The 57,671-nt window shown below is 53.2% G+C and carries 50 protein-coding genes, 1 pseudogene and 1 other annotated feature (1 of these 52 only partly in view); of the genes and pseudogenes, 44 read left to right on the top strand and 7 right to left on the bottom strand.

Going from position 1 to position 57,671, the window contains the following annotated elements; translation table 11 throughout:
* Positions 1-47: 47 nt before the first annotated feature.
* Genes DWX75_RS02355 through DWX75_RS02365 form a run of 3 tightly spaced genes read left to right on the top strand, consistent with a single transcriptional unit; the run spans position 48 to position 2,294 of the window.
* Entirely contained in the window at positions 48-845 is a 798-nt protein-coding gene (locus DWX75_RS02355) for a basic amino acid ABC transporter substrate-binding protein (RefSeq protein WP_118014569.1), read from the top strand.
* 27 nt (positions 846-872) lie between these two features.
* Positions 873-1,811 (top strand): homocysteine S-methyltransferase, encoded by a 939-nt coding sequence (gene mmuM / locus DWX75_RS02360; RefSeq protein WP_118014571.1) that lies wholly within the window; start codon positions 873-875, stop codon positions 1,809-1,811.
* Between the two features lie 18 nt (positions 1,812-1,829).
* Complete coding sequence (locus DWX75_RS02365) at positions 1,830-2,294, top strand: YhcH/YjgK/YiaL family protein (RefSeq protein WP_118014573.1); 465 nt, start codon at positions 1,830-1,832, stop codon at positions 2,292-2,294.
* A 140-nt stretch (positions 2,295-2,434) separates the two neighbouring features.
* Here the strand turns inward: DWX75_RS02365 and DWX75_RS02370 are convergent, their stop codons facing one another.
* A complete protein-coding gene (locus DWX75_RS02370) occupies positions 2,435-3,787 on the bottom strand; it encodes an MFS transporter (protein WP_118014575.1) in 1,353 nt (450 codons plus the stop codon).
* Between the two features lie 66 nt (positions 3,788-3,853).
* Positions 3,854-4,112 (bottom strand) — a binding site (T-box leader).
* Positions 4,113-4,369: 257 nt separating this feature from the next.
* On the opposite strand from DWX75_RS02370, the gene DWX75_RS02375 reads away from it, so the two are divergent.
* From DWX75_RS02375 to DWX75_RS02390, 4 genes are all read left to right on the top strand, one after another.
* Entirely contained in the window at positions 4,370-6,046 is a 1,677-nt protein-coding gene (locus DWX75_RS02375) for a sigma 54-interacting transcriptional regulator (protein ID WP_118014577.1), read from the top strand.
* A gap of 297 nt (positions 6,047-6,343) precedes the next feature.
* Positions 6,344-6,610: an HPr family phosphocarrier protein gene (locus DWX75_RS02380; protein WP_118014579.1), complete on the top strand. Its 267-nt coding sequence runs from the start codon at positions 6,344-6,346 to the stop codon at positions 6,608-6,610.
* 74 nt (positions 6,611-6,684) lie between these two features.
* The gene (gene ptsP, locus DWX75_RS02385; RefSeq protein ID WP_118014581.1) at positions 6,685-8,397 is read left to right on the top strand and encodes a phosphoenolpyruvate--protein phosphotransferase; all 1,713 of its coding nucleotides are present in this window, start codon (positions 6,685-6,687) and stop codon (positions 8,395-8,397) included.
* 226 nt (positions 8,398-8,623) lie between these two features.
* On the top strand, positions 8,624-9,997 hold the full coding sequence (locus DWX75_RS02390) for a sodium-dependent transporter (RefSeq protein ID WP_118014583.1): 1,374 nt from the start codon (positions 8,624-8,626) through the stop codon (positions 9,995-9,997).
* 91 nt (positions 9,998-10,088) lie between these two features.
* On the opposite strand, the gene DWX75_RS02395 is transcribed toward DWX75_RS02390, so the two are convergent.
* Entirely contained in the window at positions 10,089-11,423 is a 1,335-nt protein-coding gene (locus tag DWX75_RS02395) for an S-layer homology domain-containing protein (protein WP_118014585.1), read from the bottom strand.
* A 552-nt stretch (positions 11,424-11,975) separates the two neighbouring features.
* Here DWX75_RS02395 and DWX75_RS02400 point away from each other — a divergent pair.
* Both DWX75_RS02400 and DWX75_RS02405 read left to right on the top strand, forming a co-directional pair.
* A complete protein-coding gene (locus DWX75_RS02400; RefSeq protein ID WP_118014588.1) occupies positions 11,976-12,650 on the top strand; it encodes a TetR family transcriptional regulator in 675 nt (224 codons plus the stop codon).
* Positions 12,651-12,740: 90 nt separating this feature from the next.
* Positions 12,741-13,817, top strand: a complete 1,077-nt coding sequence (locus DWX75_RS02405; RefSeq protein WP_233519437.1) for a glycoside hydrolase family 3 protein — start codon at positions 12,741-12,743, stop codon at positions 13,815-13,817.
* A 73-nt stretch (positions 13,818-13,890) separates the two neighbouring features.
* On the opposite strand, the gene DWX75_RS02410 is transcribed toward DWX75_RS02405, so the two are convergent.
* A complete protein-coding gene (locus tag DWX75_RS02410; protein WP_118014594.1) occupies positions 13,891-14,730 on the bottom strand; it encodes a menaquinone biosynthetic enzyme MqnA/MqnD family protein in 840 nt (279 codons plus the stop codon).
* A 226-nt stretch (positions 14,731-14,956) separates the two neighbouring features.
* Between DWX75_RS02410 and DWX75_RS02415 the strand changes: the two genes are divergently transcribed.
* The 3 genes from DWX75_RS02415 to DWX75_RS02425 are packed head-to-tail and all read left to right on the top strand — an operon-like array spanning position 14,957 to position 19,564.
* Positions 14,957-15,451, top strand: a complete 495-nt coding sequence (locus DWX75_RS02415; RefSeq protein WP_118014597.1) for a MarR family winged helix-turn-helix transcriptional regulator — start codon at positions 14,957-14,959, stop codon at positions 15,449-15,451.
* Complete coding sequence (locus tag DWX75_RS02420) at positions 15,435-16,517, top strand: efflux RND transporter periplasmic adaptor subunit (RefSeq protein WP_118014600.1); 1,083 nt, start codon at positions 15,435-15,437, stop codon at positions 16,515-16,517. Before DWX75_RS02415 ends, DWX75_RS02420 begins: the two co-directional genes overlap by 17 nt.
* On the top strand, positions 16,514-19,564 hold the full coding sequence (locus tag DWX75_RS02425) for an efflux RND transporter permease subunit (protein WP_118014603.1): 3,051 nt from the start codon (positions 16,514-16,516) through the stop codon (positions 19,562-19,564). Before DWX75_RS02420 ends, DWX75_RS02425 begins: the two co-directional genes overlap by 4 nt.
* Before the next feature lie 48 nt (positions 19,565-19,612).
* Here DWX75_RS02425 and DWX75_RS02430 read toward each other — a convergent pair whose 3' ends face one another.
* Positions 19,613-20,713, bottom strand: coding sequence for a hypothetical protein (locus DWX75_RS02430; RefSeq protein WP_118014606.1), 1,101 nt, complete (start codon positions 20,711-20,713; stop codon positions 19,613-19,615).
* 196 nt (positions 20,714-20,909) lie between these two features.
* On the opposite strand from DWX75_RS02430, the gene DWX75_RS02435 reads away from it, so the two are divergent.
* The 26 genes and pseudogenes from DWX75_RS02435 to DWX75_RS02560 all read left to right on the top strand — a co-directional run bounded on the left by DWX75_RS02435 (position 20,910) and on the right by DWX75_RS02560 (position 48,829).
* Positions 20,910-21,362: a metal-dependent hydrolase gene (locus DWX75_RS02435; RefSeq protein WP_118014609.1), complete on the top strand. Its 453-nt coding sequence runs from the start codon at positions 20,910-20,912 to the stop codon at positions 21,360-21,362.
* 89 nt (positions 21,363-21,451) lie between these two features.
* A pseudogene (locus DWX75_RS02440) lies at positions 21,452-23,378 on the top strand (fructose-1,6-bisphosphatase).
* Between the two features lie 46 nt (positions 23,379-23,424).
* Positions 23,425-24,255: an ATP-dependent sacrificial sulfur transferase LarE gene (gene larE, locus DWX75_RS02445; protein ID WP_118014612.1), complete on the top strand. Its 831-nt coding sequence runs from the start codon at positions 23,425-23,427 to the stop codon at positions 24,253-24,255.
* A gap of 69 nt (positions 24,256-24,324) precedes the next feature.
* Positions 24,325-25,857 carry an LPS-assembly protein LptD gene (locus DWX75_RS02450; protein ID WP_118014615.1) on the top strand — a complete coding sequence of 511 codons (1,533 nt, stop codon included), beginning with the start codon at positions 24,325-24,327 and terminating at the stop codon, positions 25,855-25,857.
* A gap of 39 nt (positions 25,858-25,896) precedes the next feature.
* A complete protein-coding gene (locus DWX75_RS02455; protein ID WP_118014618.1) occupies positions 25,897-26,886 on the top strand; it encodes a bifunctional heptose 7-phosphate kinase/heptose 1-phosphate adenyltransferase in 990 nt (329 codons plus the stop codon).
* A 71-nt stretch (positions 26,887-26,957) separates the two neighbouring features.
* On the top strand, positions 26,958-27,425 hold the full coding sequence (gene rfaE2, locus DWX75_RS02460; protein WP_118014620.1) for a D-glycero-beta-D-manno-heptose 1-phosphate adenylyltransferase: 468 nt from the start codon (positions 26,958-26,960) through the stop codon (positions 27,423-27,425).
* A gap of 7 nt (positions 27,426-27,432) precedes the next feature.
* Positions 27,433-28,494 (top strand): lipopolysaccharide heptosyltransferase I, encoded by a 1,062-nt coding sequence (gene waaC / locus DWX75_RS02465; protein WP_118014623.1) that lies wholly within the window; start codon positions 27,433-27,435, stop codon positions 28,492-28,494.
* Between the two features lie 30 nt (positions 28,495-28,524).
* A complete protein-coding gene (locus DWX75_RS02470) occupies positions 28,525-29,652 on the top strand; it encodes a glycosyltransferase family 9 protein (protein ID WP_118014626.1) in 1,128 nt (375 codons plus the stop codon).
* A gap of 44 nt (positions 29,653-29,696) precedes the next feature.
* Positions 29,697-30,680: a D-glycero-beta-D-manno-heptose-7-phosphate kinase gene (gene rfaE1 / locus DWX75_RS02475; RefSeq protein WP_118014629.1), complete on the top strand. Its 984-nt coding sequence runs from the start codon at positions 29,697-29,699 to the stop codon at positions 30,678-30,680.
* A gap of 60 nt (positions 30,681-30,740) precedes the next feature.
* On the top strand, positions 30,741-31,727 hold the full coding sequence (rfaD, locus tag DWX75_RS02480) for an ADP-glyceromanno-heptose 6-epimerase (RefSeq protein WP_118014632.1): 987 nt from the start codon (positions 30,741-30,743) through the stop codon (positions 31,725-31,727).
* Positions 31,728-31,848: 121 nt separating this feature from the next.
* A complete protein-coding gene (locus tag DWX75_RS02485; protein ID WP_233519443.1) occupies positions 31,849-32,361 on the top strand; it encodes a D-glycero-beta-D-manno-heptose 1,7-bisphosphate 7-phosphatase in 513 nt (170 codons plus the stop codon).
* Positions 32,362-32,501: 140 nt separating this feature from the next.
* Positions 32,502-33,401 carry a VirK/YbjX family protein gene (locus tag DWX75_RS02490; protein WP_118014638.1) on the top strand — a complete coding sequence of 300 codons (900 nt, stop codon included), beginning with the start codon at positions 32,502-32,504 and terminating at the stop codon, positions 33,399-33,401.
* A gap of 6 nt (positions 33,402-33,407) precedes the next feature.
* Positions 33,408-34,430: an ATP/GTP-binding protein gene (locus DWX75_RS02495; protein ID WP_118014641.1), complete on the top strand. Its 1,023-nt coding sequence runs from the start codon at positions 33,408-33,410 to the stop codon at positions 34,428-34,430.
* Positions 34,423-34,944, top strand: coding sequence for a hypothetical protein (locus DWX75_RS02500; protein ID WP_118014644.1), 522 nt, complete (start codon positions 34,423-34,425; stop codon positions 34,942-34,944). The genes DWX75_RS02495 and DWX75_RS02500 overlap by 8 nt, the downstream gene beginning before the upstream one ends.
* A gap of 8 nt (positions 34,945-34,952) precedes the next feature.
* On the top strand, positions 34,953-35,708 hold the full coding sequence (locus DWX75_RS02505; protein ID WP_118014647.1) for a glycosyltransferase family 2 protein: 756 nt from the start codon (positions 34,953-34,955) through the stop codon (positions 35,706-35,708).
* 3 nt (positions 35,709-35,711) lie between these two features.
* Positions 35,712-36,842 (top strand): glycosyltransferase family 4 protein, encoded by a 1,131-nt coding sequence (locus DWX75_RS02510; protein ID WP_118014650.1) that lies wholly within the window; start codon positions 35,712-35,714, stop codon positions 36,840-36,842.
* 35 nt (positions 36,843-36,877) lie between these two features.
* Positions 36,878-37,945, top strand: a complete 1,068-nt coding sequence (locus DWX75_RS02515) for a glycosyltransferase family 9 protein (protein ID WP_118014654.1) — start codon at positions 36,878-36,880, stop codon at positions 37,943-37,945.
* A gap of 12 nt (positions 37,946-37,957) precedes the next feature.
* Complete coding sequence (locus DWX75_RS02520) at positions 37,958-38,968, top strand: glycosyltransferase family 9 protein (protein ID WP_118014657.1); 1,011 nt, start codon at positions 37,958-37,960, stop codon at positions 38,966-38,968.
* 44 nt (positions 38,969-39,012) lie between these two features.
* Positions 39,013-40,233: an O-antigen ligase gene (locus DWX75_RS02525; RefSeq protein WP_158558751.1), complete on the top strand. Its 1,221-nt coding sequence runs from the start codon at positions 39,013-39,015 to the stop codon at positions 40,231-40,233.
* 65 nt (positions 40,234-40,298) lie between these two features.
* Positions 40,299-41,342 (top strand): glycosyltransferase family 9 protein, encoded by a 1,044-nt coding sequence (locus DWX75_RS02530; protein ID WP_118014663.1) that lies wholly within the window; start codon positions 40,299-40,301, stop codon positions 41,340-41,342.
* Positions 41,290-41,988, top strand: coding sequence for a CatB-related O-acetyltransferase (locus tag DWX75_RS12185; RefSeq protein ID WP_233519438.1), 699 nt, complete (start codon positions 41,290-41,292; stop codon positions 41,986-41,988). Before DWX75_RS02530 ends, DWX75_RS12185 begins: the two co-directional genes overlap by 53 nt.
* A gap of 8 nt (positions 41,989-41,996) precedes the next feature.
* Positions 41,997-43,154 (top strand): glycosyltransferase family 4 protein, encoded by a 1,158-nt coding sequence (locus tag DWX75_RS02540; RefSeq protein WP_199497496.1) that lies wholly within the window; start codon positions 41,997-41,999, stop codon positions 43,152-43,154.
* A 28-nt stretch (positions 43,155-43,182) separates the two neighbouring features.
* Positions 43,183-44,226 carry a glycosyltransferase gene (locus DWX75_RS02545; protein ID WP_118014672.1) on the top strand — a complete coding sequence of 348 codons (1,044 nt, stop codon included), beginning with the start codon at positions 43,183-43,185 and terminating at the stop codon, positions 44,224-44,226.
* A gap of 300 nt (positions 44,227-44,526) precedes the next feature.
* Positions 44,527-46,386 carry an LTA synthase family protein gene (locus tag DWX75_RS02550; RefSeq protein ID WP_233519439.1) on the top strand — a complete coding sequence of 620 codons (1,860 nt, stop codon included), beginning with the start codon at positions 44,527-44,529 and terminating at the stop codon, positions 46,384-46,386.
* 5 nt (positions 46,387-46,391) lie between these two features.
* Positions 46,392-48,287 (top strand): LTA synthase family protein, encoded by a 1,896-nt coding sequence (locus DWX75_RS02555; RefSeq protein ID WP_233519440.1) that lies wholly within the window; start codon positions 46,392-46,394, stop codon positions 48,285-48,287.
* Positions 48,288-48,391: 104 nt separating this feature from the next.
* On the top strand, positions 48,392-48,829 hold the full coding sequence (locus tag DWX75_RS02560; protein WP_118014680.1) for an Rrf2 family transcriptional regulator: 438 nt from the start codon (positions 48,392-48,394) through the stop codon (positions 48,827-48,829).
* A 55-nt stretch (positions 48,830-48,884) separates the two neighbouring features.
* Here DWX75_RS02560 and brnQ read toward each other — a convergent pair whose 3' ends face one another.
* Both brnQ and DWX75_RS02570 read right to left on the bottom strand, forming a co-directional pair.
* On the bottom strand, positions 48,885-50,228 hold the full coding sequence (brnQ, locus tag DWX75_RS02565; RefSeq protein ID WP_118014683.1) for a branched-chain amino acid transport system II carrier protein: 1,344 nt from the start codon (positions 50,226-50,228) through the stop codon (positions 48,885-48,887).
* Between the two features lie 103 nt (positions 50,229-50,331).
* On the bottom strand, positions 50,332-50,985 hold the full coding sequence (locus tag DWX75_RS02570) for a Crp/Fnr family transcriptional regulator (protein WP_118014686.1): 654 nt from the start codon (positions 50,983-50,985) through the stop codon (positions 50,332-50,334).
* 276 nt (positions 50,986-51,261) lie between these two features.
* Between DWX75_RS02570 and DWX75_RS02575 the strand changes: the two genes are divergently transcribed.
* Positions 51,262-52,539, top strand: coding sequence for an NCS2 family permease (locus DWX75_RS02575; RefSeq protein ID WP_118014689.1), 1,278 nt, complete (start codon positions 51,262-51,264; stop codon positions 52,537-52,539).
* A 98-nt stretch (positions 52,540-52,637) separates the two neighbouring features.
* Positions 52,638-53,291 (top strand): HAD family phosphatase, encoded by a 654-nt coding sequence (locus tag DWX75_RS02580; RefSeq protein ID WP_233519441.1) that lies wholly within the window; start codon positions 52,638-52,640, stop codon positions 53,289-53,291.
* Between the two features lie 83 nt (positions 53,292-53,374).
* Here DWX75_RS02580 and DWX75_RS02585 read toward each other — a convergent pair whose 3' ends face one another.
* Positions 53,375-53,647 (bottom strand): hypothetical protein, encoded by a 273-nt coding sequence (locus DWX75_RS02585; RefSeq protein ID WP_118014695.1) that lies wholly within the window; start codon positions 53,645-53,647, stop codon positions 53,375-53,377.
* A 247-nt stretch (positions 53,648-53,894) separates the two neighbouring features.
* On the opposite strand from DWX75_RS02585, the gene DWX75_RS02590 reads away from it, so the two are divergent.
* The 4 genes from DWX75_RS02590 to sucD all read left to right on the top strand — a co-directional run.
* Entirely contained in the window at positions 53,895-55,022 is a 1,128-nt protein-coding gene (locus tag DWX75_RS02590; protein ID WP_118014698.1) for an aldose epimerase family protein, read from the top strand.
* 34 nt (positions 55,023-55,056) lie between these two features.
* Positions 55,057-56,169 carry an iron-containing alcohol dehydrogenase family protein gene (locus tag DWX75_RS02595; protein WP_118014701.1) on the top strand — a complete coding sequence of 371 codons (1,113 nt, stop codon included), beginning with the start codon at positions 55,057-55,059 and terminating at the stop codon, positions 56,167-56,169.
* Between the two features lie 142 nt (positions 56,170-56,311).
* A complete protein-coding gene (gene sucC, locus DWX75_RS02600; protein WP_118014704.1) occupies positions 56,312-57,508 on the top strand; it encodes an ADP-forming succinate--CoA ligase subunit beta in 1,197 nt (398 codons plus the stop codon).
* Between the two features lie 13 nt (positions 57,509-57,521).
* Positions 57,522-57,671: the 5' portion of a succinate--CoA ligase subunit alpha gene (sucD, locus tag DWX75_RS02605; RefSeq protein WP_118014707.1), read on the top strand. The gene runs 756 nt beyond the window's last position; only the first 150 of its 906 coding nucleotides appear in the window; the start codon lies at positions 57,522-57,524; its stop codon lies off the right edge, out of view.

The raw sequence follows: 57,671 nt of genomic DNA on the forward strand, positions 1-57,671 counted from the left end.
CATAGTTACATGATTGCTGACGATAGAAACGGGAAGGTGCGTGCGATATGAAACGATGGTTTGCTTTGCTGGGAGTGTTGCTCCTGGCGGGAGTCTTGGTGGCGGGATGCGGCGGTAATGCGGGTTCGGATGCGTCTTCCGGCAAGCAGGTCCTGCGCGTGGGCATGGATGCGAGTTATCCGCCGTTTGGCTCACAGGATCAGGACACGCAGGATTACGTCGGTTACGATGTCGACATCATCCGCGCCATCGGTGAGCAGGAAGGCTTTGAGGTCCAGATCAGCAACCGTTCCTTCGATGGCCTGATCCCGGCTTTGCAGTCACATGATATCGATGTGGCCATCAATGATATCACGATCACGGACGAACGACGTCAGAATGTCGATTTTTCGAAGCGTTACTACATTGCCGGCCTCGGTGCCGTGGTCAAGGCGGACAACGATACGATCCATACGGCCAAGGACCTCGAGGGCAAGACGCTCGGCGTTTCCATTGGTTCGACCGGTGAGGAGGCTGCCCGCAAGATCCCGGGAGCGAATGTCCGCGTGTTCAATGCCATCAATGAGGCCTTTCTCGAGGTGCAGAACGGCGGCGTTGATGCCGTCATCAACGATATCCCGACGAATGAATACTATGTCAGCCATACGGGTGGGCAGGGAGTGCGCACGGCAGAACTCGCCCTGACGCGCGAGGACCTCGGCATTGCCGTACTCAAGGGCAATGCGGAATTGCTCAACAAGATTGATGATGGCCTGGCCAAGATCAAAAAGAACGGCAAATTCACGGAAATCTACAAGAAATGGTTCGGCAAGGAGCCGCCAGCCGAACTGCTTCAGGATGAATGACGATAGGTGGGGAAGGAGATGGGACGAATGAATGTGCTTGAATCGTATCTGCAGAAGTATCCTCTGATCGTGCTTGACGGTGCTTTTGGTACGGAGCTCGCGCGGCGCGGCTTCGATACGAATGATGCGCTCTGGTCGGCCAAGGCACTGTTTGAGCAGCCTGAGCTCGTCCGGGATGTCCATTACGATTACTATGCGGCCGGCGCCGACGTCTCGACGAGTGCGAGCTATCAGGCGACGGTCGAAGGCTTTGAGAAGAAGGGCTTCACGCGTGAGCAGGCAAAGGAGCTCATCGTGCGCTCCGTACAGCTCGTGCAGCAGGCGCGGGACATCTTCCTGCAGACGCAGCCTGTAGGCAAGGATCGCCCGCGGCCGCTCGCGGCTGCTTCCGTCGGCCCTTACGGGGCTTATCTGGCCGATGGCTCGGAGTATCGCGGCGATTACCGCGCGAGCCGTGCGGAACTCGCTGACTTTCATGCCGAGCGGCTGAGCCTGCTCGTCGGGGCCAAGCCCGATATCCTTGCCGTTGAGACAATGCCGCTGCTCGAAGAAGCCCTCGCCGTGCTCGATGACCTCAAGCATCATCCGGAAGCCGATGCCTGGGTATCCTTCTCCTGTGCCGATGAAATGCATACGTGCGGCGGCGATGATGTGGCGGATTGTGCGCGGCTGCTTGACAAGAACCCGCAGGTGGCTGCCATCGGTGTCAACTGCACGGCGCCGCAGTATGTGGCATCGCTGGTCAAGCGCATCCATGCGCATACGGCCAAGCCCGTCGTCGTCTATCCGAATACGGGTGAGACGTACGATGCCGTGACCAAGACCTGGCATGGCAGCGAGGTGCCGTATCACGGCTATGTGCGCCAGTGGTACGAGGCCGGCGCGCGCCTCATTGGCGGCTGCTGCCGCACGACTCCAGACGATATCCGCGGTATTGCGGCCCTGCGCCAGCATCTGTTAAAATGAGGTGGGAGGATTGATAGCATGATTTTTTCATCAATCGGTGTAAATAAGAGAAGCGTTGCCTTTCCAGCGGCCATCGAGAAGGCTCTTGACTATCTGAAAGCCCATGACTTCACGAAGATGGCGCCGGGCGTCTATGAGATTCAGGGCAAGGACATCTATGCACAGGTCTTTGATGCAGAGACGAAGCCTGTTGAGGAGCAGCGCCCCGAAGTTCATGAGAAATTTGTCGATGTGCAGTTCCTGGCTTCCGGACAGGAGAAGCTGGGCTTCACGCCGGATACGGGCAATTACGAAGTGGCAGAGCGTTTTGATGAACGCGACCTGATCTTCTACAAGGAAGTGGAGAACGAGAGCTTCATCGAGGCGCGCCCCGGCTGCTTCAGCATTTTCTTCCCCGAGGATGTACATCGCCCGGCCTGCGCATCGGGCAAGCCGATGACAGTCCGCAAGGTCGTCGTCAAAGTCAATAAGAATCTGTTATAAAGATACTTAAAAAACAATACGATACCCCTCAGATAGGACAGCCTCCAAATAGACTGTCCTGTCTGAGGGGTATTATTATGCCATGCCGCATAGAAAAAGCGGCTCACCTGTCAGGTGAACCGCAAGTTCATGAGGAAACATTACGCCTCGGCTTCGAGCTTGGCGTTTTCAGACTGGACTTTTTCTGCAGCGAAGACATCCTTGCGCTGGCCGTTGAGCTTGTACTGGATGGTCAGCACGAGCAGGCCGGAGACGAGCATTGCCGCACCCATGATGTAGTAGCCGGCAGCGAAGGAACCCGTGTTGACTTTGACCCAGGCCATCATGTTCGGTCCGACCCAGCCGCCGAGATTGCCGCAGGAATTGATGAGAGCGACGGAACCAGCAGCCGCAGGACCCGTGAGGAACGTCGTCGGGATTGTCCACCAGACGCCCATGGCGGCGTGGATGCCGATAGCGGAGAGGCAGACGAGTGCGAGTGCGACAGGCAGGCTCTGAGCGAACGGGGAGAGGCCGAGGCCAACAGCACCGACGAAGAGCGTGCCGGCTACATGCCAGACCTTATCGCCCGTCTTCGTAGCTGTCTTACTGATGATGAGCTGCACGATGAGAGCCGCCGTCATCGGGATGGCGATTGCACCGCCGAGCAGGGAAGTGGAGAGGCCGGAAAGTTCCTTGAGAACAGTCGGCATCCAGAAGTAGAAGCCCCAGAAACCAACGACCCAGAGGAAATAGATGAGGCAGAGCTTGAGGACTTTCGGATCATGGAAGGCCTGGAGAACCGTGTATTTCTTGCGGGCCTGCATGGCAGCCTGTTCTTTCTTGAAGTTGTCCGTCAGATATTCCTTTTCAGCATCCGTGAGCCAGCCAACTTGGTCCGGACGATCCTTGACGCAGAAGAAGAAGAAAACAGCGAAGGCGAGAGCCGGGATGGCTTCGAGGATGAAGAGTTCCTGCCAGCCGTGCATGCCGAAGAAGGAGCTTTCAAGCAGTACGCCGGCAAGCGGTGCACCGATGATGTTCGAGAGCAGCAGCGACGTCAGCATGAGGCTCGTGGCGCGCGCTCTTTCACCTGCCGTGAACCAGCGCGGGAAGAGCACCGAGTAGATGACGGGGTAGAGGCTGGCTTCCGAGGCGCCCAGCAGGAACCGGCAGAGAAAGAATTGGAACTCCGTCGTCACGAAGGCCATGAAGATGCAGACAAGGCCCCAGGTGAACATGATGCGCGAGATCCATTTCGTTGCGGAGAAATGGGAGGCTACGAGTGAGCCCGGGATCTCGAAAATCAGATAGCCGACAAAGAAGATGCCGGCGCCCATGCCGAAGACTTCCGGCGTTATCCACGGCAGATCGGCTGTCATCGTGAGCTTGGCATACGCGAGATTGACGCGATCAATGCAGGCGATGATTGAGACGAGGAAGACCGGCAGGATGATGCGCCAGTCACGTGCCCGTTTCAGTCGTGCGAAATCAACGTTTGCTGCGTGTTCCATAATGATACCTCCAGGGAAAATAGAAAGAATAAAAGCTTTTGCTGAAAATAAAAAATCCGTCCCTTTGAAAGGGACGGATTTGATTTCCGCGTTACCACCCAAGTTTCGTGCAAAAGCACGACGCTCTGACGTACTCAGGTATTCGATTCACGACGTACCATCATACGCGGCTCCTGTAACGGGGAGCAGTCGTGGCCGCTTACTTTTGGTTCAGCGCCATACCTCGAGGATGATTTTCGGCTTCCTGCTCATCTCCGGCTTTCACCATACCCGGCTCGCTATGCATCAGCGTGGGAAACTTACTCTTTCCTGTCATCGGCTGTTTTTGATGTAAGGACTGTTGTTCTTGATTACGTGTCTTATCATAACGCTGCTATGTAAACTTGTCAACATCTTTTTTGTTTTTCTCGAATATTTGTCTATGATGTGAATCTGACTGTATGCAAATGGGATCGCTGGCATGGTAATGTATTCGATTTTGATCGTTCGTATTCGAAAGAGAAAATCTGATTTCTGCGCGATGGGAGAAGATTTTGGTATCGTTTTATAGTATAATAGAAACTATCAGAAAGGACGATTACCATGATATACGAAAAGGAAGCCGTCATCCATGATGAGGGCGGCATCCATGCCCGCGTGGCGGCCATGATCGTGCAGCGGGCGCAGGAACTGTCGAAGCGCTACGACTGCCATCTGTTCCTGCGCAGCGAGCGCAGTGAGCGCTGTGAGATGCACAGCCTCATGAAGCTCATCGCGCTCAAGGTCAACCGCGGCGACTCGGTCTTTGTCTCGGCCGAAGGTGACAACGGCCGGCAGGCTGTGCTTGAGATGGTGCGTTTCCTCGAAGGTGATTTCGAGATGCATGAGGCGGCGGAAATCCACGGCGTGGACAAGCTGCTGCATGAGAACGCACTGATCCAGGAACGCCTGCAGCTGATCCTGGAGGCCGTGCAGGACGGCATCTGCGTCGTGGACCGCACGGGAGAGATCACATACGTCAATCCCTCCTACCTGCGCATCGTGCACAAGACGCCGGAAATGGTCATCGGGCAGAACGTCTTTGAGACGGCTCCGAACGGCAACCGCTCGGGCGTACTGCGCTCGGGCGTGGCGCGCATCGGCAGCATCAGCCACAAGAAAGATGGCACGACCGTTGTCGCGAACGTCAACCCGCTGTTTGTCGACGGGGAGATTGCCGGCGTCGTCTCGGTCATCAAGGATATCACGGAAATCCAGACTCTGATGGAACGCCTGAGCCAGGTATCGGCCAAGGCGGAATACCTCGAGCAGGAACTCCTGCGCACGAAGAAGACGGCGCAGGCTTTCTCCAATTACATCGGCAAGAGCGGCAAGGTCATCGATGTGCTGGCCCTGGCGTCCAAGGCCGCGGATTCCGGTGCCAATGTGCTCGTGCGCGGCGAGAGCGGCACGGGCAAAGAGGTCATCGCCGAGGGCATCCACTATGCGAGCTCGCGCCGCCGCGGCCCGTTCATCCGTGTCAACTGCGGGGCCATCCCGGGAGCCTTGCTCGAATCCGAGCTCTTCGGTCATGAAAAGGGCGCCTTCACGGGAGCCGTGCGCCGCAAGCTCGGCAAGTTTGAGCTCGCGAATCACGGGACAATTTTCCTCGACGAGATCGGCGATCTCGACAAGAACATGCAGGTCAAGCTGCTGCGCGTCATCCAGCAGAAGGAATTTGACCGCGTGGGCGGCGAGGAAACCATCCATGTCGATGTGCGCATCATTGCGGCCACGAACCGCAACCTCGAGGAAATGGTAAAGGCCGGGGAGTTCCGCGACGACCTCTACTACCGGCTCAACGTCATTCCCATCCTGCTACCGCCGCTGCGTGACCGCGTGGAGGATATCCCGCTGCTCGTCGAGCACTTCATCGAGAAGATCAGCTCGGAGGCGCAGAAGCGCGTGCGCGGCATCACGCCGGAGGCCATGCGCATGCTCATGCATTACCGCTGGCCCGGCAATGTGCGCGAGCTCGAGAACGTCATCGAGCGCGTGATTACACTCATGGATACCGAAGAGATCAACGAAGCCGTGCTGCCTTCCTACATCAAGGGTGAGATCGCCGGGCGCGAAGTCCAGAACATCGCTGACGACACGATCCTGCCCTGGGAGGAATACGAGAAGCAGATCATCGCCAATGCTCTGCGCCAGTGCAACAGCTTCAATGCGGCGGGAAAACTCCTGCGCATCAGCCACAAGACCGTGGCCGCCAAGGCGCGGAAATACGGCTTGGTATAAATTACCAACCGTAGGAAAAGATTACCAACAAAAATCTTGATTTTGGTAAATTTTACCATAACCGCAAGCGAAACGTTTGGGATAAAATTGGAACAATACCAAAGACGAAAAAAGATTTTTCCCCTTGAGCCCTTCTGCCACAAGGGTTTAGGGCAAAAATAAAATAATCTGTCCAGCAGTATAAAGAAGTTGGCACGCGTCTTGCAATAATTATAAGTGCTGATTATAGACCTGTTGGAACAGGTTGGGAAACATTCAGGTTTTAGGTGTTACATTTTTAAGATTGGAGAGATTGTAATGACTCAGGAAACGATCACGATTGAAAACAAGACTGGTATCCATGCCCGCCCGGCTTCCATCTTCGTTCAGACGGCTACGAAGTTCAAGTCCAAGGTTCAGCTCCAGGCTAAAGGCAAGACGATCGATGCCAAGAGCATCCTCATGATCATGAGCATGGGCCTCGTAAAGGGCACGGAAGTCACGATCATCGCAGACGGCCCGGATGAGGCTGAAGCAGTCAAGGCTCTGAAGGATCTCATCGCTTCCAAGTTCGGCGAAGAATAATCCGTTCGGCAACAAAAAGTGGGTGGCCTTCCTCCGGACCCGGTGGAAGGCTATTTTTCAGGGGGAAAAGGAAAATGTCAGAAACTATTCGTGGCAAAGGTGTCATTTCCGGTATCGCGATGGGCAAGATCATGCTCGCAGGCCAGAATCTGGACGGTTATCTGGTGAACTATGAGCCGGAAGACAAAGAGACGGAAAAGAAAAAGGCCAAAGATGCTCTGACGGCTGTTGCGGAAGTGCTGCGCGAGAGCATCGAGAAGCTCAAGAAGCAGGACATGATGGAACAGGCTGCCATCATGGAAGCACATCGCATGATGGTGCAGGATCCGATGATGAGCGACAACATCCTCGCCAAGATCGATGAGCTCGGCAATGCTCCGCAGGGCGTGCTCAAGGCAGCTGAGGAACAGGCTCAGATGTTCGAGCAGATGGACGACGAGTATTTCGCTGCCCGTGCCGTTGACCTGCGCGATGTCGGCAAGCGCGTTGCCAAGTACATCCTCGGCGTCAAGGAACCGGAAATCGGCGACGAGAAGGTCATTCTCTGCGGTCGTGAGATCGAGCCGTCGGTTATCGCCGGCATGGAAACGGAAAAGATCGCCGGTGTACTCCTGGGCTCCGGCAGCACGACGGCACATGCCGTCATCATCGCCAAGGCCCGTGCCATTCCGACGATCGTCGGCCTCAACAAAGAGGACCGCATCGACAAGATTGCAGATGGCGATCATGTTATCATGGATGGTGAGCGCGGCGTCATCGTCATCAATCCGACGGCTGAGGAGATTTCGAGCTACGATGAGAAGATTATCAAGCAGAAGGAACTCGCTGCTCATTACGCAGCTCTCAAAGATCTGCAGGCAGTCACGACGGATGGCGTCAAAGTTGATCTCATGGCCAACATCGGCACGCACATGGATGTCGACAATGCTCTGAACTACGGTGCAGAGGGCGTCGGCCTGTTCCGTTCCGAGTTCGTCTTCATGGGCCGTCAGGAAATCCCGACGGAGGAAGACCAGTTCAAGGCTTACAAGGAAGCTGTTGAGAAATGCCAGGGCAAGCTCTGCGTCATTCGCACGATGGATATCGGCGGTGACAAGCCGCTGCCGTACCTCAACATCCCGACGGAGGAGAATCCGTTCCTCGGCTACCGTGCTGTCCGCATCAGCCTGCAGCGCCGCGACCTCTTCCTGCCGCAGCTCAAGGCCATCCTGCGCGCCGGTGTTTACGGCAAGGCTGCCATCATGGTCCCGATGATCATCAACGTGGCGGAGTTCAAGAAGGTCAAGGAGTTCATCGAGGAAGCCAAACTCGAGCTGACGCATGAGGGCAAGGCATACTCCGATGATGTCCAGGTGGGCATCATGGTCGAGACACCGGCTGCTGCCATCATGACGCCGGTACTCGCCAAGTACGTTGACTTCTTCTCCATCGGCACGAACGACCTCGTCCAGTACACGCTGGCCGTTGACCGCGGCAACGCGAACATCTCCTATCTCTACAACCACTTCAACCCGGCTGTGCTGCGCCTCGTTCAGCGCACGATCACGAGCGCTCGCGAGAACGGCATCTGGGCCGGCATGTGCGGCGAGATGGCTTCGGACCCGAATGCAGCTGTCCTGCTCATGGCTATGGGCATCAGCGAGCTTTCGATGAGCGCACCGTCCATCCCGCGCGTCAAGGAGAAGATCCGCTCCATCAGCTCCGTCAAGGCCAAGGAAATCCTTGGCGAAGTCATGGCCATGGAGGATGGCGACGAGATCAAGGCTTACCTGCAGAAGGTACTTTGATTTGTGGGCTTGTCCATAATCTGACAGACCATAAGGGCTGCGGCACCAAGTCATACAGCTTGGCGCCCGCGGCCCTTTTCGTGTCTGAAGAGCATCCACGGGGCTTTGCTGACTGGACAAAAATCATCTGGTAGAGTAAGATGAATAGGTATACACTGGTCACTTTGTATCGTTGTAAGGGTGGCCGGCAGTAAAAAAAGTATTTCTTATAAATGGAGGGAGAAATTTGGAATCACGCGGGAGTTTCTCGACACGGCTCGGCTTTATCCTGGTATCGGCCGGTTGTGCCATCGGACTCGGTAATGTTTGGCGCTTCCCCTATATCACGGGACTTTATGGCGGCGCATCATTCGTTTTGATTTATCTGGTATTCCTGGCCATCCTCGGCCTGCCCATCATGGTCGCGGAGTTTGCCGTCGGCCGCGCGAGCGTGCGCAGCGCCGCAATGTCCTTCGACGTGCTGGAACCGAAGGGAACGAAATGGCACTGGTACAAGTACGGAGCCATCGCGGGCAATCTGCTGCTCATGATGTTCTACACGACGGTTTCCGGCTGGATGTTCTACTATCTTTACAAGATGGCTACGGGGGCCTTTGACGGGCTCGATGCTGACGGCGTCGGTGCCGTCTTCGGCGGCCTCTTGGCCGACCCCGTCACGATGGCCGGCTGCATGATTCTCGTCGTGCTGCTCTGCGGCGGCGTCTGCTACCTCGGCGTTGAGGCCGGCGTCGAGCGCATCACGAAGTGGATGATGCTCTGCCTGTTCCTGCTGATGGCCGTGCTCGTCGTCAATTCCATCATGCTGCCGAACAGCGAGATTGGCCTCAAGTATTATCTGTATCCGGATTTCAACAAGGTCATGGAATACGGCGTACAGGAAGTCGTCTTTGCGGCCATGGGGCAGGCATTCTTCACGCTGAGCCTCGGCATCGGCGCCCTGGCCATCTTCGGCAGCTACATCGGCAAGTCGAAGCGCCTGACGGGCGAGGCCGTCTGGGTCATCATCCTCGACACGTTCGTCGCCATCATGGCCGGCCTCATCATCTTCCCGGCCTGCTTCAGCTATGGCGTCAACCCCGGCAGCGGCCCGAACCTCCTGTTCGTGACCCTGCCGAATGTCTTCAACCATATGGCCTTCGGTCATCTCTGGGGCGCACTGTTCTTCCTGTTCATGGCGTTCGCGTCCATGTCCACGGTCATCGCCGTCTTTGAGAACCTCATCTGCTGTTTCTTGGAGCTTTTGCGCAAGGACCGCAAGGTCATCATCCGCTGGGGTATCCTCGTCATCATCCTGCTCTCGCTGCCCTGCGTACTGGGCTTCAACCTCTGGAGCGGCTTTACGCCGTTCGGGCCGGGCTCCAACGTACTGAGCCTCGAGGACTTCCTCGTCAGCAACAACCTGTTGCCGCTCGGCAGTCTCGTCTACCTGGCGTTCTGCACGAGTCGCTACGGCTGGGGCTGGGATAACTTCATCAAGGAAGCCGATACGGGCTACGGCATGAAGTTCCCGAAATGGATCCGCTTCTACGTGACCTGGATCCTGCCGCTCGTCGTGCTCTACATCTTCGCGGCGGGATATTACGCGATGTTCTTTAAATAAGCGATTCATCGAAATAAAAAAGTCCCCCGGACATCGGAGTTTCCATCCGATGTCCGGGGGACTTTGTATGTCTGATCAGATATTTGTCAAATCAGAAGAAGAACTGGACACGACCCCAGAGCGTATCTACATCGCGGTCGGAATCAATGCCTTTGCCGTTGAAGTACTTGGCCGTAGCGACTACGTTGCGGAACGGAGCGTAGTTGGCACCGACTTCCCAGCCCTTGGCACCGACTACCTGAGCATCTTCCGTGCCGAAGATGGAGGTGTAGGTACCGAGGTAACGGTAAGCGGCATAAGCGCCCCACGTGCCCTTGTTCTCAGCCTGAGCACCCTTGTAGTTGTAGAGGACCTGCCAGGACTTGTCGAGGTTGTCAGCCGAGGTGTTGTTGGCATAAGCGGCGAACAGGCGGCTCGTGCCATCGAAGTTGTAGCCGAGGTTTGCGGACCAGATGTTGGCGTTATCCTCGTCGTTGCTGTTCGTGTACGGATCGTTGTCGTTCAGTCCAACTGCTTTAGCGCCTTCCTCATATACCTTCTTGAATGCGTCAGAATTCAGATGATAGTAAGCAGCGCCGCCGGTCCACTTGCTGGCCGGGGATGCATACTGCAGCGTGATGCCCTGCATGTTGGCGGCATCATCCTTCTTCAGGCCGTTGTAGAGGCCCTTGTCATCGCTGACATCGATGCGGCCGGCATAGATCGTAGCCTTGAGGTCTTTGCCGAACGATACGTTGGCACCGGACATCTCATCGTCGAAGACAAGGCCCTGCTCCGGCGTGTAGAGGCCGAACTTACCGAGCTGCGTCTGGAAGTTGCCGTAGTTGCCCTGTGCGTAGATACGCTGCAGTTTAACCTGATCTTCATCATGGTTAGTGCCCGAGCCTTTATCGTCGGACATCTCCGTCGTGGCATCGAGACGGGCGTTTACATGCCAGTTGCTGTTGACCTCAGCGGACGGCTCGAGACGGAACAGCAGCTTATCGGAGTTCTTGCGGTTCTTGTGGCCGTCTTTGTTTGCATCCTCAGCGCGCAGGCTGCGGTACGTGTAACGTGCCTGGCCATTCCATTTTACCATGTCGGCATTGCGCTCGAGGTTGCTGACGCGGACGCCGAGGTTGTTGAGCTCATCGGAGAACTCAGCAGCGAGTTTGTCGATGAGGGCCTTATCAGCAGCGGAGACATCGCTCTTGGCCATAGCCTTGGCGATCATCTGAGCCATCTCATAACGCGTGATGTTCTGGTTGCCACGGAACGTCGTGTCGCCATAGCCTTCGATGACGCCGTCAGCTGCGAGCTGGGATACAGCATCGTATGCCCAGTGGTCAGCCGGTACATCGGAGAACGGGTTGGCAGCTGCAAACGTCGTGGAAGCAGCGCCGACGACGAGAGCCGTCGTCAAAGCAGATACGAGAGTCTTTTTCATGAGAATCTCCTCCTAAAATAAAGATAAAACGGTTAGTTTTGCAGGAGATTCAAAAGCATTCGCAAGTGTCCATGTTTCCTTGGTCTTCTTTTGAACATCCTACTAAGCTTATCTTAATCCATAGTTTGCAAAGTGTCCATTATTAAACGATTAGATTTATATTATAGATTGTATTGAATTTTTAATAATCCTGTCTGTGCCGGATGGCCAGACAAAAAAGAGCTCCTGGAAAAATCCAGGAGCAAATGCATAGAAAATAGTAAGAATGGTTATGAGAGAAGAAGCGCCTCGTGAACGACATGAGGGAAAGAAAAGAAGATGTGTTCACGAGTTTTGCCTCTTACTGGCAATTTAGTGATGGGTGATTTTTAACCTGTATCACGCTGTTAATGTTATAGTAATATGTAATTTGCTAAATGTCAACTATTAGTTTGCGAAACGTCTGCTATTTGAACAGAATGCCACGTCGATGCATGGCAGGAAACCTTGTTCAAGAGGTCGTTCTATACTATAATGATAGATGTAATTTTATGTTAGTAAAGAAGGAATGTTATGTCATTTCAACGTGCACGCAAAGCGGAACAGATTCAAGAACGGCGGCAGGAAATCCTCGATGCTGCCTGGGACCTCTTCGTGGAGGGCGGACTGGAGATGGTGACGTTCTCGACGATCGCCATGAAAATTTCTTTTACGCGTCAGACCATCTACACCTATTATCGGTCGAGAGATGAAGTCCTGCTCGATTTGCTCGGCATTCATGTCAAAGAGTTTTACGAACAGATCAAGCAGATGTTTCCCAAGGGAGAATATGTCACCCAGCACGAGTTCTGTCATCGTCTTGCCACGCATCTGCTGACACATAAGAACCTGCTGCTGCTGTTTTCTCTTCATATTATGCTGGAGCAAAATTCGCGGTATGAGAATATCCTGGTCTATAAACGCATCATGTATGAAGCGTTCCCGACATTTGATGTCATCCTGCATGAACAGTGCCCGGATACGCCGGACGAGGCATTCTGCCATTTCTGTATCACGATCATGATTTATATTGGCAGCATCTATCCGCTGCTCGACCAGACGCCTCTGCAGATGAAAGCTCTGCGCGAGGCAATGGGCGGACTGGAAGTGCCGTCTGAGGAAGAGACGATCATGTCTTCTCTGACGCTCATGACGGCTTCGTTCCATTTTGTGGGTGACACGCTGGCAGGGACATCGGAGCAGGGGTGATGAATCGCAGAGAGGGTGGACTGGATGATGCGGAAGCGAAAGAAATTTTTAGGAGTATTATTCGCTGCTATTGTGGGGATGACAGTACTCTTGGCAGGCTGTGGTACTTCTGCCGGAGAGCAGGGACAGGCAGCGAAAGAAAAGACGCTTGACGAGCAGGTCGATGATATCGTTGCTTCGATGTCGCTGACGGAGAAAGTTGGGCAGATGGTCATGATTGGCGTCAAGGGTACGGACGTCAACGATGACAGCCTCTACATGCTGCATCAGTACCATATGGGCGGCGTCATCCTGTTTGACCGCAACATGGAGTCATCTGAGCAGACGAAGAAGCTTATTGCCGATCTGCAGGCGCAGGCCGAGCAGAAGGTACCGCTTTTCATCGGCGTCGATGAGGAGGGCGGCGACGTGGTGCGCGGCAAGAGCTTCCTGACGCCGCCGCCGTCGCAGCGGGAAATCGGCCAGACCGGCGAAGTGACGAAGGCAGAGGATTCGGCAGACAAGACGGCCGTGGCACTCAAGAATCTGGGCTTCAACGTCAATTTCGCGCCGGTGGCCGATGTCGACAGCGATGCGCGCTCCTTCGGTCCTGACGGCGAGCAGACGACCAAGTTCGTGCAGGCGGCGTCCCAGGGCTATGAGAAGAACCGCATGATGTATGCCCTCAAGCATTTTCCGGGCATCGGCCGCGGCACGGTGGACTCGCATCAGGACATTTCCACGATCGCGGCTTCGAAGGAGGAGCTCGAGAAGCGTGACCTCCTGCCGTTCAAGGCCATCATCGATGAACGCCAGCCCGAGGATTATTTCATCCTCGTCTCGCATCTGCGCTATCCGGCCTACGATGCCGAGAATCCGGCCAGCCTTTCGAAGGCCATCCAGACGGATCTTCTGCGCGGCGAGCTCGGCTACCGCGGCCTCATCATCACGGATGACACGGAGATGGGGGCGCTCGCGAAGCATTACAGCTTCCGTGAACTCGGCGTGCGTGCCGTGACAGCCGGTGCCGATGTCGTCATGGTCTGCCACGAGTACGAGCATGAGACGGATGTTTACCTCGGCCTGCTGGATGCCGTGAAGGACGGCACGATTTCGGAAGACCGCATCAATGAATCGGTGCGTCGCATCGTCAAGGCCAAGCTGCTGCACGCGAAGACAGAGGCATAAATAAAAAAACGGGTGAACTCACAATCGGCAAGTGAGTTCACCCGTTTTGTTTTGTTGGCTGAGGCAGCTGGTATCAGCGGCGTACGTGTGCCAAGCGGATCTCCGGCACATGGTCGATGAGGTTCATCTCGTGTGCGAGCCGGTAGAAGGTCTTGAGCCCGTCGAGATACTCGTCGGTCAGTTCCCAGCGGATCGTGGGACCGAGATAATGATCGAGCTGTTCGTAGGTAAACGGCTTATGCGGCAGTACGGCTTCGATGGCCTCTTTTTTATGGGTCAGGCCCGTGGCGAAGGCATGGTGGATGCGGTCGTAAACGAGCTGCAGGAGTTCGGGGGATTCTTCGGCGAATTTCCTGCTGGCCACCCAGAGCGCATAGACCATTTTCTTGCCCGTGAGCTTCTTCCACTCACGGCCCAGGTCGTAGTAGTAATAGCCAGGCTGCTGGTGGTAGTAGAGCCAGAGCGCATCGTCGCCGATGAGCAGCGAGCCCGTCGCGTCCTCGGGAATCGGGTCCTCAGGGGTGATGTGGCGCACATAATAATTGGGGATGGCACCGTACCCGAGGCGCAGGATGATCTTGAGCAGACAGTGCGACGTGGCGGATTTGGCCGTGAGGATGAGCTTGTCATCCTGGAGTTCTTCAATCGGCTTGCGTGAAACCAGAAGGATGCTTTCGACGTCGCCATCCGTCGAGACGCAGACATCCGGCAGTACGACGAGCTCCTCGCTCTGACGGGCGTAGACGATGGACGAGACATTGCTGACATCGAGGCGGTGATTGATGATGTCGTTATTGAGCACGGCGGGCACGCCACGCGTGATCGCAAGTTCCCGGTCCGCGCCGTGTGCGTAGCTCCAGGAAAGCGGCAGTACATTCAGGAAATTGATGTGTCCGACTCTTGGGTAAGGCATGAAAGGTCCCCTTTCTTGTTTCGATGCTAGTGTTTCCATTATACACGTTAAGCGTCGCAAAATACATGACATTTCTTTATGTATACCGTATTTCTGTTGAACATGGTGTTCCAATATGCTACAATGGGCATGTATGATAATTGATTAAATCAACTTAATCGAAGAGAGAGCAATGAAAATCTGCCAGGGGATAGGTGGATGCATGCTTTTGAGGGGAGGAATTATCATGGATGAGTATATCAATATCGGGCGTTGGTTCTCGGTGTTGCACCGGCGTTCTCAGATTTTTGTCGTTGAGGCCAGCGCCAAACTGAAACTGACGTATTCCGAAAACGTCATGCTGCTGCGCATCTTCGACCATGAGGGCGCGCGCCAGGATGAGCTGGCGGCGATGCTGTATCTTGACAAGGCCGTCGTGACGCGCACGATGAACATGCTGCAGCAGAAGGGCCTCATCTACCGTGAACAGGACCCGAACGACAAGCGGGCCAAGCACGTCTATCTGACGGATTATGGCCGTGAGCAGCACACGTACCTGCGCAATATCATCCAGCGCTGGGTCGATTACCTCGTGGAGGGCATGGACCCTGCGGAAGTCGATACGATCGTGCGCGGGCTCGACCGCCTCGTGGCGCGGGCCTGCAGCGCGGATATCCCGCAGCTGGCCAAGGATATACCGGCTGACCATCCGATTGGAGGGAAACATGTTGGGAAAAAATAAGGGAATCATCCTGCTGCTCCTGCTGGCCATGGCCTGCGCACTGCTGACGGGCTGCGGCAAAGACGCCAAGCAAGCGGACAAGGCGCCGCTCGTCAAGACCCAGCAGGCCGGCAGCGGCACGGAAAACAATCAGGACACGTACTCAGGTACCGTGCGCGGCCGCTATGAGACAAACCTTTCCTTCCAGGTCGGCGGGCAGATTCTCGCGCGCAATGTCCAGGCGGGCAGCCGGGTCAGCGCCGGCGATGTACTCATGGTCATCAATGCCAAGGATGTTGTGCAGAAGGCCAATGAGGGCGATGCGCAGGTATCGCAGGCCCGCGCACAGCTCGATCTGGCTCAGCGTAATTTAGCCCGCTACAGCGAACTCTATCAGGAAGACGCCGTCGCGGCGTCCGTGCTCGACCAGTATCAGGCCAATTACGATGCGGCGTTTGCCACGTATCAGCAGGCTCTCGCGGCCGCTGCCCAAGGGCATAACGCCGTGGGCTATACGAATCTGACGGCCGGCGCGGATGGCGTCATCTCCCAGGTTACGGCGGAGGAAGGCCAGGTGGTCGCCGCCGGACAGACTGTCATGACGCTCGTGCAGACCGGCGAGCTCGAGATTGAGATCAACGTGCCGGAAAACCGCATTCAGGGCATCCAGACAGGCATGCCGGCCACGGTTTCCTTCTGGGCGCTCTCCACGACGGCTGACGGCGTGATCCGCGAAATCTCGCCGATGGCGGACAGTGCTTCCCGCACGTACAAGGTGCGCGTCTCCGTGCCGCAGCCGCCTGAAGGCATGCAGCTCGGCATGACGGCAAGCGTGACCCTGGCGGATGCCGGTGCGCCGGCACCGGGGGCCGTGCTGCCGCTTTCCGCCATCTACCAGACGGGCGATACGCCGCAGGTCTGGGTCGTCACGGATGACGACACGGTCGAGCTCAAATCCGTCGAGGTCGAGGATTTCGGCGATAATACCGTGCTCGTCCACAGCCTGCAGCCGACGGATCTCGTGGTCACGGCCGGCGTGCACAAGCTGCGTGAGGGCCAGGCCGTGCGGACGGAGGCGGGACAATGAGAAATCTGACAGAAGTCTCCCTGAAGAACAAGGTCCTCGTCTGGTATTTCATCATCGTGACAGCCATTGGCGGCATCTTTGCCTACAATGAACTCGGCCGCATGGAGGACCCGCAGTTCACGATCCGCCAGATGGTCATCTCGGCGGTCTGGCCGGGTGCGACGGCCCAGGAGATGCAGGACCAGGTCACGGACAAGCTCGAGAAACGCCTGCAGGATACGCAGGGCCTCGACTACATCAAGAGCGAGACGCGCGACGGGCAGACCGTCATCTACATTTCCCTCGATGAGACGCTGCCGAAGGCCAAGATCCGGGATACCTGGAAGGATGTGCGCAACCTCTGCGAGGACATCAAGAAGGATTTGCCGGAAGGCGTCTACGGTCCGTATTACAATGACCGCTTCGACGATGTCTACGGCTCCATCTACGCCGTGACCGGCGACGGGTATTCGTATGAGGAGATGCGCCAGCAGGCGGAAAAGACGCGGCGGCTGCTCCTCAATGTCGACAGCGTCCAGAAGGTCGAGCTCATCGGCGTGCAGGCAGAGAAGGTCTATGTGGAGATGGACCGCGCGAAGCTCGCGGAGCTCGGCATCAGCCCGCAGGTCATCGCCGATGCGCTTTCCTCGCAGAATGCCATGACGCCGGCCGGTGAGGTCGAGACGGATACCGACAATGTCTACATCCGTGTGACGGGGCAGTTCGACGATGTTGAGGCCATCCGCCAGATGCCGGTGAATGCGGGCGGCAAGATCCTGCGGCTCGGCGATATTGCCAAGGTGGAGCGGCGCTACGAGGAGCCGGCGGAGCCGAAGATGTTCTACAACGGTGAGCCGGCCATCGGCATCGCCGTTTCGATGGAAAACGGCGGCAATATCCTGAAGCTCGGACAGGATCTCAAATCCCTGATCGGCACGATCCAGCAGGACCTGCCGGTCGGCCTTGAGATCCACCAGGTATCGGATCAGCCGAGCGTCGTCGATGAATCCATCCACGATTTCGTCAAGACGCTGGTTGAGGCCATCGTCATCGTGCTGGCCGTGAGCTTCCTGTCCCTCGGCTTCCGCACGGGCCTCGTCGTGGCCGGCTGCATCCCGCTCGTGCTCTGCGGTGTTTTTGTCGTCATGTATGCTGCGGGCATTGACCTCCACAAGGTTTCGCTGGGCTCCCTGATCATCGCGCTGGGCCTCCTGGTCGACGATGCGATCATCGCCGTCGAGATGATGAGCGTCAAGCTGGAGATGGGACTCAACCGCTTCGATGCGGCCTGCTACGCCTTCCGGGCGACGGCCAAGCCGATGCTGACCGGCACGCTCATCACGTGCTGCGGCTTCATCCCCGTGGCCTTTGCCGACGGCATGGCGAGTGAGTTCTGCAGCGCGCTCTTCCCCGTCATCGGGACGGCTCTGCTGCTCTCCTGGATTGTATCGGTCATGGTGGCACCGCTTTACGGCTACTATCTGATTCGCGTGGACGTCAAGAAGGATGCGGAAGGCAGGATCGATTCGTATCAGAGCCGGTTCTATACCTGGTTCCGCGAGATCCTCACTTGGTTCATGACGCACCGCAAGCTCGTGCTCGTCACGACGGCCTGCGTCTTTGCCGTTTCCGTGTTCATGATGAAATTCATCAAGCAGGAATTCTTCCCGCCGTCGCTGCGCCCGGAAATCCTCGTGGAGCTGCAGCTGCCGAATGGCTCTTCAATGGCGGCTTCGCAGGAAGTCTGCGACCGCATGTCGGCGTTCCTGCAGGAGCACAGCGATAAGCTGGAAAATTACTCGTATTACGTCGGCCAGTATGCGCCGCGCTTCGTGCTGACCGTTGATCCGAAGGCCTCGGCCGACAACTGTTCGCAGTTCGTCATCGTGGCCAAGGATACCGAGGCGCGTGAAGCGCTCAAACAGGAGCTCGAGAATGCTCTGCAGAATGAGTTCTCGGATGTGCGCGGCAACATCCAGTACATCCAGACGGGGCCACCGGCCGACCATCCGCTGATGCTGCGGGCCACGGGCTACACCGTGGAGCAGGCCAAGGAGATCGCGGCGGATGTCGCGGACATCGTGGCCAAGGATCCGAACAACTACAACATCGGCATGGACTGGGGCGAGAAGAGCAAGGTCCTGCACCTGGAACTCGATCAGGACAAGCTGCGCTCGCTGGGCATCTCGTCTGAGGGTGTCGCCAAGACCATCTACACGGAGGTCACGGGAGCCAAGGCTGCTGAGTTCTACACGGGCGACCGCACGATCGACATCGACCTGCGCCTCGCGGCTGTCGACCGCAGCAACCTCGCCGAACTCAAGGACCTGCCCGTCTATCTCGGCCAGGCCGGCTATGTGCCGCTCGGGCAGATCGCCAAGATTTCCTACGATGCGGAGGAAGGGCTCATCAAGCGCCGCAACCTCATGCCGACTGTGACGGTTTACGCCGATGTCCATGAGGGCACGGCCAACGACGCGACGAAGAAGGCGTACGACGCCACGGAAACGCTGCGCCAGGATCTGCCGCTCGGCTGCTCCATCGAGGAGGCCGGTTCCCTTGAGGACAGCAACAACTCGATGAAGTACCTCGTCAAGCCCATCCCGGTCATGATCTTCCTCATCATGACGCTTTTGATGTTCCAGCTCAGGAATGCCAGGGACATGGTGCTGACCCTCCTGACGGCACCGCTTGGCATCATCGGCGTGACGGCGGGCATGCTGCTGCTCGACAAAGCCATGGGCTTCGTCGCCATCCTCGGCGTCCTGGCACTGTCGGGCATGATCATCCGCAACTCCGTCATCCTCATCGACCAGATTCAGAAACATCTGGCCGACGGCGAATCGCCCTGGGATGCCGTCGTCGACTCGGCCGTCCTGCGCTTCCGGCCTATCATGCTGACGGCTGCGGCCGCTATCCTCGGCATGATGCCGCTGATGGCCAGCACGTTCTGGGGCCCGATGGCCGTCGCCATCGCTAGCGGCCTGCTCGTCGCGACCGTGCTGACTCTGCTCGTGCTGCCGACCATGTACGTGGCCATGTACAAGATCCATCAGGACAGTGACTGATACCATCAAAAAACTCCGCCCGGATTGAGCGGAGTTTTTTGATACGGGTTATGGCAGATTCGGGATGTTGCGGCTTACGGCCGTATGGCGGATGATGTCATCGACGCGCAGGTCGGTGGCCAGGGCCTTCTTGTGCAGGCTTTCGGCCTTGGCAAACTCGTCGGGGTTGTCATCGGAGATGCCCTGCAGGAAGTGCTGCCAGGCTTCAATCGTGATCGCGGTGGCCTGCTGGCGCTGCGAAGCGAGGTAGCGGGCTCCTGAGGGGACATCGATGGCGTCGAGCTTCTGCTGGCGCTCCTGCAGGGCCGGGATGACCTCCTGCTGCAAAAGGGCCGTGAGACTCTGTTTCTGGGCCGGTGTGAAATTGCCGGGGCCGGCGCTCGCAAGTGCCGTGAAGCGCTGCTTGTATGCTTCGAATTTTTCGTTATAGGCCGCGACGATATCCTTCGTGCTGTCGATGTACTGGGCGATGTCGTTGTTGTGCAGCGGAGTGACGGCATCGAGGTAGGCGCGGTAATTCTTGATGTAGGTGACCTGCCAATGGCCATCGGCCGCCTGCTCCATCGCGAGCTCCAGCGTGAACTCCGTCTGGGTGTCCTCGTCCCTTACGGTCATCTCCGCCGTGGCTGTCGTGCCGTCGCGCTCGACCTTGCCGAACTGGACAAAGGAGGTATGACGCATCTGCGTGCGTTCGAGGAAGCGCTCGTAGTCAATGCCGAGCTGGCGTCCCTTGAGAATATCGGTCCCCTCGGGCATCGTCCAGCTGCCGTCTGCCACGCGGCGCAAGATGGTATCTTCTGTACCGCTCGTGAGCTGCGGCTTCACCATGATGTAGAATTTCTCATAGGAAGCCTTGGTGGCCGCGGTCAGCGTCGCGTCGTAGGAAAAGAGGTCGGCCGTGAGGTCGTCGTAGGCGCGCGAGGTCAGGAGATCGAGATTGACGTAATGACGGAACGTATCGGCGTCGTGCTTCTCGATGGAGGCCTGGATTTCCTTCAGGGCGTATGAAGGCGAGTGGCGCTGGTTGTAAAAATACCAGGCTGTGCCCGCGATGGCGGCAATGATCAGGAGCACGACGAGCCCGAAGACTTGCCGGTTCCGATGGATGCGCCGCCTGCGTATCGTTTTTTTCCAAGTATAGTCGTCCATTCTAGTCCTTCCATTTCGTTTGTACTGCGTGCTGTTATTACCAATTCATTATACTATACTGTCCTGCCCGCGTCCAAGGGGACTGGGAAAAGGCTTGTGGCACGCAGTCCGGACGATAAATTTCGTCGATTTTGTGCAAGGATTGTGATAAGATTGGATAAAGAAGAAAATGAGAAGGAAGGGGTTTCGTTTTTTTATGAAATGGGTCAATCACCAGGTGCTGACGGGCGTGATCGTCTATGCCGCGACAGATGATATGCTGCTGACGATTTACAGCATGGCGGGGGCTATCCTGCCGGACAAGGTGGAGGGCAATCCGCGTTCCGGCAATTACTGGCGCTGGCGCAGCCGCCACCGCGGCTGGTCGCACTGGCCCATCCTGTATCTCGGCATCATCGGGCTGATCCTGCACTGGGAGACGCAGCCACTGGCGAATCTTCCCATGACGGATCTTTCACGCATTGGCATCTTCCTTTGCATCGGCGCCCTGCTGCACATCGCAGAGGATGCGGTCTGCGGCAAGGTGCCGTTTTTGACCCCGTATCAAAAGATTGGCATCCGGCTTTTCCAGGTGGGATCCGTGGCGGAATACCTCTTCACGATTGCGGCCGTGCTGCTCTGCTACGGACTGCGCACGTACATGGCCTGAAAATCCGGATGGAAGACTTGGATGAATCAAACAGAAGTGGCACAAGATAGGGTAGAAACTGTTTCTAGCGAATGGAGCGATGCAGCATGATGTATCTGAACGATCCCAACACCGGCAAGAAAGTCAGCAAGATCCTGCGCCTGATGGCAGAGAAATATCCCACGAAGGAAGCCGTTTACGAGAAACTCATCTATTTGCAGTCTTACCTCTCGCTGCCCAAGGGCATCGAGCATTTCATGAGCGACCTGCACGGCGAATACGCGTCATTCTTCCATATCCTCAACAACTGCTCCGGCGTCATCCGTGAAAAGGTCGATTACGTCTTCGGCGCACGGCTGACGGAGGAGCAGAAAGCGGAGTTCTGCACGCTCATTTATTATCCACAGGAAAAGATCGAGCAGATGCGCGAGTCGCGGCGGGCGACGCCGGCCTGGTACCGGGAGAATCTCGCGCGGCTGCTGGAACTCGCCAAGCTCATGAGTTATAAATATCCGGTTTCAAAGGTCAGCGGCTTCATCCCGCAGCGGTATGCCTCGGTCATCGTCGAGCTCATGAATACGCGGCCGGAGGCCGATCAGGCGCAGTTCATTTATCTCAAGAAACTGCTCAACACCATCGTCCAGATCGACAGCGGCGCGGATTTCATCGAGGCGTTCACGGTGCTCATCAAACGGCTGGCCGTCGACCGGCTGCATATCGTCGGCGATTTCTTCGACCGCGGCAACCGGCCCGATGCCATCCTCAATCTTTTGATGCAGCACCCCGCGGTCGACATCCAGTGGGGCAATCACGATGTGCTCTGGATGGGCGCGGCGCTCGGCAGCGAAGCGTGCATCGCGACGGTTGTGCGTAATTCCCTGCGCTATCACAATACCGATGTACTCGAGCGCGGCTACGGCATCAGCCTGCGGCCGCTCACGACGTTTGCCGCGCGCATTTACCCTGATGAGGCACCGCTCAAGGCGGCAGAACGGGCCATTACGATGATGATGTTCAAGCTGGAAGGCCAGCTCATCGCCCGCTGCCCGGATTTCCAGATGCAGAGCCGCCGCCTGCTCGACCGGATCGATTTTCGTTCCTCGTATGCGGAGCTCGGTGACGGGAAACGGTATGAGCTCGAAAGCGCGTATTTCCCGACGATTGACACCTCGAACGCGACGACTGATGTCTATGCGCTTACGGAGGCCGAGCAGGCCATCATTGCCGATCTGCGCTCGTACTTCCTTGAGAGCACGGTGCTGCACCGTCATGTGGATTACCTCTATCAGAAGGGCAATATGTATCTGCGCTGCAATGGCAATCTGCTCTTCCATGGCTGCGTGCCGCTCAACGAAGACGGCAGCTTCCGCACTATCGTGTATGCGGGCAGGGAATATCGCGGGCGCAGCTGGTTCGATTTCTGCGAGAAGATGGCGCGCTCGGCCTGGCTGCACGGCGGGCAGGAAGCCCTCGACTTCATGTACTTCCTCTGGTGCGGGCGCCTGTCACCGCTCTCGGGCCGCGAATTCAAGACGTTTGAGCGGGCTCTGATTTCCGATGAAAGCACCTGGAAGGAGCCGTCCGACCCGTATTTCCGCTATATCGATACCGTGGAATGCTGTGAGCACGTCCTGCAGGAATTCGGCCTGGACCCGCAGCGCGGGCGGGCATATCATCAACGGTCATGTGCCGGTCAAGGTCAAGAAGGGGGAGAGTCCCGTGAAGGCAGGCGGCCGGGCCATCATCATCGATGGCGGCTTCTGCCGGGCCTATCACAGCAAGACGGGTATCTCCGGCTACACCCTGATTTCCAATTCCCGCGGCCTCCGGCTCCTGCAGCATCAGAAGATTGCCGATGTCCGGGAAGCCCTGCGGGCCAATCACGATATCGAGTCGGTGTCGGAGACCCTCGAGCTCCAGTCCTGCCACAACACGGTCGGTGATACGGACCAGGGCTGTGCCATCCAGGATGAGATCACGGATCTTTACAATCTGCTGCTGGCCTATCAGAATGGTCTAATCAAGCCGCAGGCCTGAGATTCATCATCATCGCGTTTGTTTATACTATTGAGGAGAAATATCCATGGAAGAACCAATTCGTCCGGAGCTGGCTGAGAAATATGAGAAGCTGCAGGATATCCTGCGCAGCCTCGGGAGCGTGGCTGTCGCGTTCTCGAGCGGCGTGGACTCGACCTTTCTCGTCAAGGTGGCGCATGATGTGCTCGGTGAAAAAGCCGTGGCGTTCACGGCTGCGTCCGATTTCGTGCCGCAGCGCGACGTGGAAGAGGCTGCGGCCTTCACGAAAAAGGAAGGTATTGAATTTCACCGCGTGCCATTCCCCATCCTCACGGTGCCGCATGTCAAAGAGAATCCCTCGGACCGCTGCTACTACTGCAAGCATGCGCTGTTTTCCCATATGAAGGAACTGGCGCAGCAGTACGGCCTCTCCTGTGTCGTCGACGGCTCGAACCTCGACGACGACGGCGATTACCGGCCGGGCCACCGTGCCCTGCGGGAGCTCGGCATCGTGAGTCCGCTGCATGAGGCCGGGCTCCATAAGCAGGATATCCGCGACCTTTCTCATATGCTGGGGCTGCCGACCTGGGACAAGCCGTCGTTTGCCTGCTTGGCTTCGCGTTTCCCGTATGGCATGGAACTCACGCCCGACGGGCTTAAACGCGTCAATCAGGCTGAAGAATTCCTGATGGTGCGGGGCTTCCGGCAGCTGCGCGTGCGCTCGTACGGCGACATGGCGCGCATCGAACTTTTGCCCGAGGATATCCCGCGCATGCTGTCGCGCGATCTGCGGGAGGAAACCGCGGTTTTTTTCAAGAGCATCGGCTTTTTATACACCTCGCTGGATCTTCGCGGGTACCGCACGGGCAGCATGAATGAAGAACTCGCGCAGCACTGATATTTGCGCTGCGGGCGGCTATGATGTACTATAGAGGTTAGCAGTCTTTTTTGAATGGAGATTTTTTGGATGAAGGTATCAAATAAGATTTTATCGGGCTTGATTGTCGCAGCCCTGTGCGTGCCGGGCACGGTCAGCGCTGCGACGTACCGGTCCGATTCCGATACGAGCCTCGGGCTCCTCGACTACCTGGAAAATGAACATCGTGCTGCCCGGGACAAGCAGAAGGTGACGCCGGAAGAAACGCAGCTCCTCAAGGATACGGCGGAGATGGCCAAGCACCTGCGCTATCCGGTGGACCCGACGAAGGCCGCGCCTGTGGCCTTTGAGGGTGATGACCTGACCTGGAATCAGGCGACCGGCGATTTCGAGGCCAAGGGCAAGGTCAAGATCACGCAGATTGACAATCACCGCTTTACGGGTGAGGATGTCGATGGCAATACCATCACGCAGCGCATCCATATCCCCGGCAAAGGCCATATGATGCAGCTGACGCCGGGACAGACGAAGGTGCTGCTCGACGGCTACGAGACGAATTACAACTACAAGGACCGTACGGGCACGATGGAGCGCGCCAAGGGCCAGGTCGCGGACAGCTACATGTCGGGCAAGCGCTTTGAGTTCTATCCGGATAAGATCATCATCTACGATGGCACGAAGACCAAGTGCAGTGCGCAGCATCCGGACTACAACCTTTACGCGCAGAAGATAGAAATCTACCCCAACGACAAGATGGTCATGCACCATGTCAAATTCCTGCTCAAGGGCAATGTCATCATGACGAAGTCGACGTATGAGGTGGATTTGACGAAAGACCAGAACCCGACGGACTGGCTGCCGCGCGTCGGCTACGACAAGACGAACGGCGTCTGGGTCGAGCAGAGCTACCATACGCCTGTTGCACCGCATGTGGATGCCAATCTCAATCTCATGTATACGTCGAAAAAAAGCTGGCGCAACGATGTCAATATGGGCTGGTCGAACCGTACCGTCTACACGCGTGTCGTTTACGGCTATTTCGATGACAACGATGATAACTGGCTGAAAAAGGAACCATCCCTGCTCTGGGGCCATAACCGGCGCATCGGGCATACGCCGTTCCATTACGGCATCAACGGCGAGTACGGCCGCTGGTATCAGAACGGCATTCGCAGTAATCACAACCGCTATACATTCGGCATCAACCGTGATGCCATTACATTCGCCGGCTGGCGCCTGCACCTGAGCACCAGCTATGAGGTCACGAAGGAATCGTACGATGATTCGACGGTTCGCGGCTTTAACTATGATGCCGTACTGATCAAAGACTTTGATGACCGCTGGTCCGGCTATGCGGCTTATCGTTATCAGAAGAACAACACGCAGAATTCGCTCTTCGATTTTGATAACGACAGTTTCTCCCGCAAGATTGAAACGGGCTTCAGCTACCGCCTGGATGATAAGAACCGCATCGCGTTCGGTGCTAAATATAACGTAGAGGGCAGTGACTGGGACAAGCTCGATTACTACTGGTTCCACGATATGCACTGCTCGCAGATCATCCTGCATTATGAAGGCCGCGACAACACCTGGAAGGTCAAATGGCATTTCCTGCCGTTCTGACCGAGAATATAAAGAGATGACGCAGAAAGGAAGAGATACATGAAGCAGGAATTCAGTTCCGTGATCGCGGCTTTGCAGGGGAAACGCATCCTGGTCATCGGGGATATGGTGGCGGATATCTACCTCGACGGGCGCATCTCGCGTATCTCCCGGGAAGCGCCGGTACTTGTGCTGGAACAGGTCGGCGAGAAAATCGTGGCGGGCGGTGCGGCCAATGTCGTCAACAATATCGCGACGTTAGGCGGCACGGTCTATGCGGCCGGCCTCGTCGGCGCGGATAAGGGAGCCAAAGGGATCAGGGAGATTCTGGCGAAGAATGGCGCGCACACGGAAGGCATGCTGACCGACCCGTCACGGCCGACGATTTCCAAGACGCGCATCATCGCAGGCGGCCGCGCTACGGTCAGTCAGCAGATCGTGCGGATCGACAAGGAGAGCCGCGAGACCATGAACCCCGTCCTCGAGGCGGAGATGGAGCGCTATCTGAAGAAAGTCCTGCCGGAAATCGATGGTGTGGTCATCAGCGACTATGGAGCCGGCACGGTGACGGAAGGCTTGCAGCAGGCACTCATTGCGTACTGCCGGCAGCACGATCTGCCGAGCATCGTGGATTCTCGCTATGCCATCCGCCGCTTCCGCCATATCGGCTACGTCAAGCAGAATGATGCAGAGCTGGCGGCTGCCGTCGGCCGTTCACTGCATGGCGCGGAGGAAATTATTGCCGCGGGGCGTGAGCTCCTGCAGGACCTGGAGGCAGACGGCGTGCTCGTGACGCGCGGGGAACTCGGCATGATCCTCATCGAGAAGGATGGAGCCGTGCACGACATCCCCGTTTCGGATAAAAGCGAGGTCTTCGATGTCTCCGGCGCCGGTGATACCTGCGTGGCCACGGTCATCCTCGCCCTGGCAGCCGGCGTGCAGCCGGCCAGAGCCGCAGAGCTCAGCAACATCGCCAGCGGCATTGCCGTGCGCAAGCTGGGCACGAGCACTGTTTCCTCGCAGGAACTCCTGCAGGCCCTGCAGCGCTGAACCGGAATCATCCATTCACCCATTCAGACGAAAGACACTTGCCGTGACGGATAAGAGAGAGGAAGGAAAACATGCTGATCGATGGCAGAGATATTGCCGAATTTTGCCGCATCCTGCGGGAAGCGGGCACGAAAATCGTATTTACCAACGGGTGCTTTGACATCCTGCATGCCGGCCATGTCCGCTACCTGGAAAAAGCGCGTTCCTTTGGCGATGTGCTCGTGTTGGGACTCAACACCGACGCCTCTGTGCGGGAGAACAAGGGACCGACGCGTCCCATCAATCATGAGCTTGACCGTGCGGAGGTGGTCGGCGCGCTGAAGGCCGTGGATTACGTCGTCCTGTTCGGTGAGAAGACGGCGGAGTCAATCATCGCACAGGTCAAGCCGGATGTTTACGTCAAGGGCGGCGACTACACGCTGGATACCCTGCCTGAGGCCAAGATTGTGCAGAGCTACGGCGGTGAAGTCAAATTCGTCAACATGGTGGAGGGCCGCTCCACGACAAACATCATCAAGAAGATTCAGGCGGAGAGTTAAGAGCATCATGAAGAATATCCTGATTGTCAAACTCAGCTCCATCGGCGATGTCATCCATGCCCTGCCTGTCAGCCATGCCATCAAGGAAACGTATCCTGAGGCACATCTGACCTGGGTCGTGGAGCCGCCGGCCTATGACATCGTGGCGATGGCTGACTGCGTCGATGAGATCATCGTTTTCCATAAGAAGGAATTTCGTTCACTGGGCGGCTTCCTCAGTCATATCGGCCCCTTCCGGAAGAAGATCCAGGAGCGCACGTACGATGTCGTCCTCGATCTGCAGGGCCTCTTTAAATCGGCAGCCATCGCTTACCTGGCCAAGGCACCGAAGAATCAGAAATTCGGCATGTGGAATATGCGCGAGGGCAGCCAGCTCATCTCGCAGCCTGTTCGAGGTGCACACGTCCACGACCATGTCATTGAGCGCTATCTCGATACGGCCCGTGCCATCGGCTGCGACGTACAGGATGTCCGGCTGCCGCTTTCCGTGCCGGCGAAGGAACAGGACCTCACGCGCCGCATCGTTGCGCAGGCCGGCGCCGATATGAAGAATCCCTACGTCGTGCTCGTCGTCGGTGCCAGCTGGCCGACAAAATGCTGGCCGGACAAGCACTTTGCCGCACTCGGCGACTGGCTTTATGAGCAGAAAATCATCCCCGTGCTCGTGGGCAGCGGCCCCGTGGAATCGCAGAAGGCTGCCGCGATTGCCGCGCAGATGGAGATTCCGCCCATCAATCTCGTGGGCAGCCTGAACTTCAAGCAGCTCGCCTATCTGTTCCAGCAGGCTGCTGCCGTCGTGGGCGGCGATACGGGCCCGACGCATCTCTCCGTCGGGCTCAAGGCGCCGACCATCATGATGATGGGCCCGACGCTGCCGAGGCGAACCGGCCCCTATGGCCAGATGGACAATCTCCTCGTCGCCGACCGCAGCTGCAAGGAATGCATGAAGCGCGCGTGCCCGCTCGGTCATGACTGCCTCGACATCATCACGCCGGCACAGGTGGAAGAGAAGCTGCTGACAATCCTGCGGAACGGCACGAAGCAATCATCCGCAACTACAGCCAAGTGATCAATCGTCAGGAAGAAGAAAGGGCTTTTCATGTATCAGAATATCCTGGTCATCAATACGATGCACATTGGTGACCTCATGCTGGTGACGCCGGCGCTCCGGACGCTCCGGACGAATTACCCGCAGGCGCATATCGCGCTGCTCACGGATAAGCCGCTCGGCGATCTCGTGCGCTGCAACCAGAACATCGACGAATGCATCCTCATCGACAAACACGGCAGGGACAAGGGCCTGCTGGCCCTCCTGCGCTTCATCCACAAGATCCGCCGGCGCCATTTCGACCTCGTGATCAATTTCCATCGCAATGAGCGGGCTTCGGCTATTGCGGCCTTTTCGGGCGGCAAACGCATTGTCGGTTATTCTCAGCCGGGCTTCAAGCGGTTCTTCGATCAGGTACTGCCGAACTGCGCCATGGCGGATACGCCGCAGGACAAGGTCAAGCATCAGGTGCTCTGTCATCTCGATGTGCTCAGAGAGGCCGTCGGCGTCAAGACCATCGATGACCGCGGCCTTGAGATGTGGCTGCCGCCTGAAGCCGAAGCGGAAACGCAGCGCCTCTGGCAAAAGGAAATCGGGCCGGATGCCAAGGTTGTGGCCTTCAACATCGGCGCGAGCTGGCTGACGAAACGCTGGCTCGACAGCTATTTTGCCGCCTGTGCCGACCGGCTCATCCGCCGCGGCTATGACATCGCTTTCCTCGGCGGCCCGACCGACGTATCCATCGTCGACAAATGCGTGGCACAGATGGAGGAGCGCGAGAGCCCGCGCATCCATATCTTCACGGGCAAGGTCAGTCTGACGGTGCTTGCAGGGCTCCTGCGGCGCTGCTGCCTGTTCCTCACGACGGATTCCGGCCCCATGCATGTCGGTGTCGCCATGAACGTCCCGATTGTCACGATGTTCGGCGCGAGTCCGGTGCCGACCTTCTATCCCTATGATGGCAGGGACGTCCTCATCAAGACGCCGGAGAAATGCCATCCCTGCGGCATCCACGAATGTCCGCGCAAGGGGAAGGATAACATGGCCTGCATGAAGAATATACCCGTAGATGTCGTCATGAAGTACGTGGACGAGCTGCTCGCTGCGTATCACGGGGAACCCGCGTACAAGCTTCCTCGGCCGCAGGGGCAGTACCAATGCCGTGTCGTAGAACTTTGAGTGAGATGCTTGATAAAGCATGGAGTATCAGGAAGAGGTGCCAGATGGATAAAGAAGCCTTATACGATTTCGTTGCCCGTAAGACCGGGAAGTGCAAGATCCTTGTGGTCGGCGATGTCATGCTGGATAAGTATTATTACGGAGAGGTCACGCGTATCTCGCCGGAAGCGCCAGTACCCATTAATCATGTGTATAATACGAAAGAAACGCTCGGTGGTGCTGCCAACGTCGCGCACAACCTGGCTTTGCTTGGCTGTGAGACAAGCATATGCGGCTTCGTCGGCGATGATTACCATTGCCAGAGCCTGCTCGACAAATTCACGGCTCGCGGCATCGACTATCATGGCCTTATTACGACGGACCGGCCGACGACGACGAAACTGCGCGTTATCGGCGGGCATCAGCAGATGCTGCGCCTCGACTTCGAGGAATCGGCACCCATCGACGGTCCCTACGCGGAACGCTTCCTCGGCTACATTCGCCAGAAGCTCAATGAGAGCCTGGACTGCGTGATCATCTCGGATTACGGCAAGGGAGCCTGCACCGAGGACAACTGCCAGAAAATCATCAAACTCTGTCATGAACACGGCGTTCCCGTCGTCGTCGACCCGAAAGGCACGAACTGGGTCAAATACGCACATGCGGACTACATCACGCCGAACCTCAAGGAAATCAATCAGGTCCTGCTGGAACCCATCCGCAACGAGGACAAGCCGGTCGAGAAGGCCGCGCATTATGTCATGCGCAAATTCAAGCTCAAGAACATCATTGTCACGCGTTCGGAGCACGGCCTCTCCCTCGTGCGCGACGGCGAGATCGTCCATATCCCGACGAAGGCGCAGGAAGTCTTCGATGTCTCGGGTGCCGGCGATACCGTCATCGCCGTCTTTGCCATGGCACTGGCCGGCGGGCTCTCGGCAGCCGATGGCGCGTACATGGCCAACCTCGCCGCCAGCGTTGTCGTCGCCAAGCTCGGTACGTATGCCGTCAGCCGCGAAGAACTCCTTAAGGTCCTCGAGGCACTCTGATGGTCTTTTCCTGCCGGGACAATGTGCCTGGCAGTTTTATCTGGAAAGGGGAATTTTTCAATGATTATTGTAACGGGTGGTGCCGGTTTCATCGGCAGCAACATCGTCAAGGAACTCAACCGTCGTGGCCGTTCGGACATCCTGATCGTCGACGACCTCAAGGATGGACAGAACTACAAGAACCTGCGCGGCTTGCAGTTCATCGACTACCAGTACAAGGATGACTTCCTTCAGTCCATCGAGGATGACGACTTCGACGGCACGGATATCGACGCGGTCTTCCATGAAGGCGCCTGCTCCGATACCATGGAATACGACGTCAACTTCATGATGCGCGTGAACTACGAATACTCCAAATCCCTGCTGCACTTCTGCCTGCAGCATCGCATCCCGTTCTTCTATGCCAGCTCGGCTTCGACGTATGGCGCCGGCAAGCATGGCTTCCGTGAAGGCGATGCATGTGAGGATGCCCTGAATCCGTATGCCTTCTCGAAGCTCGCCTTCGATCGCTATGTGCGCCAGGTCATGCCGGAAGCGCACAGCCAGATCGTCGGCCTCAAGTACTTCAACGTCTACGGCCCGCAGGAGCATCACAAGGGCAAGATGGCCTCCATCTTCTATCAGCTCTACAACCAGATCAACGAGACGGGCAAGGCACACCTGTTCCGCGGCTGGGGCGAGATCGCCGGCAAACCGGTCGAGGACGGCGAGCAGCGCCGCGACTTCGTCTACGTCAAGGACGTCGTCCGCGTCAATCTCTGGTTCTGGGAAAACCACGGCCCGTCCGGCATCTACAACTGCGGCACCGGCCATGCACACAGCTACAAGGAAGTAGCCCAGTCCGTCATCAAGGCCATGGGCAAGGGTGAAATCGCCTACCGCGACTTCCCGGAAGTCCTCAAGGGCAAATACCAGAACTTCACGGAATCCGACCCGACCCACCTGCTCGCCGCCGGCTACGACCAGGGCTTCACGGACATGGATGAAGCCGTAAAGGAATACGTAGACTTCCTCGACAACGGCGGTTACTATGAATACGGAAAATAAAGCCTTCCCCGCGCACGGGGAAGGTGGCACCCGCAGGGTGACGGAAGAGGTCCTTGGGCATCTGTCGACTTTTGATGAGAAGCGAGAGCCTTCCCCTCTGGGGAAGGGGGACCGCAACGCGGTGGATGAGGTCTTCCGCAGAGCCGTCTTCTTCGACCGCGACGGCACCCTCAACGTCGACATCGCCTACCTGCACCGTCCCGAAGACTTCATCTGGATTCCCGGCGCCAAAGAAGCCATTAAGTATGTCAATGACCATGGCTATCTCGCCATCCTCGTGACGAATCAGTCCGGCGTTGCCCGCGGCTACTACCCCGAGAGCGACGTTCGGCACGTCTACGACTGGATGAATGAGGAACTTCAGAGCATTGGCGCCCACCTCGATGCGCTCTACTACTGCCCGCATCATCCACAGGGCTCCGTGCCGGCCTACACCAGGACGTGCAATTGCCGCAAGCCGGCCACCGGCCTCATCGACGAGGCATGTGCCCGCTTCCACATCGACCGCGCTGCCTCGTACTTTGTCGGCGACCGCGAAAGTGACATGCTCTGTGCCAGGAACGCCGGCCTCACGGGCCTGCGCTACGAAGGCGGAAGCCTGTACGATCTCGTGCGGGCAGGCATTTCCTGCTAACCGCTCGCAATCCAATATTGAACGTTGCAAGCCCTGTCAGATGATAGGGCTTTTCGTTTGATTATCGTCAGCGAATAGGGTAGAATGAAAAAGACAGAAACATGCATTGAGATAGAGAGATCATTCATAAGGGATACGACATGCTTGACTACATACATTTAGGAAAAAAGATCTATAATACCGATAACCCGCGCGAGGCCAGACGTATGGCCGTCTTCGTGGTGCGCTGCCTGCTGAACAACAGCCGCATGCAGCGCCTGCACCAGTTCTTCTCGCAGAACGACATGTATCGAAAAATCGCGGACGAATATCCGTTTGTCTACGAACAGCCGACCAGAGCTTTCTTCTACAACAAGTCGACGTTCGACGAGCGCGCCCGCCTGGTAGAAAAGCATATGGAGTTCCTCGTCACGCACCTGCAGGAAGATGTCGTTTTAAGCCTTTATGCGGGAAAGCCCTATGTGCTCTGGGAAAGCCAGGACGAAATGGGCCATCTGCGCTTTGAGCTCTTTTACCATCCGGGGCAGCGCAAGGAAGGATTGCTGTCCATCGTGCTGCGCCTGGATGAGCACGACCTTTACCAGATGATGTTCTGGATTGCGCCGAACAAGGCCGGTGAATGGGCTCTCTGGATCGGGGCCATGCAGGGGCCGAACATGGAAAATGCGAAAGAAGTCGTTAAGAATGTCACGAAACGCTGCCATGCCTATCGCACGAAAAACTTCATCCTGCATGCGACGCAGGAGGCAGCGAAGGCACTCGGCCTCAAGCAGATTTATGCGGTCACGAACTACGGCTATTACGCGAACAACCACATTCGCCGCGACCGCAAGCTCAAGACGAGCTTCAGCGACTTCTGGAAAGAATCTGGCGGCCGCCCCTGCGCAGACCAGCGCTTCTACGAGCTGCCGATGACCGAATACCGCAAGACCATGGAGGAAATCCCGACGCGCAAGCGCTCGAATTACCGCAAGCGCTACGCCCTGCTCGATGAAGTGGATGCCGCTATTGCGAATCAAATAAAATCCTTGTTGAGGTGAGACAATATGTACATCAAGCATCTGGAATTGGAAAATTTTACGGTCTTACATGAACTCAATATGGACTTTTCGCGCGGCATCAATGTCTTTATTGGTGAGAATGGTATGGGAAAGACGCATATCATGAAAGCTCTCTACAGTGCATGCCAGGCGGTCAAACCGGATGTTTCCTTTTCGCAGAAGCTGGTACGTGTCTTTCGCCCCGATGGATTTGGCATTCATCGGTTGCTCAGTCGTTCAAATCGCGGCGGACGTGCGCGTGTCAAAGTCGTTTCGGATGGCGCAACTGTCGAGATGACGTTTACGAATCGTACCGCCAAGTACGGGGCAACTGTCACAGGAGAGGAAAAGTGGGAGAACCAGAAGGGAAATGTTGAAAGTACATTTATTCCAGCTAAGGAAATCCTCTCAAATTCCCGAAATCTTCCCGAAGCCGTGATGAAGGGAAACGTCGAATTTGATGATACCTATATCGACATCATTGCCGCAGCGCGTGTCGACTTATCCCATGGCCCTGATACAGCAGAGCGCAAGCGCTACTTGAAAATTCTGCATCAAATTACGCAGGGGCGTGTAACAGTGGCCGATGAGCGCTTTTATCTTAAACCAGGTAATCAGGCCCGGATTGAGTTTAACTTAGTGGCAGAAGGAATCCGCAAAATTGCGTTACTCTGGCAGCTGATCAAGAACGGCACATTGGAAAAAGGTGCGATGCTGTTCTGGGATGAACCTGAGGCGAATATCAATCCAAAGTATATTCCCATTTTGGCAGAGATGCTTCTTGAGCTGCAGCGCAATGAAGTTCAGATCTTTATTTCCACACATGACTATGTCCTGGCGAAATACTTGGAAATCAAGCAAAAAAAGGATGATAAGCTACAGTATCATTCGTTTTATGTAGAGAATCAGGAAATTTGCTTTGAGACAGGAGCTTTTTCGGAGCTTAAACATAATTCTATCATGGATGCATTTTCACGTCTGATGGATGAGGTCTACAGCATTACTACTGGGGTCAATACGCATGGGTGAAGTATATTGGGAAGAAAATCACAACTATCAGATTGATTTACGCAATGCGAGATGGTCAATAGAACTTCAGCCAATCTATCGGGATGCACATTTGCCTTTAGCCGATGTGGATTGGATCTGCGAGTTCAATAATAAAATTTTACTGATTGAGTACAAAAATGCCAAACTTCCTTATGAAAAGGGATTGCGAGCTGCTGCACAATTCAATCCGTATAGTGATAAGATGGTTGCAAATATCGCAAGAAAGTTTTTTGACAGTTTCTTTTACTTGGCAGCGCATCAGCGAAAAAAGCCTGTCATCTATATCTATATTTTAGAATGGCCAAAAGGAGATGCTTTTTCACGCAGAGCATTACGTGAAAAGATTGCAAAATCTTTGCCATTTTGCTTCCAACAGCAAAATGATTTGAATCCTTTGGTTATTGATGATTTTCAAGTCGTTTCCATTGATGAGTGGAATAAGTTGTATGTTGATATGCCGATATCAGCGTGTGATTACGATAAGACAGAATGAGGAATACTATGAGCTCACTGGCCATCTTGATCCTGACATGTAATGAAGAAGAGAATATTGTTTCTGTGGTGGAGAACGCCAAGAAATGTACGGATGAAGTCGTCATCATTGATTCCGGCAGCACAGACAAAACGGTTGAACTGGCGAAGGCGCACGGTGCAAAAGTCGCGTTCCGCGCCTGGACGAATGATTTTGCCGCACAGCGAAACTTCGCGCTGAAGCAGACGGAAGCGGACTGGGTCCTTTATCTCGATGCGGATGAGCGTCTTAATGAGGAGTTGGTTGATGAAGTCAAGCGTATTTTGGCTTCTGGCAATATGGATGCTCAGTATGCAATTACAAGGAAGTCCGTGGCTTTTGGCGTGACGTTCAGTTACGGTGTCCTCTATCCAGACCGTGTTTTGCGCATGTTCCCGCGTCAGGAGGTCTCCTGGGTCAACAAGGTCCATGAACATCCGACGTGTAAACTTCCGGAAAGGCGGTTATCCGGCCATATTGAGCATCATACGTATCGTGATTGGCATGAATGGGAAGAAAAGCTCTGCCTTTATACGACCATCTGGGCAGAAGATGCATATAAACGCGGCAAGAGAATTTCCATGCCGGATATATTCTTTCACAGCGTGGGCGGATTTTTTAAGATGTTTATCGTTCGCAGAGGATTTCTTGATGGAGGGATAGGAACGTATCTGTGCTGTACCCATTTTTTCTATACCATGCTCAAGTATTTGAAACTTCACGAGTTGCAGCGGAGAGGAGATTGACAGATGAGAGTTGCTATTCTGGAATCCATTGTCATGCCGGCTGGCCACGAGGTGGAATTTGACCGCATTCTTGTCGAAGAACTCCGGAAACAGGGACATGATCCTGTTTTCTTTGTGCCGGAGCGCTTTCCGTTTAAGTTAGATTATCATTGTGATGTCGAATACCTTGAAGGTGGCGAAGTCGTCACCTATGCTGGTGCGGGCAAGCTGAAGAAGATATTTCTGTCTTTGCTGAGAGAGCGCCGCCGTGTTGCCTGGTTTAATTCAGCCTATGCCAAGGCCTGCGCACATCACTGTGACGCCATTATTATCCCCACTGGGACATGGCGGTATATCCGTACAATCTTGCGCAGCAAACTGAAGGATTCGCCGGTTCCCGTGTATATGGTTTTTCATGGTATCAATCCGCATGAGCAACCAAAATTTGAGAAACAGGCACGTCGAGTGGAATCCTGCCACAATATCCATCTCAAGGTCATCACCTTGCGGGATGACTTCAAGAACAGCGGCCTTCATAATATTGATTTGATTTCGCCACCTGTTTTCAAGCCATGGGAATTGCCCGTGAATAAACAACTCTCTTTTAAGCCGCCGATTAAGATTGGCTTCTTTGGCCAGTTTCGCAAGGAGAAGAATCTTGGCTTTTTCCTCGAAGCTTTTACAAAGGCCAAATTTTCAGTGCCAGTTGAGTTGATTGTACAAGGTGCGACGGCCAAACCGGAAGACGGAGAGTTGTTCGAGCAGTTTGCACGGGATTACCATGGATATGGGAACATCACTTTTTGGCACAAGAATCTCATTGGCTTGGAATGGCAGAAGGCGCTCTTGGGAGTAGATGCCATCATGATGCCTTACGCGGCTGAGCGTTATCGATACCATTGGGGCGCGATGCTGTTTACCGCGATTGGCTTTTACAAACCGGTATTGATTTCTCCAGAACTCAATCCGGAAGTCTTGGAAAACTATACAATTGGGCAGGCCATCAAATTGACATCCGTTGAAGATTTCGCAAAACAATTGGAAAAGTTTATTGATGATCTAACGAATAATACGACTACCTATCAACATGGGTTGGACTTGGCAAATGCCGCGTACAGTCAGGAACGATTGATTCAAAACATTTTGATGTCCTGATACGGTAATTTGCCCAGACATACGGAGAAGCTATCATGACAAACGTGAAAAATGGGGAATATCGCAATATCTTAGTGAATGCTTTAGTCAATCTTGGCGATGTCGTCCTGACGACAAGTGCGATTGCCTTGTTGAAACAAGCATATCCGAAAGCCAGGATTACGATGCTGGCCAGACCCGTCGTCCGTCAGGCTGTGGAGAACAATCCTGTCATTGATGAGGTCATTATATTTGATTACAAGGCAAAACAAAACTCATTCCATAAGATGATGGATATGGTCAAAACCATTAAGTCGCATTATTTTGATCTCAGCGTTTCATTTGACCGGAAATTGCGTCCGGCCTTATTGTGCTGGCTGGCAGGCATCCCTGTGAGAATTGGCCCGGATCGTGTTTTTGATGATAAACCGAGCCGTGTAACGTGGCTGTATACGAAAACGATACATATCAAACACAATTTGGAGACTACCCTTCAAGCAGAGACGTATCAGGAAATCGTACGGGGGTTCACCGGACAGACTGGCCATGAACGTCCCGTTTTTGCGCGCATTATGCCTGAAAATGAAAAAAAGGCAGATGCATTAATGGCGACCCTTCCCCTGACAGAAAAGCGTATTGCTTTATGTGTGAAGGGGACCTTCCCTTTAAAGACCTGGCCAAAAGAATATTTTGTCAAAGTAGTCGATGGGCTGAGCAAGGAATATAATGCGAGCTTCTTTATCGTCGGTGCTCCCGGTGACAGGGCTTATGCGGATGAAGTTATCGCGGATATGCATGTACCCGTAGCGAACTTCTGCGGTCAAACCAATCTGGTAGATTTGGCAGCCGTCATCAAAAAATCCGATCTTTTTGTGACTGTAGATACAGGTGCAACGCATATTGCAGCGACTACAAGAGTACCCATGGTTACGATGTACGGCTGCACGAGCCCGAAACGCTGGCATCCAATCAACGACAATGCTCGTGTACTTACAACGGATGAACCATGCTGTCCATGCAAATGTCGTGCGGATGAATGTCCGAGCAATCCTAAACCGAACTGCTTATGGCATGTGACACCCGATATGGTGCTAAAGGAATGTTACACATTAATTCCAAGGTAATATGTGTAAGTAATGAATAAGATCAAAAATATGAAAAAAATATTTGTAACAAAACAGGGTGGTATTGGTGATGTTATTTTAGCAACACCGATACTGTCTGAATTGAAAAAAATATATTCGGATAGTTATATTACGTTTATGATTCTTCCCAATGCTGTTGATGTCGTAAAGGGATTACCATTCATTGATGAGATATTTGTCTATGATAAACGCAAAGATAGTTTTTTTAAACTGTGGAATAAAATGCGGGGATATGATATAGCAATATATTTAGATTTGACTTACCGACCTGCGTTGATTGGCTCATTTGCAAGAATTCCTCTTCGCATAGGGATTGAACATAAGCGAGGATTTTGGCTGACAAAGAAGATAAAATGGCAAGAATATATGGATCATACATATGAACCATATGTTATGGGAAATGTTGTTAGTGAAGGATTGGGAATAACATTACCACGTAACTGTTTAAATCAGTTATATGTGGCTGCTGCCAATCAAAATGATATAACAGATCTTTGCAACAAGATGTCAGATACTGGACTTTTGCCAGGAGAAAAATATGTAGTATCATCGCCTATAACAGCATTTTATTTAAAAGATTGGTCATTAGATAAATGGAATATGCTATATCGTCGTATATATCGGAATTACGGAATAAAAAGCGTCGTTTTTGGTAATGGGAATTTAAGTTATCAATGGGATAAAGAAGCAGTTATTGATTTATGGGGGATGCTGAATTTAAGACAAGTTGGTGAGCTTATAAAAAATGCATCTTTGCTGGTAAACTCTTGTAGTATGCCAATTCACATAGCTGCAGCAATGAAAACATCGTGTGTCATTTTATACGGATATACTGACCCTAAGCGGTGGGCCCCTAGACAGGCATGCCAGATTGTTCAATCCAATTTAAGTTGTAGCCCCTGTGATGGATATCATGGAAGTACTTGTACGGATCCACGTTGCATGAAGAAGATTGCAGTGGATGATGTATATGATGCCTGTAAAAAATTTTTAGATGCATAATTAGATGTAAATATTATGAATTTTATTGAAAGAAGATGATAATAATGGCAATACACCGATATGTGTATTATATGGTATTATTAATAGCACTAGGAAGTAATATATCACCTTTTTTAACTCTATGGGGAATAATATTAGGATTCCTCTTTTTATTATATATGGGGATTTATCAAAAAAAGAATATCTCATTTATTTGTAAGGACACTTTTCTTCGAATAAGTATTCTCTATTTTATACTGTGGCTAATTTTATCCACCCAATCCATAGAGCCAATACGAAGTATGGAATCAGTATGCTCTACTGCATATCGATTAATACCATTTTTCTTAGTTGTGGTAGCGATTTCAAACCAAAAATATTTAAAGATGGTATTCCTGCTTTTCTCAATATCTGTTTTGATTACAGATATTGCTGCACTTTACCAGCTTATTACGCGCGCTGAATCTGATTGGGGAATCCGGGTGTTGGGACTTAGCAACTCTCCTACCTTTTTTGCAACACATATGTTGATGGCTATTCCAGTCTTATGGTGGTGTGCAAATAAGAAATATTTTTCAAATAAAGAAAAAATATTTTTGCAGATTGTATTAATACTGTCAGTTTTTATGCTTATTGCATCTCAAACGCGAGGAGCATGGATTTCATTTTTTGTGACTGGTATTATATATGCTGCTTGTTGTGAAAATATGAGAAAGAAAATATTGATAGGCTTAACATCGGTATTAATATTAATTGGAGGATTGTCCGTTATTTATCCAACACTTCAGTACCGTCTTAATAGTGTAACGGATATGCAGTTTACAAGTAATAGTGAACGTGTTTTGATGTGGAAGGCTGCTATTGAAATAACCAAGGATTATCCCCTGGCTGGAATTGGCTCTGATGAATTTGGCTATGTTTATAATACGGAGTATATTTCACCATTGGCGAAGGAGCGCTCACAAGCAAATGATCCAAGAAGTGGACATGGACATCCACATAACAATATCTTAAAGCGTTTATCTGAAGGTGGGATTATTGGCGGAAGTGCATTTATTCTTTTTAATTTGTATATTTTATATCGATTGATTAAACAGTATAGATGTCGACGTAGCGAGAATGATTATTCATTTGCCTTGATGGGAATATTGGTGCTTGTTGCAGTGCATATAGAAGGGTTAACAGATACAAATTTTACATGTGTTCCGATTATGCGAGAATTTTGGCTTTTGATGGGATTGGCATGGATTGGCGATAATGCCGAAATGATAAAACGAGTTGATTGATTTTCTAGTATGATAATATTGTATCATATCTTTATAAGCCTTTTTATTAAAATGAGGTGAAGTTTATGTATCGACGCATAATTATGAGTCGCTTCGGTGGCCTAGGCGATATGGTTATGCTGACTCCATTGCTGCGAGGAATAAAGACACTTTATCCAGAAACGAGACTTACAGTTATCGGTAATGATAATGCAAAAGAGATGATGGAAGCATGCCCATTCGTTGATGAGTATTTTACATATGATAAGAGTCTGAAAAATACGTTGTTTTTGATAAAGAAATTATGGAAATCCGATGTGGTTTATTTGATGGATACTCTTTATCGAATATCAACAGTATACGCGATGGCTCGAATTAAAGAAAGAGTAGGACTGCCTCATAAAAGAAAGGCTTTTCTTACTAAATGTCTGACTGTTGAACCGTGGATGAATTATGCTTACGAACCTGTAGTATATGCATATTTTCTAAAAAAAGGTTTAGGAATCGATGTTACAACTTTACCTGATTGGGATAAACTTTATTTCCCGAAATTGTCGATGAACCAACAAGCGCATGTAAAATATTTATTGGGGGATTTTTTAGAAGAGGGATATATAGTCTGTAGTCTTAATACAGGAAGTACGGTCAAGGACTGGCCGTTAAAACATTGGCTGATTCTTTTTGATAAAATAAAAGAAAAAAACAAAAAAGTTGTTATTATTGGTGCAGAACCTAAGTCTAGTACAAAAGTGAATTTTTCAGATAATGTATTAGATTTACGTGGTAAAACTAATTTATTAGAAACTGGTTTCGTTATTGATAAAGCAGAGTTGCTTGTGAATGGGTGTAGTTTTCCTGTTCATGTGGCAAACGCAATGGATACACCAGTCATTGGATTATATGGATCACAACCGGATTATAGGGCTCGTCCACAAAGAATATATGCAAGTATATGCTCTACAAAGAAATGTGCTCCATGCGATACATTATTTAATAGTCCTGGATATTGTATACATCCGACTTGTATGGAAAGCATAACGCCAAATATAGTGATGGATACTATCGAGAAATTTTATAATGAAGGCAGATCGTTGGGAGTATATAGATTATTTACAGGGGATAAAAGTTGATATGGAAAACCTAAAGAAAAAATATAAAATAAGTCAATATGATTATTATTTAGCGGCTATAACAAGAAAACTAAGAGGCTGTAGGAAATGCCCAAATTGGCTATATTCATATTCTTTAAAAAGATATGGATTTAAGGACAATTTGGCACGATATTATTTTGAAAAGTATTCGGGTATTCCTATTGGTAAATATACATGGGGATATAGATATGTTGATGATTCTATACTAAAATCTGTAGGAGCGTTTTCTTCAATTGCTATAAATCAGTTAGTGGTACCAAATGGTCATAGAATTGATTATGTAAGTACTTGGAATTCTGAAATTAATTATCCCGATATGCCTCCTATAAGTCATAGCTTAGAAATTGGCAATGATGTATGGATTGGTGCCCGATGTATTTTACTTAACAATATTAAAATTGGTGATGGCGCTGTTATCGGCGCTGGAAGCATCATCACTAAAGATGTTCCTCCGTATGCTGTTGTCGTGGGAGCAAATAGAATTGTAAAATATCGGTTTTCCCAGGACATTATTAATAAATTATTAAGGATAAAATGGTGGGAATGGGAAGATGAAAAAATCAAGGAAAGCTTTAAGCTTTTTCCTGATCCGAAGAGTTTTGTAAAAAAATATTTTCAGGAGTAATGATTATAATGAGAAGAAAAATAGGTCTAATTTTATTTGGTCTATCCGATTCTTCAGTTATAGCATATAAAGATGCAGGTATGTTTTTGCATGCTTTGTCAAAGAATAGTGGGTGGATTTCTAAGTATATCTTCTTTAAAACTAAAGAGGAGGATGTTGTTTGGCCAAGCTCGTTTCTTGAATATGTAGAACCTATTTGTATAGGGTGTGCTATTGACTATAAGGAACAAGTTCCTTTGGCCAATCACTATATAAAAGAACATGCAAGTGATTTTGACGTATTAATGTTTTTAAACTATGGCAACACTATTTGGAAATTAGCTTGGTTGTGTAAACGATACAATCCACATATCCTTGTGTATAGTAAATTGGATATGGGACATGGCGGATTTCATCATTTTGAAAATAACAGTCCAATTTTATCAATAAAAAATCACTTGGAAAAAATTAAGAGTAGATATGTTGACTGGTTTACAGTGGAAACTAATAAATATTATGAAATATTAAAAAATAACGTCGTTTTTAGAAATCGTATAGGCTATCTGCCCAATGGTGTTTCCTTATTGGATGTTGATACAGATGATCTGGACAAAAAGCATAAGGAAAATATCCTTATAACTGTGGGACGATTAGGAACTTATGAAAAAAATAATGAATTATTAATAGATGCTATTACTAAAATTCCTCCGAAAAAATTGGGAACATGGAAATTCTATTTTATAGGACCATATACAGATGCATTTTATACATATGTAATGGAAATTAAGAATAAATATTTTTATTTAGCAGATAAAATAATTTTAACGGGAAATATATCTGATAGAAATAAATTATATTCATTCTACAAGCGAGCAAAAATCATGTGTATGACAAGTCGGTCTGAAAGTGTATGTATAGCTGTTGTCGAAGCTATGTATTTTGCGGCCTATCCTATTATTACATATTATAGTGATTTTGCTCTTGATGCTACAGATCATTGTAAATGCGGTGAAATTGTTCAATCGAATCCTGATGATGTAGCAAATTCATTACTGAAGGCGATATCTGATCCTTGTTTAGAAGAAAAGGGAAAAGTCGCGCAGTCATATGCACAAAGTATGTTCGATTATAAAGTTTTATCGAACAACTTAAATCAACAGTTAGAAGTTGTTATGAATAGAAAATAGTTGGATTTTATTTTAGGATGAAGAGAAAATGCGTAATAATGTATGCCGGGATTTTATAATTATAGGGCCTAATTATTATAATTATGCATATAGCACTGTTCGGACAATAAAAAATATGGGATATTCAGTATCCTTTTTTGAGGAAAAAGAGTTTTATAATCATTGTTCCTATTTACAAAGAAAATTTTATAAATTTGGGCTTCAATTTATAAAAGATAAGTGGGATAAAAGGTGGAATGATGATTTATTAACTTTTATAAGAAAAAATGCAGATGAGAATACAGTACTGTTATTTTTAGCTGGTGGAGAACTTATTAGTACGAATACCTTGCTGGAGCTGAGTAAGTATAGAAAAATATTGATGTTATGGGATTCCATAAGAAGATTTTCTATAGGGGCACAGAAACAACTTGGATTATATGATAAAGTGTATGTATTTGAATACGATGATATATCTTATATAAAAGACACCTTTGATATGAACAATATAAGTTATCTGCCACTTGGTTATGATGAAAATATTTATTTTGCTAGACAAGAAGAACGACGTATCGATATGGCATTTGTAGGAGCAGTTACTCCGGACCGATTCCGTATATTAGAACATGTGGCAAAATATGCAATAACTCATCATCTTCATCTAGTTGTAGTTGGGAAATGGTTTAATGATAAATGGCCATGGATGGTATGGAAATTCAAGCGGAAACATCCAGAATTATATTCTTGTTTAATCAATCATAATGTGCCTCCAGAAGAAACGGCACATATATATAGGCACAGTAAAATTGTATTAAATATAAATAATTCTGTTCATAAAAGTATATCACCAAGAACGTTTGAGATATTGGCAACAAGAACCTTTCAACTTATGAATAAAGGACAAGAGTCCAATGGTACATTGAATCTTGATTCAGATTTAGTTATGTTTGAAAATGATGCGGATTTATTACAAAAGATAAGATATTTTATTTCGAATGAAAAAGAGAGAATCCGTATTATGGAAAAAGGGCACATGGATGTTCAAAAATTCTCATTATCCAATTTATTACAAAGGGTTGTACATGAACTGTGATTGATTGTAATTTATGCTGTGATAAATTATGTAAATGATAATAAAAGGATTGCATCTTGTTTTTGAACAATTTAGCGGGTATTATATACTTTATGATACAGTGTATTGAACAAAAGAGGAGTATATATGTTCGAATGTTTCTTTCAGGGAATACAACAGGATATAAAATTGTTTCTTTTTTCCCCTGTATTAAGTGCAATCTTCCGCTTGATTTTTATAAAGGTCTATCAGCCGTACCCTTCTCTTAAAGGTCGTGGCAAGGCATTGCGGGAGTGTTTTCGTTTTGGCTTCTGGTGGGGGATGGACTTTAATGCGTACGTGTTCCTTGCATCGATGGTCCTGGTATCTCTTCCCTCGCTGTTTGTCGGCTTTTTCCAGCAGTACGGGCTGGAGCTGCGTATTTTTCTGGGCTGCCTTTATGGTGCCATCCTGTATACGGCGTTTGCCGGCAAGATGATTTTTTATCATCATTTTCATGATACCTTCAACTACCTTGTTCACATGGGCAGGAATGCAGAGAAGCATAATCTGGTGGACGTGTTCTTCCATCAGGATCATGGTGGATGGATCCTCCTGGGGTATTTGCTCTATATCCCGTTTGTCGGGGTGGGCTGCTGGCTGTTTCAGCAGCTGCCGTCGCTTCCTGCTCCTCACATTGCGTCGTCGCTGGCGCAATATGTGCTGACGGCGGGGCTTTTCCTGCTGGCGATTCTGGGATTTTACTGGGTGCGTTATGGCGGGACGCTGAATCATCGCAATAAACCGGAGTGGGATACGATCCCTTCGCTTGTCAAGGAAGATGCATTCCTGGCCAGGGCCTGTGTAGATGATCTTGTGGCGCTCAAATGGGTGAGACGGAAACCGTTGGCCGAGGAGATGCAGCATAGTGATGAGGAGCTGGAGCAGTCAATCTCGCGTCTCCTGCCCGCCGGAAGCAAGTGGCAGCCGCAGGATAATCCGCTGCAGCTGTTTCGGCGCACGGCGCGTGGTCCTGTGATACGCAAGCCGTCGCAGGTATTTGTCATTGTCGGGGAGAGTGTTCCGCAGTGGGCCTTGGATCCTCTTTATGCCGATCTTCATATCCTGGATGCGACGAAGGACTGGATTGCTGATCCGCATACGGCTTATCTGAAGAATTTCCTGCCGACCGGCAATATCTCGCGTCCGTCCATCGTTTCTTTGATGAGCGGTATCTATGATGCTCAGCTGGAGCTGAATGAGATGGAATCATTCTGGCAGGGGCAGACCATTACGTCGTTTGCCGGTCAGATGAAAAAACTGGGCTATCGGACGATTTACTGGTATGGCGGCAATGCTTCGAACGGGAATTTCAACCATTTTGGCCATGCGCAGGGGTTTGATGAGGTCCGGAGTGCTACGGATTTCTGCGGCCCGGATGCACCGCGTACCTGGGTCGGTATATATGACCATGTGTTCTTGACGGAAGCGGCCAAGCAAATGGAGACAATTGAGGAACCGACTTTCCATTTTGTTTATACGACTTCGAACCATGGTCCGTACAAGATTCCCATGGATGTGTTGGGCGGCGATCCCGATGAAATGCTGAAGGATGTCGGGCCGGATATCCGGGAGAATGAAGAACGCCGCAAGGCATTCAGCACGGCCCGTTATGCGGATCGGGCTGTTCAGTCCTTTATCCGGAAGATCCAGACGCGTTTCCCGGATGCTTTGATTCTCTATACGGGAGATCATTCCAATCTTTATGGCGACTTGAGCAATTCTTCCTTGGTGCCGCGCGATTATATGTATCGCGAGCTTTATTGCACGCCGCTGCTTGTGCATCAACGCGATATTGGGCAGGGATTCTTCGGAGAAAACACCATCGGCACGCATCTGAACATCATGCCGACGGTACTGGAAATGATTGCGCCGCAAGGCTTTACGTATTATTCGCTGTACCCGTCCCTGACGCTTCCGCAGCCGGCCGGCCTCGTTACGCCAAAGCAGTGGATTACGCCGCTGGAACTTGGCGAGGTGGCATCCGGACTGGTGGAAGAAGTCAAAGAGGCAGATCGGGAAGGCACGAAGAAGCATGAGCCCGACAACAAGATGTGGCGCCAGTTGTCGTCGGATATGACGTCGCTGACAGCATGGGTGGTTCGTCATGCTGACAAGTGCTTGGATCATGATGTAAGGTGAGTTTGTTGCGTTTCTTAAAATCATTGCAGCAGGTCGGCAAGCTGTTCTTGTATATCTACGTCCTGCTCATGGTATTTCGTATTGCATTTTTGCTGATTTATGCCGGCCAGCTGCGAAGTGCCGGCTGGGAGGATATTGTCGAGGCGCTCTGGCTTGGGGCCCGCATTAGCTTGAAGACGACGGCGTTTTTGGCGGCGTTTCCGTTTGTGTTTGGTACGCTGCCGTATGCCGTCTGGGCCTGGTGGCCGGAAAAACGGATCCGTGAGATCTTGGGCAGTGCGGCTGTGGCCCTGATGACGCTGCTTTTCATGATCCGCATCCCGTATTATGAAGTCTTTCATCAGGGCTTCAACATCATGCTGTTCAACGGCTGGAAGGATGACCATTCGGCCATCTGGGATACGGCGGTGCAGCAGTATCAGCTTTGGCCGCGCCTGACCGGCGCGGTCCTGCTCATGGCGCTTTTCATCTGGCTCTGGCTCAGGATCGCGCGTACGCCGGTCTGGCTGCCGAAACGCCATGTCCGGCGGTATGCTGTCCTGGCGGCAGTCCTTGTGCCGGTCTTTGGCATTTTCTGCCGGTTTGGCGGAGCGTTTCATTCGGACAGCGGCGTGCCGTGGGAGAGTGCTGCGCGCACGCGATATGTGGTCCTGAATGAAGCGGTGCTCGATGACGGACAGGCGCTTTACCGCGCGTACAGTACGCATGAGCGCGCCACGGAGCGTGCGCTGCGGCCGATTTCAGCGGATGAACTGGATGAGGCGGTTGCCACGCTGGGCGGCGATTTGAATGCCGAGACTGTCGAAGGAGCGTTTTCCCGCCAAAAGAGTACGGCGCCGCTGGCCAGGCGGCCGCATCATGTCGTGGTGATACTCGGCGAGAATTATGCACTCTGGCCGCTTTTGCCGGAGTACCGTTCGCTGGGGCTGGCGCAGACGGGCGAGTGGCTCGAGGCGCATGGTGCGCATACGTATCATTTCCTGCCGAACGGCAACGGCACGATGACCTCGCTCAATGGTTTCCTGACGGGCCTGCCCGATGTGGGGCTGTATGTCAATTATACGATGGGCTTTCAGGGCCATGTCGATGGACTCGGCATTGGCGCGACGATGAAGCGCATGGGGTACAAGACGGTCTTCTGGTACGGCGGCCTGCGCAGCTGGCAGGAGATCGGACATTTTACCCTGCGCGAGGGCTTTGATGAATTCCACTGTGCTGACGAATTGCCGGAGCAGGGAGAGAGCTCGTCGTGGGGCGTGCCGGATGGCGCATTGTTCGATGCGATTCGCGGGCAGATGGAGACGGATGAGCAGGATACGTTCTACTTCATCCTGACGACGAGCAACCATCCGCCGTTTGCCTACGATGTGGATGCCGAGGGCTTCCCGCGGAGCGAGGTGGCGGCGAAACTGCCGCCGTCCATCCCCGCGGATAAGGCGACGTTGGATCAGCTGGGCCATATCTGGTATGCGGATCAGGTCATGGGGAAATTCATCCGTCAGGCGCAGCAGGATGATCCGTCGACGCTCTTTGTCGTGACGGGGGACCATGCGGAGCGATTCAATTTCGCGACGGATGTCTCGCTCTGGGCATTGAGCGGGATTCCCTGTTATTTCTATGGCGACGGCGTGCCTGTGGATCTCTTTTCCGAGCAGCAGGCCGGCAGTCATCTCCAGATTGCGCCGACACTGGCGGAGCTCATCCTGCCGGCCGGCAGCAGTTATTCTTCGCTGCTGCCACCGCTCACGCAGTCTGACCGTGCGTTCAATCATCGTCTGTATATCGAGGATGGCGAGATCGGTGAGGAGAAGGATTTGCAGGACCAGGATTTTCATCGTTATATCGAAGCCGCGCGCACTGTTGCGTCCTGGGTCGTGATGCACGATGACGGCACGCGGTGACGGCGTGCTCATGATGGTGCTGGCAGATTGCGGCCATTCCAGGGCTTGCCAGCGGGCGGGATTCTTTGTATAATGTCATAGATGAAATAAACGAGGTGACATCTATGCAGATTTCGACGAAGTTCACGATAGCCGTACATGTCCTAACGGCTGTCCAATATTTTTCGGGGACGTATAAGATCACAAGCGATTTCCTGGCAGGGAGCATCGGCTCGAATCCGGTCATCATCCGGAATATCATGTCGCAGCTCCGAGAAGCGGGAATCATCGTGGTCAAGCGCGGTCCGGGCGGTATCACGATTGACCGTCCCTTGGCGGAAATCACGTTCCTTGATGTGTACAAGGCCGTGGAGACGAACAGCGAGGAAAATCTCTTCCGTTTCCATGAGAATCCAAACCCGGCCTGCCCGGTCGGGCGCAACATCCATCGTGCACTCGACAAGTCCCTGCGGGAGATTCAGCAGCATTTTGAAGATGATTTGCGCCGTTATACGCTGGCTGACGTATACGACGAGATGGTCGAGGCGGTGCGGATCGAATGACAAAACGCCCCGGTGCAATGGTGCATCGGGGCGTTTGCCATAATGTGGTCTGAATTCAATTTTTTCGGGGCTGCTCGAGTACCGGTACCGTTTCGCCGCTGATGCGGCCGGGCAGGACGAGGGAGAGTACCAGGCCGATGAGGACGGGCAGCAGCCAGGCGAGGCTGCTTTCGGCAAGCGGCAGGCTCGCGATGATGCTGCCGGCCCATTCGAGACCGGCGAACTGATGCAGGATGTCGAGCGCCGATACGAGGGCCGCGAGTGCGACTGTCAGGCGCATGCCGGGGCGGGAGAGACGAACGAATTTGTTGAGGATGGTCATCATGACGACGGTGATGGCGATCGGGTAGACGAAGAGCAGGACCGGCAGCGATACCTTGATGATCTGGTTGAGGCCGAGATTGGCCAGGAGGAAGCTGACGATGCTGATGATCGTGGCGTATTTCTTGTACGATACGATGGGGAATTCTTCGTAGAAGAAGGCCGAGACGGCGGCGATGAGGCCGACCGTGGTCGTGAAGCAGGTCAGTGTGACCATGATGGCCAGGAACCACATGCCGACGTTGCCGAAGAGCGCGAGCGAGGTCTGGGAGAGCACGTAGGCGCCGAGGTTGATATGGGCGTCACCGTAGACCTGCGGCGGGATGGGGAAGTGGTTGCCGAGCAGGGCCAGACCAAGGTAGAGGGAGCCCATGAGCACGGCTACGGCAAGCCCTGCCATCCAGACGCTGACGTAGTAGGCTCTGGTGGAGGAGAAGGAAATGCGGCGCATCTCGTTGAGTGCGAGGATGCAGAAGGCGAAGGAGGCGAGGGTATCCATGGTGTTGTAGCCCTCGATGAAGCCATTGCCGAAGGCCGAGGATGCATATTTGCCGAGCGGCGTGATGAGCGCAGGGTCCGTGTAGGTGAGAAGTCCCGCGAGCATGAGCACGACGATGAGCAGGGCGAAGAGCGGCGTCAGGACCTTGCCGAGGCGGGGCAGCAGCTTGCTCGGCGTGATGGCGAGCCACCAGGCAAAGGCGAAGTAGAAGAGCGTGAAGATGGCAAGCGGCAGCACGCCGTCGCCGCTGATGGGCAGCACGCCAATCGAGAACGACGTGGCTGCCGTGCGCGGGATGGCCATCAGGGGGCCGATGGAAAGGTAGATGAGTGCGAGCAGCAGCAGCGAGAAGAGCGGCGAGATCTTGCGGCTCATCTCAGCGCGGAAGCCGCCGGGGTTGAAGGTGCCGATGATGAGCGCGATGACCGGCATGCCGATGCCGGAGAGCAGGAAGCCCAGGATGGCCGGTGTGAACTGGCTGGCAGCTTGGAAGCCGAGCGACGGCGGAAAGATGAGATTGCCTGCGCCGAAGAACATGCCGAACAGCATCAGGCCAATCTGTAAACCATTTTTGAACATAGAACGAGACCCCTTTCGCAACGCCGGCGGCGCTGCTTTGCTGGAATGATAACGTTGTTTATTTTACGGGGTTTCTGCGATGCTGTCAAACTTCTGCCGGCATTCAGTCTTCGGCAAATTTCGTTTCGCGCAGGGCTTCCTGCTGCTCTTTGTCGATGGCAATCTTGCCGTGGATGAGGCTGATGAGGCCGGCGTCCTTGAGCTTGGTGACGCCGCGGTTCACGGTCTTGACGCTGGTGCCGATGTCGTCGGCGATCTGCTGGCGGCTCGTGTGCAGGATGAAGAGGTCGGTGTCGATGTCGCCGAGCCGCTTGAGCAGATAATGCTGGAGGCGTTCGAGGCTCGGCTGGAACTTGATGCGGCCGTTCTCGTTGGACGTCGGATACATCTTGGCCGCGAGCAGCCGGGCAACGGCGAAGGAGAAATGGTTGTCGAGCTGCATCCACTGCAGGAACGTCTCGGCTGTCATCGAGATGACTTCGCAGGTGGTCAAAGCTTCGTTCGTCGTGGAAAAGATCGGCTGACCGGCCAGTACCTCGAGGTCGCCGATGAGATCCGGGACATTCTGGCGCGCAAAGGTGTAGCGCTGGCCGCTGGCGAATTCGTTGCTGACGCGCGTACTGCCCTTCGTCAGGATATAGACGTGATCAGCACTCTCCCCCTTGCGGACCACGGCTTCACCGGGCAGGAAGATGCGCCGGCTCGTCAGGCGTTTGATTTCTTCCGGCATATGCTCCAGCATGTAGTCGAGTTGCATATCAAATGACATCCTTTCTTTGTACAGATTTTTGAGCGGCAGAGTATGAGACGGTATGATGCCCTCATTATATCATATTTCGTTCCGAAAACAGGTGCGAGAACTGTTTTCAGAAAATAACAAGAAGAAAAATTTTAGGACACTCCGGACGAGTGTCCTTTTTTATTGGAGGCAGAATGAGTAGACTAAAGGTATAGTCAAAGAATACGAAATTTGAAAGAATCCCCACTGGGGAATATGAGAGCATGGGCAGAATTGCTTTGAGGAGGAAACGTTATGACGCTGTTCGATGGAGTGCTGAAGGACCGCCGCCTGTGGCAGAGGGAAATCCTCGCGGGCATCACGGCATTCTTTGCCATTTCCTATATTATCGTGGTCAACCCGATGATCCTGGCCGACGCCGGCATTCCCGCCGAGCTGTCCGTGTTTGCGACAATCTTCTCTTCAATCATCGGCTGCCTGATCATGGCTTTTGTGGCCGATGCGCCGATCGTGCTGACGCCGGGCATGGGCGTCAATGCGTTTTTCACGTATACGATCTGCGTGCAGATGGGACTGACGTGGCAGGAAGCCATCGCAATCTCGCTCGTATCGGGCCTGATCTTTGCGTATGTGGCCTGCACGAAATGGCGGGAGCGCCTCGCCAGCGCCGTGCCGAATTCCCTTAAATGTGCAATTACGGCTGGCATCGGCCTGTTCCTCGTGGAGATCGGCCTCGAGAAGGCGCAGCTCATACGCTCGGGCACGAATGCGATCATTGAGCTCGGTTCGTTGACGAACCCGATGGCGCTCCTCGCCATCTTCGGCCTCATTGTGAGTCTTGCACTTTACCTGCGCGGCGTGACGGGTAGTTTCTTTCTGGCCATTGTCGTGACGACGGTCGTCGCACAGATTTTCGGCCTGCACGACGAAGTGCCGCTTGACCTCGAATTCTCGCATATCGCAGCGTATCCGCAGCTGCTCTTCCAGGCGGATTTCCATTCCTTCCTGAGCATCCCATTCCTGCTCTCGGTTTTCTCGATGTCGATGATCATGATTTTTGAGACGATGGGCCTCCTGGAGGGCATCCTGCCGGACCGCAGGAAATTCTCGCGCACGTACATCGGCTCGGCCTTCACAACGCTGATTTCGAGCGTTCTCGGCACGAGCCCGACGGTTGCCGCGGCGGAGAGTGCCGCCGGCATCGCGAGCGGCGGGCGCACGGGCCTCATGGCGCTGACGGCTGCTGTGCTGTTTTGCATCTCGCTTTTCTTTATCCCGTTCCTTTCCTATGTGCCGCAGGCTGCCATCGCACCGGTCATCATCATCACGGGCGCGATGATGATGCAGCAGCTGCAGTACATGGATTTCAAGGATTTCTCGGAGTGGTTCCCGGCGTTCCTCGTCGTCGTGCTAATTCCGCTTTCGGGCAGCATCTCGACGGGCCTGGCCTTCGGCTTCACGGCATATCCCCTGTTGAAGCTCATGAACGGCCGTTCGCGTGAGATCCATGCACTCAGCTATTGCCTGGGCTTCCTGTTCTTCATGAATCTCATCTGCCAGGCGAGTCTCTAAGAAAAAATCCTCCCCGTCATTGGTGACGATAATACTGCGATGGGCTATAATAGTCTTTAGACATGCAGTGTTTCGTACGATGACTAGGAGGAATTTTTTTGCGACCAGCAGCTTTTATCTTTGATATGGATGGCGTTATCATAGACAGTGAACTTCTTCATTCCCGGACTAAACTGGATACTTGTCATCATTTTGGTCTGCCGTTTGATGAAAAGGATCTCATTCATTATATGGGGCGTACCAGTGATGATATGTTTGCAGAGGTGATTGCAAGGGAACATCGTGATGATCTCAGACTTGAAGATTTGGTATCGTATAAACGGGAACATTATCTTAGCTTGATCCTGCAGGGAGAGGCAAAGCCGATTCCGGGCGCCATCGATTTGATTCGAGCACTCCATCAGGTTCATATTCCTTTGGCTTTGGCGACATCGTCGTGGCAGAAAGTCATGGATGCTGTATTGGATTCCTTTGCCATTCGTCTCTATTTCCAGTCGGTATTGTCCGGCAGCACGTTGCCCAAGAGTAAGCCGGATCCGACTATTTATCGGTTGAGTGCTGAGCGGTTGGGGGTCAGTCCGCAAACGTGCATGGTTCTGGAGGATACAAAGAGCGGTGTAACTGCCGCCAAGCGGGCTGGTATGTACTGCATCGGTTTCCGGAGTCCGCATTCTGGAGGCCAGGATCTGAGTCTTGCCGACCGCATCGTGGACAAGCTGTCGGAGATCGTGCCGGATAAACTCACGCTTTAAGCAATAAAAAAGTGCTGCCGTTCCGCAGCCCTGCTCGATGTATGTGGCAGGGCTGACCGGAACAGGCAGCGCTTTTTGCTTGCTCAGACAATCGGAAACGCCTCGATGATGCCATACTGGATGTAGTCACTGGCTTTCGTCGGGTCACCATTCAAGATGGCTTCGCGGATGGCCGGGATGTCTTCTTCTTTGGCGTGGATGCGGCCGGCGGCCAGTTCCTCTTCAATCTTTGCGTAGAGGGCCCGGCGGGCAAGCTTGAGGTCACGGTAGATTTCCTTGTTGTAGAACAAGTTCATGGATTTCTGGCTCTTCTCTTCGTCACAGTTGAAGAAGATGTAAGCGTTTTTCTCTTTCATGATGATTCCCCCTTGTGATTATTGAAAAAGGATAATGAAAATGAATGTTCTAGGAAAAATGAATTACAGCACAATTATAGCATAATTACCGCAATTTGTTTATAGCCGGCCGGATGGGGCGTATTTCCGGCTGGGCCGGCAAGGTGATTGACAAAAAGACGAATAAAGAGTAAAGTGGAATCGCATAGAATTGTCCGAAATGATAAGCAATTCGGCGATATCAAATTCTTCTTGGAGGGATGTATCCATGGCTATTATCAAGAAAGAATCGTTTGGCAAACTCAGTGACGGACGCGAGGCCGAGCTCTACACACTCCGCAACACCAAGGGGACGGAGGTCAAGGTCACGACGTATGGCGCACGTCTGGTCGGCTGGAGTGCCTACGGCAGGGACTGCAAGCGCACGGATATCGTGCTCGGGTACGACAGTGCCGCATCCTACGAGAAGGATGACACGAGCATGGGCGGCCTCGTCGGACGCCATGCCAACCGCATTGCCGGCGGCAAGGTTGTCATTGACGGCAAGACGTATCAGCTGGACCTCAACACGGGCTCGCACAACCAGAACCACATCCATGGCGGCTTCCAGGGCTTCCATCAGAAACTCTGGACGGCAGAGGAGACGGATGAGGGCGTGAAGCTCACGTATCACGCCGCAGATGGCGAGGGCGGCTATCCTGGTAACATGACAGTAAACGTTCTCTATTCGCTGTCGAATGACAACGAGCTGTCCATCCGCTACGAGGCAGTGTCCGATGCCGATACGGTCTGCAATCTGACGAATCACGCCTACTTCAATCTCGATGGTTTTGCCGCAGGCCCGGTGCTTGACCAGAAAATCCAGATCTTTGCCGACAAATACACCTGGGCCGACGAGGAATCGCTGCCGGATGGCCGCATCCTGCCCGTTGACGGCACGCCCATGGATCTGCGCCAGCTGACGCGCATCGGCGAGCACATCGATGATGATTTCGATGAACTCGTCATGGGCCATGGCTATGACCACAACTGGGTCATCCGCGATGAGAAGCCTGTCGTTGAGCAGAAGCCCGGCATGTTCGGCTTCGACCCGGGCTGCCCAATCGATTACGTCAACGGCGGCCTCAAGAAGGCGGCGTATGCCGAGTCCGACAAATCGGGCTTCACGCTGACCTGCTACACGACGCAGCCGGGCGTGCAGTTCTACACGGGCAATTATCTCGATGGCAGCCTGCCGGGCAAGGATGGCGTGCGCTTTGGGTGCCGCACGGGCTTCTGCCTTGAGACGCAGTATTTCCCGAATGCGTTTGCAAATCCAAATTTCCCGCAGCCGCTCTTGAAGAAGGGCGATACGTGGCGTGCGCAGACGGTTTATGTGCTGGGCCGCAAAGACTGAGTGAACGAGTTATCCTTGAGAGGAGGACCCCAAAATGGAAGGCAGATATACCATGACATTTCCGGACTACACGATCGGTGTGGAGGCGTATGAGAAGATTCGCGAGGTCTGTCCGCGCTACGGCAAGAGTGTAGTCGTGATCGGCGGACGCACGGGCATCGAGGTGGCACAGGAGAAGATGGTGCGGGCCGTCGAGGGCGTGGGCCTGGAGTTTACCGGCTTCATCCATGCTGGCGGCCAATCCTCGTATGAGCTCATCGAGAAAATCATCCGGGATGAGGCCGTGCAGGCGGCCGACATGGTCTTTGCTGTCGGCGGCGGCAAGGCCATCGATACGGCCAAGGCTGTGGCACATGCCCAGCATAAGCCGTTCTTCACGTTCCCGACGGTGGCGGGCAGCTGCGCGGCTGCCGCCAGCATCGCGACGATCTACACGCCGCAGGGCAAATTCCGTGAGTACCTGTACTCCACGGTCCCTCCTGTCCATGTATTCCTCTGCAGCCGCATCATGGCGCAGGCTCCGGTTGAGTATCTGCTGCGCGGCATCGGCGATACGATGGCGAAGTATTATGAGGCGACCATTGCGTCAAGGGGCCGCAAGCTCTGCCACCGCGACGGTATGGGCATCGCACTGGCCAAGATGTGCCTGGATCCGCTTTACAATTACGGTGCGCAGGCTGTCGAGGATAACCGCCGCCATGTCGTTAGCGACGCCTTCGAGGAGGTTGTGCTCTCGATTGTCATAACGAGCGGCCTTGTCTCGAATTTCGCGGCACCGGAATACAACGGTCATATGGCCCATCGCCTGTTCGTGGAGCTGGCTGACCTGCCGGCTGCCGAACAGTGCCGTCAGCACGGCGGCCTCGTGGCGTACGGCACGCTGCTTCTGCTGCTCTGCGATGGCCAGAAGGAGGAGTTTGAGCGCTTCTTCCGGTTCTGCCGCAGCATTGGCCTGCCGACCTGCCGCGAGGATACGTGCGCGAGTGAAGCCGATATCCACCGCGTGTTCCAGGCGACGGAGAAGAAGCAGGATGTCAGCGTGATGCCGTACAAGATCACGCAGGATATGCTGCATGCAGCTGCCCGTGATCTCGAGGCATATCATGTCCAACAGGATAAACCAGAAAAAATTTTGGGTAAAAAATAAGAAAACCTAGACAATATGATAGTTTTTAAGATATAATATGCATGTATCGATTCGTTTTGCAATATAAACGATAATTATTGCGCGACAACTGCAAAAATAGCAGTGGGCGCTCAACCCATACAAAAAGGGGGCGGATTGATTTATGAATATCCATGAGTATCAAAGCAAGGCAATCCTGCGTTCGTACGGCGTCAATGTCCCGGAAGGCCAGCCGGCCTTTTCGGTCGATGAGGCGGTACAGAAGGCAGCGGAGCTCGGCACGGACGTCGTAGTCGTCAAGGCACAGATCCATGCGGGTGGCCGCGGCAAGGCCGGCGGTGTCAAGATTACCCATTCGCAGGACGAGGTGCGCGCAGCCGCACAGGAACTTCTCGGCAAGACGCTCGTCACGCATCAGACGGGGCCGGAGGGCAAACAGGTGAACCGTCTGCTCATTGAAGCGAGTTCCAACATTGCGAAGGAGTATTACCTTTCGTTCGTCATTGACCGCCAGACGGGCCGCATCGTCATGATGGGCTCGGAAGAAGGCGGCATGGAGATCGAGAAGGTCGCAGCCGAGATGCCGGACAAGATCCTCAAGGAGTTCATTGATCCCGCTACGGGGCTCTTGCCGTTCCAAGCCAGCCGCATGGCATATGGCATGCATTTCCCGCAGGAGACGATCCGCAAGGTCACGAAATTCATGATGGGACTCTATCAGGTTTTCGTGGGCAAGGACTGCAGCCTGGCGGAAATCAATCCGCTGGTCGTCACGAAGGAAGGCGACGTCATCGCACTCGATGCCAAGCTGAATTTCGACGACAGTGCGCTTTTCCGTCATCCGGATATCGAGGCGCTGCGCGATGAGAGCGAGGAAGACCCGAAGGAGCGCCGCGCGGCAAAAGCCGGCCTCAACTACGTCAACCTCGGCGGCGACGTGGCCTGCATGGTCAATGGCGCCGGCCTCGCGATGGCAACGGTCGACATCATCAAGTTCTACGGCGGCGAGCCGGCGAACTTCCTCGATGTAGGTGGCGATTCGACGCCGGAGAAGATTGCGGAAGCCTTCCGCATCATGCTGGACGGCGGTCAGGCTAAGGGCATCTTCGTCAATATCTTTGGCGGCATCAATAAATGCGACCTCGTCGCACAGGGCATCGTCGATGCGGCGAAACTCATTTCGCCGGATGGCCGTTCGCTGCCGGTTCCGGTTGTCGTACGACTGGAAGGCACGAATGTCGAGAGAGGCCGTGAGATTCTCCGGGATACGCCGATCGAGAATGTCATCATGGCGCCGACGATGGAAGGCGGCGCAGAAACCATCGTGCGGCTTGTCAAAGAAGCCGGCGCCAAGGCTTGAGGAGGGTCGCATCATGGGAATCTTAGTCGATAAAGATACAAAAGTCATCGTTCAGGGTATCACGGGCAAGGCCGCTACTTTCCACACGAAGCAGATGATCGCTTACGGCACGAAGATCGTGGCCGGCGTCACGCCGGGCAAGGCTGGTCAGACGGTTGAAGGC

The sequence above is a fragment of the Mitsuokella sp. AF21-1AC genome (assembly GCF_003458855.1).
Classification (GTDB): domain Bacteria; phylum Bacillota; class Negativicutes; order Selenomonadales; family Selenomonadaceae; genus Mitsuokella.

Excerpts from the sequence above, each read along its gene's own strand:
- DWX75_RS02355 (WP_118014569.1), top strand. The coding sequence starts at position 48 with ATGAAACGATGGTTTGCTTTGCTGGGAGTGTTGCTCCTGGCGGGAGTC.
- mmuM (WP_118014571.1), top strand. The coding sequence starts at position 873 with ATGAATGTGCTTGAATCGTATCTGCAGAAGTATCCTCTGATCGTGCTT.
- DWX75_RS02365 (WP_118014573.1), top strand. The coding sequence starts at position 1,830 with ATGATTTTTTCATCAATCGGTGTAAATAAGAGAAGCGTTGCCTTTCCA.
- DWX75_RS02370 (WP_118014575.1), bottom strand. The coding sequence starts at position 3,787 with ATGGAACACGCAGCAAACGTTGATTTCGCACGACTGAAACGGGCACGT.
- DWX75_RS02375 (WP_118014577.1), top strand. The coding sequence starts at position 4,370 with ATGATATACGAAAAGGAAGCCGTCATCCATGATGAGGGCGGCATCCAT.
- DWX75_RS02380 (WP_118014579.1), top strand. The coding sequence starts at position 6,344 with ATGACTCAGGAAACGATCACGATTGAAAACAAGACTGGTATCCATGCC.
- ptsP (WP_118014581.1), top strand. The coding sequence starts at position 6,685 with ATGTCAGAAACTATTCGTGGCAAAGGTGTCATTTCCGGTATCGCGATG.
- DWX75_RS02395 (WP_118014585.1), bottom strand. The coding sequence starts at position 11,423 with ATGAAAAAGACTCTCGTATCTGCTTTGACGACGGCTCTCGTCGTCGGC.
- DWX75_RS02400 (WP_118014588.1), top strand. The coding sequence starts at position 11,976 with ATGTCATTTCAACGTGCACGCAAAGCGGAACAGATTCAAGAACGGCGG.
- DWX75_RS02410 (WP_118014594.1), bottom strand. The coding sequence starts at position 14,730 with ATGCCTTACCCAAGAGTCGGACACATCAATTTCCTGAATGTACTGCCG.
- DWX75_RS02415 (WP_118014597.1), top strand. The coding sequence starts at position 14,957 with ATGGATGAGTATATCAATATCGGGCGTTGGTTCTCGGTGTTGCACCGG.
- DWX75_RS02420 (WP_118014600.1), top strand. The coding sequence starts at position 15,435 with ATGTTGGGAAAAAATAAGGGAATCATCCTGCTGCTCCTGCTGGCCATG.
- DWX75_RS02425 (WP_118014603.1), top strand. The coding sequence starts at position 16,514 with ATGAGAAATCTGACAGAAGTCTCCCTGAAGAACAAGGTCCTCGTCTGG.
- DWX75_RS02430 (WP_118014606.1), bottom strand. The coding sequence starts at position 20,713 with ATGGACGACTATACTTGGAAAAAAACGATACGCAGGCGGCGCATCCAT.
- DWX75_RS02435 (WP_118014609.1), top strand. The coding sequence starts at position 20,910 with ATGAAATGGGTCAATCACCAGGTGCTGACGGGCGTGATCGTCTATGCC.
- larE (WP_118014612.1), top strand. The coding sequence starts at position 23,425 with ATGGAAGAACCAATTCGTCCGGAGCTGGCTGAGAAATATGAGAAGCTG.
- DWX75_RS02450 (WP_118014615.1), top strand. The coding sequence starts at position 24,325 with ATGAAGGTATCAAATAAGATTTTATCGGGCTTGATTGTCGCAGCCCTG.
- DWX75_RS02455 (WP_118014618.1), top strand. The coding sequence starts at position 25,897 with ATGAAGCAGGAATTCAGTTCCGTGATCGCGGCTTTGCAGGGGAAACGC.
- rfaE2 (WP_118014620.1), top strand. The coding sequence starts at position 26,958 with ATGCTGATCGATGGCAGAGATATTGCCGAATTTTGCCGCATCCTGCGG.
- waaC (WP_118014623.1), top strand. The coding sequence starts at position 27,433 with ATGAAGAATATCCTGATTGTCAAACTCAGCTCCATCGGCGATGTCATC.
- DWX75_RS02470 (WP_118014626.1), top strand. The coding sequence starts at position 28,525 with ATGTATCAGAATATCCTGGTCATCAATACGATGCACATTGGTGACCTC.
- rfaE1 (WP_118014629.1), top strand. The coding sequence starts at position 29,697 with ATGGATAAAGAAGCCTTATACGATTTCGTTGCCCGTAAGACCGGGAAG.
- rfaD (WP_118014632.1), top strand. The coding sequence starts at position 30,741 with ATGATTATTGTAACGGGTGGTGCCGGTTTCATCGGCAGCAACATCGTC.
- DWX75_RS02490 (WP_118014638.1), top strand. The coding sequence starts at position 32,502 with ATGCTTGACTACATACATTTAGGAAAAAAGATCTATAATACCGATAAC.
- DWX75_RS02495 (WP_118014641.1), top strand. The coding sequence starts at position 33,408 with ATGTACATCAAGCATCTGGAATTGGAAAATTTTACGGTCTTACATGAA.
- DWX75_RS02500 (WP_118014644.1), top strand. The coding sequence starts at position 34,423 with ATGGGTGAAGTATATTGGGAAGAAAATCACAACTATCAGATTGATTTA.
- DWX75_RS02505 (WP_118014647.1), top strand. The coding sequence starts at position 34,953 with ATGAGCTCACTGGCCATCTTGATCCTGACATGTAATGAAGAAGAGAAT.
- DWX75_RS02510 (WP_118014650.1), top strand. The coding sequence starts at position 35,712 with ATGAGAGTTGCTATTCTGGAATCCATTGTCATGCCGGCTGGCCACGAG.
- DWX75_RS02515 (WP_118014654.1), top strand. The coding sequence starts at position 36,878 with ATGACAAACGTGAAAAATGGGGAATATCGCAATATCTTAGTGAATGCT.
- DWX75_RS02520 (WP_118014657.1), top strand. The coding sequence starts at position 37,958 with ATGAATAAGATCAAAAATATGAAAAAAATATTTGTAACAAAACAGGGT.
- DWX75_RS02525 (WP_158558751.1), top strand. The coding sequence starts at position 39,013 with ATGGCAATACACCGATATGTGTATTATATGGTATTATTAATAGCACTA.
- DWX75_RS02530 (WP_118014663.1), top strand. The coding sequence starts at position 40,299 with ATGTATCGACGCATAATTATGAGTCGCTTCGGTGGCCTAGGCGATATG.
- DWX75_RS12185 (WP_233519438.1), top strand. The coding sequence starts at position 41,290 with ATGAAGGCAGATCGTTGGGAGTATATAGATTATTTACAGGGGATAAAA.
- DWX75_RS02540 (WP_199497496.1), top strand. The coding sequence starts at position 41,997 with ATGAGAAGAAAAATAGGTCTAATTTTATTTGGTCTATCCGATTCTTCA.
- DWX75_RS02545 (WP_118014672.1), top strand. The coding sequence starts at position 43,183 with ATGCGTAATAATGTATGCCGGGATTTTATAATTATAGGGCCTAATTAT.
- DWX75_RS02550 (WP_233519439.1), top strand. The coding sequence starts at position 44,527 with ATGGACTTTAATGCGTACGTGTTCCTTGCATCGATGGTCCTGGTATCT.
- DWX75_RS02560 (WP_118014680.1), top strand. The coding sequence starts at position 48,392 with ATGCAGATTTCGACGAAGTTCACGATAGCCGTACATGTCCTAACGGCT.
- brnQ (WP_118014683.1), bottom strand. The coding sequence starts at position 50,228 with ATGTTCAAAAATGGTTTACAGATTGGCCTGATGCTGTTCGGCATGTTC.
- DWX75_RS02570 (WP_118014686.1), bottom strand. The coding sequence starts at position 50,985 with ATGCAACTCGACTACATGCTGGAGCATATGCCGGAAGAAATCAAACGC.
- DWX75_RS02575 (WP_118014689.1), top strand. The coding sequence starts at position 51,262 with ATGACGCTGTTCGATGGAGTGCTGAAGGACCGCCGCCTGTGGCAGAGG.
- DWX75_RS02585 (WP_118014695.1), bottom strand. The coding sequence starts at position 53,647 with ATGAAAGAGAAAAACGCTTACATCTTCTTCAACTGTGACGAAGAGAAG.
- DWX75_RS02590 (WP_118014698.1), top strand. The coding sequence starts at position 53,895 with ATGGCTATTATCAAGAAAGAATCGTTTGGCAAACTCAGTGACGGACGC.
- DWX75_RS02595 (WP_118014701.1), top strand. The coding sequence starts at position 55,057 with ATGGAAGGCAGATATACCATGACATTTCCGGACTACACGATCGGTGTG.
- sucC (WP_118014704.1), top strand. The coding sequence starts at position 56,312 with ATGAATATCCATGAGTATCAAAGCAAGGCAATCCTGCGTTCGTACGGC.